The organism is Shinella sp. WSC3-e (assembly GCF_945994535.1).
In the GTDB taxonomy this organism is placed as follows: Bacteria; Pseudomonadota; Alphaproteobacteria; order Rhizobiales; family Rhizobiaceae; genus Shinella; species Shinella yambaruensis.
The window spans coordinates 3072913-3130032 of sequence record NZ_OZ000530.1 but is presented as its reverse complement, the minus strand read 5'-3'; the positions used below and the strand labels follow the sequence as shown (position 1 = coordinate 3130032).

Annotated in this window: 50 protein-coding genes (2 of these 50 cut by a window edge); 24 read left to right on the top strand and 26 right to left on the bottom strand. The window is 65.5% G+C overall.

Features of this window, described 5'->3' with window-relative positions:
- The 3 genes from AABF56_RS15535 to AABF56_RS15525 form a co-directional block, all read right to left on the bottom strand.
- Positions 1-55 carry the beginning of a carbohydrate ABC transporter permease gene (locus tag AABF56_RS15535; protein WP_272806617.1) on the bottom strand. Its footprint begins 827 nt before the window's first position, so the window shows 55 of its 882 coding nt (coding positions 1-55); its start codon is at positions 53-55; its stop codon lies beyond the left edge, outside the window.
- Positions 52-933 (bottom strand): carbohydrate ABC transporter permease, encoded by an 882-nt coding sequence (locus AABF56_RS15530; RefSeq protein WP_244768180.1) that lies wholly within the window; start codon positions 931-933, stop codon positions 52-54. Before AABF56_RS15530 ends, AABF56_RS15535 begins: the two co-directional genes overlap by 4 nt.
- A gap of 166 nt (positions 934-1099) precedes the next feature.
- Positions 1100-2311, bottom strand: coding sequence for an ABC transporter substrate-binding protein (locus AABF56_RS15525; RefSeq protein ID WP_244768492.1), 1212 nt, complete (start codon positions 2309-2311; stop codon positions 1100-1102).
- Positions 2312-2656: 345 nt separating this feature from the next.
- On the opposite strand from AABF56_RS15525, the gene AABF56_RS15520 reads away from it, so the two are divergent.
- Positions 2657-3709, top strand: a complete 1053-nt coding sequence (locus AABF56_RS15520; RefSeq protein WP_272806616.1) for a LacI family transcriptional regulator — start codon at positions 2657-2659, stop codon at positions 3707-3709.
- Between the two features lie 47 nt (positions 3710-3756).
- On the opposite strand, the gene AABF56_RS15515 is transcribed toward AABF56_RS15520, so the two are convergent.
- The 5 genes from AABF56_RS15515 to AABF56_RS15495 are packed head-to-tail and all read right to left on the bottom strand — an operon-like array spanning position 3757 to position 9697.
- Positions 3757-5262, bottom strand: coding sequence for an aldehyde dehydrogenase family protein (locus AABF56_RS15515; RefSeq protein WP_272806615.1), 1506 nt, complete (start codon positions 5260-5262; stop codon positions 3757-3759).
- On the bottom strand, positions 5262-6041 hold the full coding sequence (locus AABF56_RS15510) for an enoyl-CoA hydratase/isomerase family protein (RefSeq protein ID WP_272806614.1): 780 nt from the start codon (positions 6039-6041) through the stop codon (positions 5262-5264). Before AABF56_RS15510 ends, AABF56_RS15515 begins: the two co-directional genes overlap by 1 nt.
- Positions 6034-7647, bottom strand: coding sequence for an acyl CoA:acetate/3-ketoacid CoA transferase (locus AABF56_RS15505; protein WP_272806613.1), 1614 nt, complete (start codon positions 7645-7647; stop codon positions 6034-6036). The genes AABF56_RS15510 and AABF56_RS15505 overlap by 8 nt, the downstream gene beginning before the upstream one ends.
- 5 nt (positions 7648-7652) lie before the next feature.
- The gene (locus tag AABF56_RS15500) at positions 7653-8654 is read right to left on the bottom strand and encodes a Gfo/Idh/MocA family protein (RefSeq protein ID WP_272806612.1); all 1002 of its coding nucleotides are present in this window, start codon (positions 8652-8654) and stop codon (positions 7653-7655) included.
- Entirely contained in the window at positions 8651-9697 is a 1047-nt protein-coding gene (locus AABF56_RS15495) for a LacI family DNA-binding transcriptional regulator (protein WP_244768186.1), read from the bottom strand. Before AABF56_RS15495 ends, AABF56_RS15500 begins: the two co-directional genes overlap by 4 nt.
- Positions 9698-10070: 373 nt before the next feature.
- Between AABF56_RS15495 and AABF56_RS15490 the strand changes: the two genes are divergently transcribed.
- Together AABF56_RS15490 and ung are read left to right on the top strand one after the other, a co-directional pair.
- Entirely contained in the window at positions 10071-11243 is a 1173-nt protein-coding gene (locus tag AABF56_RS15490) for a dihydrodipicolinate synthase family protein (RefSeq protein WP_272806611.1), read from the top strand.
- Positions 11244-11328: 85 nt separating this feature from the next.
- Positions 11329-12024, top strand: coding sequence for a uracil-DNA glycosylase (gene ung / locus AABF56_RS15485; protein ID WP_064331266.1), 696 nt, complete (start codon positions 11329-11331; stop codon positions 12022-12024).
- A 192-nt stretch (positions 12025-12216) separates the two neighbouring features.
- Here ung and AABF56_RS15480 read toward each other — a convergent pair whose 3' ends face one another.
- The 6 genes from AABF56_RS15480 to AABF56_RS15455 form a co-directional block, all read right to left on the bottom strand.
- Positions 12217-13167, bottom strand: coding sequence for a nucleoside hydrolase (locus tag AABF56_RS15480; RefSeq protein ID WP_272806610.1), 951 nt, complete (start codon positions 13165-13167; stop codon positions 12217-12219).
- Positions 13168-13207: 40 nt separating this feature from the next.
- Positions 13208-14443, bottom strand: a complete 1236-nt coding sequence (locus tag AABF56_RS15475) for an NAD(P)/FAD-dependent oxidoreductase (protein WP_272806609.1) — start codon at positions 14441-14443, stop codon at positions 13208-13210.
- 122 nt (positions 14444-14565) lie between these two features.
- The gene (locus tag AABF56_RS15470) at positions 14566-15420 is read right to left on the bottom strand and encodes a metal ABC transporter permease (RefSeq protein WP_244768192.1); all 855 of its coding nucleotides are present in this window, start codon (positions 15418-15420) and stop codon (positions 14566-14568) included.
- Complete coding sequence (locus AABF56_RS15465; protein WP_272806608.1) at positions 15417-16289, bottom strand: metal ABC transporter permease; 873 nt, start codon at positions 16287-16289, stop codon at positions 15417-15419. Before AABF56_RS15465 ends, AABF56_RS15470 begins: the two co-directional genes overlap by 4 nt.
- Positions 16286-17155 carry a manganese/iron ABC transporter ATP-binding protein gene (locus AABF56_RS15460; protein WP_272806607.1) on the bottom strand — a complete coding sequence of 290 codons (870 nt, stop codon included), beginning with the start codon at positions 17153-17155 and terminating at the stop codon, positions 16286-16288. Before AABF56_RS15460 ends, AABF56_RS15465 begins: the two co-directional genes overlap by 4 nt.
- Positions 17152-18054 carry a metal ABC transporter substrate-binding protein gene (locus tag AABF56_RS15455; protein WP_272806606.1) on the bottom strand — a complete coding sequence of 301 codons (903 nt, stop codon included), beginning with the start codon at positions 18052-18054 and terminating at the stop codon, positions 17152-17154. The genes AABF56_RS15460 and AABF56_RS15455 overlap by 4 nt, the downstream gene beginning before the upstream one ends.
- Positions 18055-18292: 238 nt before the next feature.
- Between AABF56_RS15455 and AABF56_RS15450 the strand changes: the two genes are divergently transcribed.
- The gene (locus tag AABF56_RS15450) at positions 18293-18934 is read left to right on the top strand and encodes a hypothetical protein (RefSeq protein WP_272806605.1); all 642 of its coding nucleotides are present in this window, start codon (positions 18293-18295) and stop codon (positions 18932-18934) included.
- Between the two features lie 204 nt (positions 18935-19138).
- On the opposite strand, the gene lysS is transcribed toward AABF56_RS15450, so the two are convergent.
- From lysS to AABF56_RS15425, 5 genes are all read right to left on the bottom strand, one after another.
- A complete protein-coding gene (lysS, locus tag AABF56_RS15445; RefSeq protein WP_272806604.1) occupies positions 19139-20632 on the bottom strand; it encodes a lysine--tRNA ligase in 1494 nt (497 codons plus the stop codon).
- A gap of 13 nt (positions 20633-20645) precedes the next feature.
- Positions 20646-22115, bottom strand: coding sequence for a glutamate--tRNA ligase (gene gltX / locus AABF56_RS15440; RefSeq protein ID WP_272806603.1), 1470 nt, complete (start codon positions 22113-22115; stop codon positions 20646-20648).
- A 175-nt stretch (positions 22116-22290) separates the two neighbouring features.
- The gene (locus tag AABF56_RS15435) at positions 22291-24063 is read right to left on the bottom strand and encodes an SLC13 family permease (RefSeq protein WP_272806602.1); all 1773 of its coding nucleotides are present in this window, start codon (positions 24061-24063) and stop codon (positions 22291-22293) included.
- A 297-nt stretch (positions 24064-24360) separates the two neighbouring features.
- Positions 24361-25110 carry a TerC family protein gene (locus AABF56_RS15430; protein WP_244768198.1) on the bottom strand — a complete coding sequence of 250 codons (750 nt, stop codon included), beginning with the start codon at positions 25108-25110 and terminating at the stop codon, positions 24361-24363.
- Positions 25111-25255: 145 nt separating this feature from the next.
- Positions 25256-25915: a TetR/AcrR family transcriptional regulator gene (locus AABF56_RS15425; RefSeq protein ID WP_272806601.1), complete on the bottom strand. Its 660-nt coding sequence runs from the start codon at positions 25913-25915 to the stop codon at positions 25256-25258.
- Positions 25916-26058: 143 nt separating this feature from the next.
- On the opposite strand from AABF56_RS15425, the gene AABF56_RS15420 reads away from it, so the two are divergent.
- The 7 genes from AABF56_RS15420 (at position 26059) to AABF56_RS15390 (ending at position 35853) form a co-directional block, all read left to right on the top strand.
- Positions 26059-27261, top strand: a complete 1203-nt coding sequence (locus AABF56_RS15420; RefSeq protein ID WP_272806600.1) for an HlyD family secretion protein — start codon at positions 26059-26061, stop codon at positions 27259-27261.
- A 26-nt stretch (positions 27262-27287) separates the two neighbouring features.
- On the top strand, positions 27288-28877 hold the full coding sequence (locus tag AABF56_RS15415) for a DHA2 family efflux MFS transporter permease subunit (protein ID WP_272806599.1): 1590 nt from the start codon (positions 27288-27290) through the stop codon (positions 28875-28877).
- Between the two features lie 37 nt (positions 28878-28914).
- Positions 28915-30060, top strand: coding sequence for a metallophosphoesterase (locus AABF56_RS15410; RefSeq protein ID WP_443021132.1), 1146 nt, complete (start codon positions 28915-28917; stop codon positions 30058-30060).
- An 83-nt stretch (positions 30061-30143) separates the two neighbouring features.
- Positions 30144-31193, top strand: a complete 1050-nt coding sequence (locus tag AABF56_RS15405; protein ID WP_272806597.1) for a LacI family DNA-binding transcriptional regulator — start codon at positions 30144-30146, stop codon at positions 31191-31193.
- A 10-nt stretch (positions 31194-31203) separates the two neighbouring features.
- On the top strand, positions 31204-32658 hold the full coding sequence (gene xylB, locus AABF56_RS15400) for a xylulokinase (RefSeq protein WP_272806596.1): 1455 nt from the start codon (positions 31204-31206) through the stop codon (positions 32656-32658).
- Between the two features lie 27 nt (positions 32659-32685).
- A complete protein-coding gene (xylA, locus tag AABF56_RS15395) occupies positions 32686-33996 on the top strand; it encodes a xylose isomerase (protein WP_272806595.1) in 1311 nt (436 codons plus the stop codon).
- A 348-nt stretch (positions 33997-34344) separates the two neighbouring features.
- Entirely contained in the window at positions 34345-35853 is a 1509-nt protein-coding gene (locus AABF56_RS15390) for a methyl-accepting chemotaxis protein (protein WP_272806594.1), read from the top strand.
- A gap of 34 nt (positions 35854-35887) precedes the next feature.
- Here AABF56_RS15390 and AABF56_RS15385 read toward each other — a convergent pair whose 3' ends face one another.
- Positions 35888-36919, bottom strand: coding sequence for a LacI family DNA-binding transcriptional regulator (locus tag AABF56_RS15385; protein WP_272806593.1), 1032 nt, complete (start codon positions 36917-36919; stop codon positions 35888-35890).
- A 220-nt stretch (positions 36920-37139) separates the two neighbouring features.
- On the opposite strand from AABF56_RS15385, the gene AABF56_RS15380 reads away from it, so the two are divergent.
- The 5 genes from AABF56_RS15380 to AABF56_RS15360 all read left to right on the top strand — a co-directional run bounded on the left by AABF56_RS15380 (position 37140) and on the right by AABF56_RS15360 (position 43475).
- A complete protein-coding gene (locus tag AABF56_RS15380) occupies positions 37140-38666 on the top strand; it encodes a sugar ABC transporter ATP-binding protein (RefSeq protein ID WP_272806592.1) in 1527 nt (508 codons plus the stop codon).
- Positions 38667-38712: 46 nt separating this feature from the next.
- Positions 38713-39723 (top strand): ABC transporter permease, encoded by a 1011-nt coding sequence (locus AABF56_RS15375; protein WP_244768209.1) that lies wholly within the window; start codon positions 38713-38715, stop codon positions 39721-39723.
- Between the two features lie 93 nt (positions 39724-39816).
- Positions 39817-40770 (top strand): substrate-binding domain-containing protein, encoded by a 954-nt coding sequence (locus tag AABF56_RS15370; RefSeq protein ID WP_272806591.1) that lies wholly within the window; start codon positions 39817-39819, stop codon positions 40768-40770.
- Positions 40771-41058: 288 nt separating this feature from the next.
- A complete protein-coding gene (locus AABF56_RS15365; protein WP_272806590.1) occupies positions 41059-42111 on the top strand; it encodes a sugar phosphate isomerase/epimerase family protein in 1053 nt (350 codons plus the stop codon).
- A gap of 179 nt (positions 42112-42290) precedes the next feature.
- On the top strand, positions 42291-43475 hold the full coding sequence (locus AABF56_RS15360; protein WP_272806589.1) for a Gfo/Idh/MocA family protein: 1185 nt from the start codon (positions 42291-42293) through the stop codon (positions 43473-43475).
- A gap of 49 nt (positions 43476-43524) precedes the next feature.
- Here AABF56_RS15360 and AABF56_RS15355 read toward each other — a convergent pair whose 3' ends face one another.
- Positions 43525-44430 (bottom strand): HD-GYP domain-containing protein, encoded by a 906-nt coding sequence (locus tag AABF56_RS15355; RefSeq protein ID WP_272806588.1) that lies wholly within the window; start codon positions 44428-44430, stop codon positions 43525-43527.
- A 214-nt stretch (positions 44431-44644) separates the two neighbouring features.
- On the opposite strand from AABF56_RS15355, the gene AABF56_RS15350 reads away from it, so the two are divergent.
- Complete coding sequence (locus tag AABF56_RS15350) at positions 44645-46018, top strand: GH1 family beta-glucosidase (RefSeq protein ID WP_272806587.1); 1374 nt, start codon at positions 44645-44647, stop codon at positions 46016-46018.
- Positions 46019-46105: 87 nt separating this feature from the next.
- Positions 46106-48301, top strand: coding sequence for a putative bifunctional diguanylate cyclase/phosphodiesterase (locus tag AABF56_RS15345; RefSeq protein ID WP_272806586.1), 2196 nt, complete (start codon positions 46106-46108; stop codon positions 48299-48301).
- Here the strand turns inward: AABF56_RS15345 and trhO are convergent, their stop codons facing one another.
- Together trhO and AABF56_RS15335 are read right to left on the bottom strand one after the other, a co-directional pair.
- A complete protein-coding gene (gene trhO / locus AABF56_RS15340; protein ID WP_272806585.1) occupies positions 48302-49240 on the bottom strand; it encodes an oxygen-dependent tRNA uridine(34) hydroxylase TrhO in 939 nt (312 codons plus the stop codon).
- Positions 49241-49289: 49 nt separating this feature from the next.
- Complete coding sequence (locus AABF56_RS15335; protein WP_244768217.1) at positions 49290-49775, bottom strand: CYTH domain-containing protein; 486 nt, start codon at positions 49773-49775, stop codon at positions 49290-49292.
- A gap of 154 nt (positions 49776-49929) precedes the next feature.
- Between AABF56_RS15335 and AABF56_RS15330 the strand changes: the two genes are divergently transcribed.
- The 4 genes from AABF56_RS15330 to AABF56_RS15315 all read left to right on the top strand — a co-directional run bounded on the left by AABF56_RS15330 (position 49930) and on the right by AABF56_RS15315 (position 52391).
- A complete protein-coding gene (locus AABF56_RS15330; RefSeq protein ID WP_272806584.1) occupies positions 49930-50568 on the top strand; it encodes a 2-dehydro-3-deoxy-phosphogluconate aldolase in 639 nt (212 codons plus the stop codon).
- A gap of 135 nt (positions 50569-50703) precedes the next feature.
- Positions 50704-51396, top strand: a complete 693-nt coding sequence (locus AABF56_RS15325) for a tellurite resistance TerB family protein (protein WP_272806583.1) — start codon at positions 50704-50706, stop codon at positions 51394-51396.
- Positions 51397-51492: 96 nt separating this feature from the next.
- Positions 51493-52182: a GNAT family N-acetyltransferase gene (locus tag AABF56_RS15320; RefSeq protein ID WP_272806582.1), complete on the top strand. Its 690-nt coding sequence runs from the start codon at positions 51493-51495 to the stop codon at positions 52180-52182.
- The gene (locus AABF56_RS15315; RefSeq protein WP_272806581.1) at positions 52179-52391 is read left to right on the top strand and encodes a hypothetical protein; all 213 of its coding nucleotides are present in this window, start codon (positions 52179-52181) and stop codon (positions 52389-52391) included. The genes AABF56_RS15320 and AABF56_RS15315 overlap by 4 nt, the downstream gene beginning before the upstream one ends.
- A 9-nt stretch (positions 52392-52400) precedes the next feature.
- Here AABF56_RS15315 and AABF56_RS15310 read toward each other — a convergent pair whose 3' ends face one another.
- From AABF56_RS15310 to AABF56_RS15300, 3 genes are all read right to left on the bottom strand, one after another.
- Entirely contained in the window at positions 52401-53411 is a 1011-nt protein-coding gene (locus tag AABF56_RS15310; protein ID WP_272806580.1) for a nickel/cobalt transporter, read from the bottom strand.
- Entirely contained in the window at positions 53405-54046 is a 642-nt protein-coding gene (locus AABF56_RS15305; RefSeq protein WP_244768223.1) for a DUF1007 family protein, read from the bottom strand. The genes AABF56_RS15310 and AABF56_RS15305 overlap by 7 nt, the downstream gene beginning before the upstream one ends.
- 87 nt (positions 54047-54133) lie before the next feature.
- Positions 54134-55039: a LysR family transcriptional regulator gene (locus AABF56_RS15300; RefSeq protein ID WP_272806579.1), complete on the bottom strand. Its 906-nt coding sequence runs from the start codon at positions 55037-55039 to the stop codon at positions 54134-54136.
- 559 nt (positions 55040-55598) lie between these two features.
- Between AABF56_RS15300 and odc2 the strand changes: the two genes are divergently transcribed.
- Positions 55599-56732, top strand: a complete 1134-nt coding sequence (gene odc2, locus AABF56_RS15295; RefSeq protein WP_272806578.1) for an ornithine/lysine decarboxylase — start codon at positions 55599-55601, stop codon at positions 56730-56732.
- A gap of 92 nt (positions 56733-56824) precedes the next feature.
- Positions 56825-57120 carry the 5' portion of a GNAT family N-acetyltransferase gene (locus tag AABF56_RS15290; protein WP_272806577.1) on the top strand. 295 nt of this gene lie beyond the right edge of the window, so 296 of the gene's 591 nt are visible here — the first part of the coding sequence; it begins with the start codon at positions 56825-56827; its stop codon lies beyond the right edge, outside the window.

Sequence of the window (57120 nt, the reverse complement as noted above, 5' to 3'; positions counted from 1 at the left end):
GCGCGCGCGTCAGCCTGTTGTGCGAGATGACGTTGTCGGGGTTTTGCGCGCTCATCGGCCTTTGCCTCCGCGGATCTCGGAATAGAGGTAGGGGATGATGATCGAGAAGATCATGACCAGCATGATGATCGCCGAGGAGGCGCCGATGCCCATCTGGTTGCGGGTGAAGGTATAGGAATACATGAAGGTCGCCGGCAGTTCGGTCGCCTGGCCGGGACCGCCGCCGGTCAGGGCGACGACGAGGTCATAGGCCTTGATGGCGAGGTGGGCGAGCACGACGAAGGCGGAGAGGAAGACCGGGCGCATCAGCGGAATGATGATGCGCCGGTAGATGGTGGCGGTGGAGGCGCCGTCGATCTGCGCGGCCTTGATGATCTCGTTGTCGACGCCGCGCAGGCCGGCGAGGAACATCGCCATGACGAAGCCTGAGGACTGCCAGACGGCGGCGATCACCACGCAGTAGATGGCGTAGTTGCGATCCTTGATCCAGTTGAAGGCGAAGCTCTCCCAGCCCCAGAGGTGCATGGTGTTCTCAAGGCCGATGCCGGGGTCGAGGAACCACTTCCAGGCGGTGCCCGTGACGATGAAGGAGAGTGCCATCGGGTAGAGGTAGATCGGCCTGAGGATGCCCTCGGCGCGGATCTTCTGGTCGAGCAGGATGGCGAGCGCCAGGCCCAGCACCGAGCAGATGACGATATAGAGCGAGGCGAAGATCGCAAGGTTCGAGATCGCCCGCCACCAGTGCGGCAGCGCCCAGAGCTTGGAATAGTTGCTCAGTCCCACGAAATTGTAGGAGGGCAGCATCCTGCTGTCCGTCAGCGACAGGAAGCCCGTATAGGCGATGAAGCCGTAGACGAAGACGAGCACGATGAGGAAACTGGGTGCCAGCACGAGCTTCGGCAGAAGCTCCTGCAGCCGGCTTCGGCTATCCATGGTCGTTACCACCGTTATTGTGTGTTTGTCGGCGGCGAGGCACGCCCCTCATCCGCCTGCCGGCACCTTCTCCCCGCAGGCGGGGAGAAGGACTATGCCGTGACCTCTCCGTCTCCCTCTCCCCGCTTGCGGGGAGAGGGCCGGGGTGAGGGGCAGCGTCGTTCGCTTACTTCGCGGCCTCGACGGCAGCCTTCAGCTCCTCGACGGCTTCCTCGGAGGAAAGCTCGCCGTTGAACTGGCGGGTCACGACGTCGTAGATCGCGTTCTTGACCGAAGCCGGGTTGGCGTGGCCGTGGGCCATGGAGCCGAAGAGCGAGCCGTTGGTGTTGGCTTCCGCCAGGTCCTTGATCGCCTTCTTGCCGCAATCGTCGAAGTCCGTGTCCGGAACGTCCGTGCGGGCCGGGGCCGAGCCCTTGACCACGTTGAAGGCCGACTGGAAGGTCGGGCTCTCGATGGCCGACGCCATGGTCAGCTGCGCCGGGACCTTGTCCTCGGCCACCTTGAACATCGCGAACTGGTCGGAGTTGAAGGTGACGGAGCCCTGCGTGCCCGGGAAGCGCATGCAGACGAAGTCCGTGCCGGGCTTCTTGCCGGCCTTGATGAATTCGCCCTTCGCCCAGTCGCCCATGAACTGCACGCCGGCCTTGCCCTCGATGACCATGGCGGAAGCCAGGTTCCAGTCACGGCCGGAGAAGTTGTCGTCCACGTAGGAGCGCAGCTTCGTCATGCGGTCGAAGGCTTCCTTCATCTGGGCGCTGCCCAGCGTTTCCGGATCGAGGTCGATGAAGGCCTTCTTGTAGAAATCGTTGCCGAAGGAGAGCACGACCGCGTCGAAGATCGTCGCGTCCTGCCACGGCTGGCCGCCATGGGCGACCGGCGTGATGCCCTGTTCCTTGAACTTGTCGAGCAGGGCGACCAGTTCGTCCCAGTTCGCCGGCTCCTTGCCGCCGGCAGCGTCGAGCGCGGCCTTGTTGACCCACACCCAGTTCGTCGAGTGCACGTTGACGGGCGCGGCGATCCAGTGGCCGTCATACTTGGAGAACTGCTGCAGGGCGGTCGGGATCACCGTGTCCCAGCCTTCCTTGGCGGCGATCTCATCGAGATTGCCGAGCGCGCCTTCCTTGGCCCAGTCGAGAATGTCGAAGCCGAGCATCTGCACCGCGGTCGGCGCGTTGCCGGCTGTGACGCGGGCGCGCAGCACCGTCATGGCTTCCGTGCCGCCGCCGCCGGCGACCGGCATGTCGGTCCAGGAGATGCCCTTGGATTCGAGGTCCTTCTTGAGCACGTCGAGCGCGGCGGCTTCACCGCCCGAGGTCCACCAGTGCAGGACTTCCACGCCTTCCGCGGCCTTGGCGGACAGGCCGCCCATCGTCATCATCACCGCGGCGATCGCGGTGGTCGTCAGAAACTTGCGCATCGTATTCCTCCCGTTTGCAAGTTCGAAGGGCGAGAGCCTCCTCCCGCCGATGGTTCATCTGCGGCTCAAAGCGCCGAGCCAATTTAAAACGTTGTAAATTTGCGGAGTCAAGCACATGCCACCCATCCTCGGGCATGCTTTTGCAAATGCAGTAAATTCCGGAAATCCGGGTGATCGGCACAGCTCGCGCGGCATTGTGCAGCGCACTGAAATCGTTTTAAATTCTGTGCGGCGCAAGATTGCCGAAGACGGGGCTCGCCGGTATGGTGCCGCATATCGCCTGCCGCCATCCGAAGAACCGCACCCGTGTCCCGCATCGAAAAGCCCGCCGACAGTGACCCCGCCCGCAACGCGCTTCGAACCGGCAAGCCGACGCTGAAGACGATTGCGGAAATCACCGGCCTTGCGATCACCACGGTCTCCCGCGCGCTCGGCAACGCGCCGCAGATCTCCGAGACGACGCGCCGGCGCGTGCACGAGGTCGCCGCTGAGATCGGCTACCTGCCGGACCGTGCCGCCCAGCGCCTCAAGACCGGCCGCACCAATGTCGTGTCCGTCCTGCTCGATCCGCACGAGGAGATCCTGGGCTTCGGCACGTCCATCATGCATGGCCTGGCGCGCGCCCTTCAGGGCACCGCCTACCACCTCATCGTCACGCCGAATTTCCTCGACGGCAGCAATGTCGATGCCGTCAACTACATCATCCGCAACGGCATGGCCGACGGCCTCATTTTCTCGCGCACGGAACCCTTCGATCCGCGCGTGCGGCTGCTGCTGGAAAACGGCTTTCCCTTCGTCACCCACGGCCGCACGGAATTTTCCACTCCGCACGCCTTCGTCGACTACGACAATTTCGCCTTCGCCTATGCGGCCACAAGACGGCTGATCGTCAAGGGCCGGCGCAAGGTGACGATCATCCTGCCGCCCCGGCGCCTCACCTTCTACCAGCACATGCTGCACGGTTTCATGACCGCCGTGCGCGAGGCCGGCGCCGCCTACGAGATTCCCGAGGCGCTCGATCTCGACAGCCCCGCCGACATGATCCGCGACTATGTGCGCCGCCGCAGCGCCGAGCCCGATCCGCCCGACGGTTTCGCCTGTCCCGGCGAAGTCTCGGCGCTCGCCACGATCACCGGCATGAGCGATCGGGGCCTTTCGCTCGGCGGCGAATACGACATCGTCGCCAAGCAGACGTCGCGGCTGCTCAGCCAGATCCAGCCGAAGGTCGAGACGATCTACGAGGACCTGACGGCGGCCGGCGAGGCGATGGGCCGGCTGCTGCTGAAGCGCATCGGCGGCGAGCCCATCGAGGATCTCACCATCCTGCAGAGCCCGCAACTCAGCTTCCCGACGCCCTGAGCGGACGGCAGCGCCGGTCCCAGCCATGGTTGTCGGGAAAGCGTGGCTCATCGCGGCATCCACCAGCCGGTGCGCGTGCCGATATGCATGTTGAGCGTCTTGGTCTCCGTATAATCCTCCACCGCATGGCGGCCGAGCTCTCGGCCGAGGCCGGACTGGCGATAACCGCCGAAGGGCAGCTCCGAAGCGCCGTCCATGAAGGTGTTCATCCAGATCGTGCCGGCGCGCACCTTGCGGCCGATGGTGAGGCAGGTGTCGAAGTCCCGGCTCCAGACGCCGGCCGAAAGGCCGTAGTCGATGGCATTGGCGATGCGGATCGCCTCTTCCGTCGTCTCGAAGGTCAGAACCGAAAGCACCGGGCCGAACACTTCCTCACGGGCGACGGCCATGTCGGGCCGGACGCCCGAAAGGATGGTCGGGGCCATGAACTGGCCGAGGCCGAGATCGAGCGCGGCGCCGCCAAGCGCCACCGAAGCGCCGGCCTTGGCGGCACCATCGACATAGGCACCGATCTTTGCGAGGTGCTGCGGCGTGATGATCGCGCCGACCTGTGTCGTCGGATCGAGCGGATCGCCGACCTTCACCGTCTTCGCCAGGTCCGCGATGCGGGCCGTCACGTCGGCCGCAATCGATGTGTGCAGGATCAGCCGCGAGCCGGCATTGCAGCATTCGCCGGCGTTGAAATAGGCGCCGAAGACGGCGGCGTCGACGAAGGCGTCGAGATCGGCGTCGGGGAAGACGATTTGCGGGTTCTTGCCGCCGAGTTCGAGCGACACCTTCTTCAACGTCTGCGCCGCATTGGCCATGGTCAGGCGACCGACGCCGGTCGAGCCCGTGAAGGAGACCATGTCGACATCCGGGTGCGTCGTCATCGGCGCGCCGACCTCCGGGCCGGTGCCGGTGACGATGTTAACGACGCCTGCGGGCACGCCGGCCTCGATAAGGATCTCTCCGAGGAGGAGCGTCGAACCCGAGGTGAGCTCGGACGGCTTGACCACCGTCGTGCAGCCGGCGGCGAGCGCAAAAGGTAATTTCTGGCTTACGATCAGGAAGGGGAAATTCCACGGCGTGATGATCGACACGACGCCGATCGCCTCGCGCAGCACGACGCCGAGCGTGCCTTCGCCGAGCGTGTTGTAGCTTTCGCCGTGAAGATCGCGGGCGAGCGCCGCGGCGTAGCGCCAGATGTCGATCGCGCCGCCGAGTTCGCCCTTCGCCTGGCTGATCGGCTTGCCGCTTTCGATGCAGTCGAGGAAGGCGAGCTCGTCCGCGCGGGCGGCGATGAGGTCGGCGGCCTTCAGGAGGATGTTGGAACGCTCGGCGCCGGTCATGGACGGCCATGGTCCGTCGTCGAAGGCCTTGCGCGCGGCGGCGATGGCGCGTTCGGCATCGGCCTTGCTACCGGCCGGATAGCGGCTGACGACGATGCCGTGGCCGGGCGCGATGCGCTCGATCGGCTGGCCGGCGCCCTCCGTCCACGTGCCGTCGATCAGCATGCGGAAATCGCGTGCCTTGAAGTTTTCCAGCGCCTTGGGTTTCACATGCGCGGTCATCACCATTCTCCCTTGAAATCAGCGGGGCGCTTGCCCGTGAAGGCGGCGACGCCTTCCTTGAGGTCCCCGGTCTTGGCGACGAGGATCGAGCCGAGCGTCTCCACCGCCGCGCCATTGTCCTCGCCGTTCGCCACCGCGATCATCAGCTTGGAAATTTCCGTTGCCGCCGGCCCGCGGGCCACGATGCGCGCGGCATAGGTCTTGGCCGCCTGCACGGCTGTCCCGGTTTCCACCACCTGATCGACGATGCCGAGCGTTGCGGCTTCCGCCGCCGTCAGCACCTCGCCGCCGAGCAGCATGCGGCGCACCGCCTGTGCGCCGAAACGCTTCACCAGCCGCTGCGTGCCGGACCAGCCGGGCACCATGCCGAGGCCGGCCTCCGGCAGACCGATCTTCACCTGGGCCTCCGCGATGCGGATATCCGCCGCCGCCGCGAGCTCCAGCCCGCCGCCGAGCGCATGGCCGTTGATAGCGGCGATCAGCGGCATGCGCAGCGTCGCCAGCCGTTCGAAGACGCGGTGGCCGAAGCGCACCCAGGCATGGCCGAATTCGTTCGGCTCCATGCCGGCCCAGGCGCGGATATCGCCGCCGGCGGAGAAGGCCTTGCCTTCGCCGGTGAGGATGGCGACACGCACAGCGGCATTCGCCTCGACCGTGTCGCAGGCCGCCGAAAGCTCCTTCAGCATGTCGATGTCGAAGGCGTTCAGCTTTTCCGGCCGCGCGACGGTGATCGTCGCGAGAGAACCTTCGATATCGATGCGGATGCGCGGCTCAGCCATGGACGGCTCCCGCCAGCGTGCGCGGCGCCTTTTCAGGCAGCGTGAGGCCGATCGGCGCATCGGTGAAGAGCTTTGCGTCCATCACCTTGAGGTCGGGCGAAACGATCAGCGCGAATTCCGACTGGTCGAGGATATGCGTCTTGAGATCGACGCCGGGCGCGATCTCGGTGAGCACGATGCCGTCGGGCGTCAGCTTCATGACGCAGCGCTCGGTGACATAGGTGATGTCCTGCCCCTGCGCGACGCCGCGCGGGCCGGAAAAGGTGACATGCTCGACGGCATTGACCAGCTTCTTAAGCTTGCCTTCCTTCTCGATGACGAGCTTTCCATCCGCGATGGCAAGCCTGGCGCCGGCGTTGAACATGCCGGAGAAGACGATCTTCTTCGCCCGCGCCGTGATGTCGACGAAGCCGCCGGCCCCCGCCGTCACATGCGGACGGAAGGAGAGTTTCGAGACGTTCACCGAGCCGTCCCTGCCGATTTCCAGGAAGGAGAGCAGCGAGGCATCGAAGCCGGCGCCCTGGAAATAGGTGAACTGGTAGGGCGAGGGCATGAAGGCATCGGCGTTCGAGGCGCAGCCGAAGGCGAAGTCGAGCAGCGGCACGCCGCCGACGGCGCCCTGCTCGATCACCCAGGTGACGGCGCCGTGCAGGCCTTCTTCCAGCAGGATGCGCGGCACGTTGGCGGAGATGCCGAAGCCGAGATTGACGGCGCTGCCGGTCTCCAGCTCCTCTGCCACGCGGCGGGCAATAACCTTCTGGATGTTAAATTCCGGCACGCGGAAACTGTCGAGCGGACGGAAGATCTCGCCTGAAATGGCGGGGTCGTAGAGCGTCTGCGTCGTCTGCTTCTGGTCCGGATCGACCACGATGTAATCCACCAGCACGCCGGGCACGCGCACGTCGTGCGGTTTCAGCGAGCCGTCCTTGGTGATGCGCTTGACCTGTGCGATGACGATGCCGCCATTGTTGCGGGCGGCGAGCGCCTGGTCGAGCCCGCCGAGGGTGGCGCCCTCGTGCTCATAGGTGAGGTTGCCGCGCTCGTCGGCGGTGGTGGCGCGGATGATCGCCACGTGAGGCGCGATCGCCTTGAAGTAGAGCCATTCCTCGCCGGCGAAGGTGATCTTCTCCACCACCGGTTCGTTCGCCGCGGCTTCGTTCATCGCGCAGCCCTCGCGGCTCGGGTCGACGAAGGTCTCCAGGCCGACCTTGGTGATGACGCCGGGGCGCTTGGCGGCCGCCTCGCGGTGCATGTCGAAGAGGATGCCGGAGGGGATGTTGTAGGCGGCGACCTCGTTCGAACCGATCATCTGCCAGATGAGCGGCGGTTCGGAGGAGGAGGGGCCGGACGGATAGGAGCCGCCGATGATCGTCTTCAAGAGACCTTTCCTGGCGATGTAGTCGACACCCTTGATGCCGCTCATGTCGCCGGCGGCGATGGGGTGCAGCGTCGTCAGGTTCTTCGGATGGCCCGTCTCGTCGAAACGTTCGCCGATCGCCTTCAGCATCAGGTCCGGGCAGCCGAGGCCGGAGGAGGAGGAGACCGAGACGACGGCGCCGTCGGGGATCAGGCCTGCCGCCTCGCGCGGGGTGATGTGCTTGCTCATGGGGCTCACAGTCCCGGTTCGATGCGGACCGCTTGGCCCGTGCGGGCCGCCTCGACGACGGCAAGGCCCGTCGCCAGCGACCAGACGCCATCCTTGCCGGTGGCGGAGGGCGTTCCCTTGCCGGCAATGGCGGCGTGGAAGGCGGCAAGGGTGGTCTCGTAGAGGTTGCGATGGTCGAGCGGCAGCTCGTGCTCGCCGTCGGCATCCCGGAGCGTCACCGTGCCGGTGGGGCGCTGCGTCATGACATTGCGGCCGATGAGGGAGCCCTCCGTGCCATGGACTTCGAGGCCGGTTTCGGCGAATTTCGTGGTGAAGCCGTCGTGGAACTGTGCGATCGTGCCGGAGCCGAAGCGCAACACGCCCATCACGGCATCCTCCAGCCCGGCCTTGCCCATGCCGCCGGCCTGCGAGAAGGCGATAGCCTCCACCGGATCGTCGTCGAGCACGAAACGCAGCGTGTCGGCATCGTGCACAGTGATGTCGAGGATGACGCCGCCGCCGGCCTCCGGTTTGTCGAGCCGCCAGCCCTGCAGGTGCGGCGGCAGGTAGACCGCGTGGAAAACACGGGCCGACAGCGGCCTGCCGATGCGGCCGGCCTTGATGGCCTCGCGCATTGCCCGGTGCGTCGCGGCGTTGCGCAGGTGGTGGTTCGTCGCCAGCACGATGCCGGCCGCCTCTGCCGCCGCGATCATGGCGCGGGCATCGTCGAGCGAAAGGGCAAGCGGCTTTTCGCACAGGACGTGCTTGCCCGCCTTCGCCGCGGCGAGGGCCTGGTCGCGGTGCAGCTCGTTCGTCGTCGAGATGTAGACGGCGTCGATCTTGGGGTCGTCGAGCAGATCGGCAAGCGCCGTGACCGAGTTTGCGATGCGCTGTTCATCCGCATAGGCGCGGCCGCGCTCGGCGCTCGTGCTCATCACGGAAACGACCTCGCCGCCCGTCGCGCGGATCGCGCCGATCACCCATTCCTTCGCGATCGTGCTTGCGCCGATCAAACCCCAGTTTGTCATGCGGAAATCCTCCTCGTCCTGTCCGTCTGGCCGGCACCGCAGCTCTGGCGCACGACGAGGCGCACGGAGCTGACGATGGTCTCGGGCTCCACCCGGCCGGCATTGATCTGTTTCAGCAAGAGTTGCGCCGCGCGCCGGCCCATGCCCTGTGGGTCGACGGAGACCGTCGTCAGCGCCGGCACGGCGGTTTCGGCCTCGATCACGTCGTCGAAACCCACCACGGCGAAGTCGCGGCCCGGCTCCTTGCCGGCGGCGCGCAGGCCGTCGCACACGCCGAAGGCGGCGGCATCGTTGAAGCAGAGCGCGGCGGTCGGCGCCTCGGGCAGAAGCAGCGCACGCTCGATGGCGGCAACGCCGCCGGCGCGCGAGGCCGCCGTGCCGATGACGAGCCGGTCCGGCGCTGCAAGCCCCGCTTCCGAAAGCGCATCCCTCCAGCCCTCGACGCGTTCGGTGAAGACCGTGGTGTTGGCGATGCCGCCGAGGAAGGCGATGCGGGTGTGGCCGAGCGAGACGAGGTGCCGCACGGCATCCTTCGCGCCGGCATAATTGTCGGAGAACAGCGTCGAGACCTTGGCGCCGACGACGTTGCGCACCACGGCGACGACCGGGATGCCGCTGGCGGCGAGCGGCTTCAGGTCGCCCGCCTCCGTGCCGCGGGCGGGCGACAGGATGAGGCCGGCAATGCCGTGCTCGCGCATGGAGGCGATGACCTCGCGCTGGCGGTCGACGCTTTCGGCGGAGTTCGACAGGAACTGCACGTAGCCGGCCGACTGCATGACCATGTCCATGCCGACGGCAAGCTCGGCGAAGAAGGAGTTGGTAAGGTCGTTGACGATGATGCCGATGATCCGCGAGGAGGCGGACTGGCGCAGGTTCGCCGCGCCGCGATTGTAGACATAGCCGAGTTCGCGGATGACGGCGTTCACTTTGGCGCGGGTCGCCTCGTTCACCAGGGGGCTTGCCTGCAGCACGAGCGAGACGGTCGACTTCGACACGCCGGCGGCGCGCGCAATATCGACGACGGTCACCCGGCTCTTGTTCACGGTCTTCCTCCCTGCGCGGCGTTCATTCCGGCCGCTTGCTGAAGCTAAATAATTGGATCGTTCCAAATCTGTCAAGAGATATTTGGCGAGTTGATGGAGTTTGGCCGCTCGGCCTTTCGCGCTTTCCTGCTTCACGGTACGCCCTCTCTTTTCGTCATGGCCGGGCTTGGCCTAACCATCCAAACGGCGTGCATAGTGCTGGATTACGTGGATCCTCGGCTCAAGGCCGAGGATGGCGGGGGAGGGCGGGGCGGATGGTTTCCCATCCCGTTCCGGCGAATAGCGGCTATGCGATCCCGAATGCCGCCTTCAAAATCTCGCTTGAAATTTGGAACGATCTAAATTATTGCCCTGAAAAAACCGGGAGGATTTCATGCCGATCAGCCTTACCCTGCCGCAGCCGGATGGCGGCCTTGCCCGCTACCATCTTGTCGGGACGCCGCTTGGGCGCCCCACCGTCGCGCCTGTCTTCAACCGCATCGCCTATGCGGCGGCCCATGTGGTTTCCGATCCGCGTCGCGACGCGCGACCCTGGGAGGCGCCGGCCATCGACTGGGAACGCACGATGGCGTTCCGCCATCATCTCTGGTCGCTCGGCTTCCGCATCGCCGAGGCGATGGACACGGCGCAGCGCGGCATGGGGCTCGACTGGGCCGGCGCGCAGGAGCTGATCCGCCGCTCGCTGGCCGAGGCGAAGATCGTGCCGGGCGCCGATCTCGCCTGCGGCGCGGGCACGGACCAACTCGACCCCGCCGATGCGCGTTCGCTTGACGACGTGATTCGGGCCTATGAGGAGCAGGTCGGTTTCGTCGAGAAACACGGTGGCCGGGCCATCATGATGGCGAGCCGAGCGCTCGCTCGCCTGGCGGCCTCGCCGGACGACTACCGCAAGGTCTATGGTCGCATCCTCGGCCAGGCGAAGGACAGGGTCGTGCTGCACTGGCTGGGCGACATGTTCGACCCGCAGCTTGCCGGCTACTGGGGCTCCAGGGATTTCGCGCCTGCGCTGGAGACGGTCCTGTCGATCATCGCGGAGAACCGCGGCAAGGTCGAGGGCATCAAGATATCGCTGCTCGACAATGCCTGTGAGGTGGCGTTGCGCAACCGGCTGCCGGAGGGCGTACTCTGCTTCACGGGCGACGACTTCAACTATGCCGAGCTGATCGAGGGTGACGGGCAGAGGTACAGCCATGCCTTGCTCGGCATCTTCGATGCGGTCGCCCCGCAGGCTTCCAAGGCGTTGGCGGCGCTCGCGACCGGCGATGCCGCCACCTTCCGGGCCGTCATCGAGCCGACGGTGCCGCTCTCGCGCAAGATCTTCGAGGCGCCGACGCAATATTACAAGGCGGGCGTCGTCTTCCTCGCCTGGCTCAACGGCCACCAGGACCATTTCACCATGCCGGCCGGCATGCAGTCGGCCCGCGGCCTCCTGCACTATGTCGACGTCTTCCGCCTCGCGGACCGGGCCAACGTGCTCGACAGGCCGGACCTCGCCGCTGCGCGCATGAAGAACCTGATGACGGTACTCGGCGTCGGGCAAGATTAGCTGTGGATGAGCGGCCCTGCCGCCGGTTCTTGCCGCTGTCAGGCGTTAAACTCCGTCTTCTCGAAGGAAGACACGGGAGCGGGCGATGGCAGCGGGCGAAGTGAAGGTCGGGGAAAGCTGGAAGGCGCCGCTGGCGGCGGAATTCTCCAGCCCCTACATGGCCGACCTCAAGGCCTTCCTCCTGGAGCAGAAGCAGGCGGGACGGCGCATCTTCCCGAAAGGCTCGGAATATTTCCGCGCCCTCGACCTGACGCCGCTCGAGGAGGTGCGCGTCGTCATCCTCGGGCAGGATCCCTATCACGGCGAGGGCCAGGCGCACGGGCTCTGCTTTTCCGTGCAGCCCGGCGTGCGCATCCCGCCGTCGCTGGTCAACATCTACAAGGAAATGCAGGACGATCTCGGCATCCCGCCGGTCCGTCATGGCTTCCTGGAGCACTGGGCCAAGCAGGGCGTCCTGCTTTTGAACAGCGTGCTGACGGTGGAGATGGGCCGCGCCGCCTCGCACCAGGGCCGCGGCTGGGAGCGGTTCACCGACGCGGTCATCCGCGCCGTCAACGAGCAGGAAAAGCCCGTCGTCTTCATCCTCTGGGGCTCCTATGCGCAGAAGAAGGCGGCCTTCGTCGATCGGGACCGCCATCTCGTGCTGCGCTCGGCCCATCCTTCGCCGCTTTCCGCCCATAACGGCTTCTTCGGCTCGCGGCCGTTTTCCAAGGCGAACGCGTTTCTCGAAAAGCACGGCCGCAAGCCGATCGACTGGCAATTGCCGGGCACGCCGGGCTGAGCAGGCTCTCGGGGCGAGGGTTGCCACTCACCAGCCTGCCGGCATCCTCTCCCCGCAAGCGGGGCGAGGAGCGATGGGCGCGCCGCCTTCCTCCCTCCCGCTGCCTGCGGCAGAGTGATCGCTGATAGGGTATGGCATCGCCACATCCTCCTTCTCCCCGCTTGCGGGGATAGGAGGTGAGGGGCAGGCGCCTCAGCGGACGAGCGTCTCGTCGAGCAGCGCCATCACCTTTTCCGCATCGATGCCGATGCAGGCGTGCTGGCTCGGCAGGTCGTCCCAGTTGCCGGGCGGGAATGTGCGGGCGTCCGGCTTCTGGATCGTCTGGCCATCGGCAATGCCGCCGGCGACGACGCGGATGGCGCCGGGGCGGGTGGTGAAGAGCTCGGGGGCGACGAGATAGATGCAAGCGCAGCTGTCATGCACCACCATGCCCTCGTCCTCCACATGCTGGCCGTAGAAGTCGATGTAGAATTGCGAGATGTCGGAAAGCAGCTTCAGGTGCCTGCCGTTCCGCTCGGTGAGTTCGGCGAGGCGCTTGCGGGTCATCACCGTCTTCATCGTCACGTCGAGACCGACGACCACGACCTTCCACGGCGCCGTCATCACCGCGTCGGCGGCTTCCGGGTCGCCGTGGATGTTGGCTTCGGCGGCCGGCGTGATGTTGCCGGGCACGTCGAAGGCGCCGCCCATGATGATGACCTGCCTGACGAGGCCGGCGATACCGGGGTCTTCCTTCAGCGCATAGGCGAGGTTTGACATGCGGCCGACGGCGATCAGCGTCACCTCGCCGGGATTGGCCCGTACGGTCTCGATGATGAAGCGGTGCGCCGGGCGCGGATCGAGCGGCAGGTCGACCGTGTCGGGCACGTCGATATTGCCGAGCCCGTCATGGCCGTGGATCAGCACCGGCCAGTCGACCGGGTTGCGCATCGGATTGTAGGTCTTGCCCTCGCCGCGGGCGACGGGGGCCGCGATGCCCCATTCGCGTTTCAGGAACAGCGCGTTGCGCGTCGTGGTCTCGATGGCGGCATTGCCAAAGACGGTGGTGATGCCGATGAGGTCGATCTCGGGATGATTGTGCAGGAACAGCAGCGCCATCGCGTCGTCGACGCCGGGATCCGTGTCGAAAATAACCTTGTGCATTGCGGGTGTCTTTCTTCTTGTCGTTATGGAGATCGCGCGCCTACTGGAAACGGGCGATGGAGAAGGGGGCAAGCGCGCTTTCACCGTCACCGGCCAGAAGCTGGGCGACATGGCGGCCGGTCGTTGCGGAAAGCGTGAGGCCGAGATGGCCGTGGCCGAAGGCAAAGGCGATGCGCGGATCGGCCGGATGCAGGCTGATGACGGGCAGCGAATCCGGGGTGGAGGGGCGCCGGCCCATCCATTCGGTGCCGCCTTCCTCCTGGAGGTCCGGCACGTAGCGGCGCATCTTCCGGCGCATGGCGGCGGCGCGCCTGTAGTTGGCGGGCGCGTCCGGCGAGGCGAGCTCCACCGCGCCGCCGATACGCAGTGCATTCTCGAAGGGCGTCGCCACGAAGCCATGCTCGGAGAAGAAGACCGGCATTTCGAGCGTCGTCGACGGGTTCATGAAGGTGGTGTTGTAGCCGCGCTCGGTTTCGAGCAGGACCTTCAGGCCGAGATCGGCGACGAAACGGCGCGACCAGACGCCCGCGGTGATCGCAAGGCGATCGAAGGTGAAGGTCCGGCCGCCCTCCGTCGTCACGGTAGTGCTGCTCTCCGCCCGGGCGACCCGCGACACGGTGGCGTCGATCAACGCCGCCCGGTCGCGCAGCAGCGCCTGCAGGCGGCGCAGGAAGGTCAGCGGATATTCGAAGGTCTTGTAACCGTCGTTGAAGATGGCGCCGGCAAAAGGTCCCGAGAGGGCCGGCACGCGGCGGCGGGCTTCCGCCACGTCCAGCGCCTCGACGGTGCAGCCGACCAGCCGGGCATTCTCCGCCTCGTGCGTGAAAACCTTGTCGCGGGCCGCGACGGTGTCGAAGACCGTCAGCGCGCCGGTATCGCGCATATGGCCGGAGAGGCCGGCCATCGCGCCGAGGTGCACATGATCGGCCTCCGCCGTCTTCATCAGGTGGAGCAGGGCCATGCGGCTTTCGGCGGCCTTGCCGGCGCGCGCGGAAAGGAGGAAGCGGATGAGCCAGGGAGTGAGCGTCGGCAGATCCTGCCAGCGCAGGGTCAGCGGCCCCAGCGGATCGAGCAGCCATTTCGGCACGGAGAGCAGCATGTCCAGCCGGGCGAGCGGATCGATTTCCGGCACCGCCAGGATACCCGCATTGCCGACCGAGGCCGGCAGGCCGCCGGCGTCCCGCTCCAGAATGGTGACGCTGTGGCCCTGTTCCAACAGATTGAGCGCTGTGGCGCAGCCCATGAGGCCGCCGCCGACGATACCGATATGCGCCATGCCGTCCCGTTGCGTGTTGTTTTCGTTCGTTGTGCCGCCGCCCGCGAAGCAGGAACGGCGGATCGCGGCGGACGATAGACGGAAAGCGCCCGGCTGTCGACTGAGCGGCAGGCCGGGCCGGATCAGGCCTGCTTACCTGCTTCCTGCACGGGTTTGCGGCTCTGGAGCACCTGCCACAGGAAGGCGAGCACGAAGAGGATGGTCATCAGGAGCACGATGGTCGGGGCGGGGGCGCTGTCGATGAGGAAGCTCAGCCAGATGCCGAAGAAGGTGGCGCCGAGGGCGACCGCGACGGCGACCATGAGCATGCTCGGGAAACGCCGGGTGAGGAGGGCGGCGATGGCGCCTGGCGCGACCAGCATGGCGATGGCGAGGATGATGCCGACCGCCTTCAGCGCGCCGACGACGACGAGGGACAGCACGGCGAGCAGGCCGTAGTGCAGCAGTTTCACCGGCAGGCCGATGGCAGCGGCGTGCTGCCGGTCGAAGGCCTGCACCAGCAGATCCTTGCGGAAGAGGAGGATGAAGGCCGTCGAGGCTGCGGCGATCGCCGCCGTCTCCACGAGATCGGCTGCGCCGATGCCGAGCATGTCGCCGAAGAGGATGTGGTCGAGATGGATGTCCGGCTGGATCTTGACATAGAGAACGAGGCCGAGCGCGAACATGCCGGAAAAGACGATGCCGAGGATCGTATCCTCCTTGACCCGGCTGTTGTCCTTGAGGTAGCCGGCCGAAAGCGCGCAGAACAGGCCCGCGACGAAGGCGCCGGTGGCGAAGGGCAGGCCCACGACATAGGCGATGACGACGCCCGGCAGGACGGCATGGGAGACCGCGTCGCCCATCAGCGACCAGCCCTTCAGCACGAGATAGCAGGAGAGCAGCGCCATCGGCAGGGCGATCATCAGCGTCACCAGGAAGGCGTTCTGCATGAAGGCGAGCTGGAAGGGCATGATCGCAAGGTCGAGCGTCTCGTTCATGGCTGTTTCGCCTCCAGGGTTTCGAGGGCGAGGCGGCCCCTGCGGCGCGCGGCAAGAAGGCCGTGCTTCGGCGCGAAGAGGAAGGCGAGGAGGAAGATGGCCGTCTGCAGCACGACGATGATGCCGCCCGTCGCCCCGTCGAGGAAATAGGAGATATAGGCGCCGACGAGGCTGGTGCCGGCGCCGAGCGCGGCGGCGATCGTGATCAGCCGCTGGAAGCGGTCCGTCAGCAGGTAGGCGGTCGCGCCCGGCGTCACCACCATGGCGATGACGAGGAAGGCGCCAACGGTCTGCATGGCCGCGACCGTCGAGGCGCTGAGCAGCGTGAAGAACAGGATCTTCAGGCCCGTCGGGTTGAGGCCGATCGAGCGGGCGTGGCTCTCGTCGAAGAAGGTGACCATCAGGTCCTTCCACTTCAGAAGCAGGATGACGAGCGTGACGACGCCGATGATGGCGAGCTGGATCGTATCCTCGGGGCTGACGGCGAGGATGTTGCCGAGCACGATGGTCTGGATGTTCACCGGCGTCGGGGCGAGCGAGACCATGAAGAGGCCGAGGCCGAAGAAGGAGGAGAAGATCATGCCGATGATGGCGTCTTCCTTCAGCCGGGTCTTCCGGTTGAGGAAGAGCATCGCGGCGGCGGCAAGCCCGCCGGAGAGGAAGGCGCCGGCCGCGAAGGGCAGGCCCAGCATGTAGGCGCCGGCAACGCCGGGCACGATGGAATGGGAGAGGGCATCGCCGATCAGCGACCAGCCCTTCAGCATGAGATAGGCCGAGAGAAAGCCGCAGATGCAGCCGACCAGCGCGCTCACCCACATGGCATTCACCATGTAGCCGTAGCCGAAGGGTTCGAGGAGCGTGTCGATCACGGCGTCTTCTCCGCCTCGCGCTCGCCGTAGATGACGAAGGGGCGCTCGTCATCGGTGATGACCTTGACGGAGCGCTTGTCCTCGTCGTCGTGCAGGTCGCGGCCGCCGAGGATGAAGTGGCGCAGCACGCCGCCGAAGGCGCGCTCCAGATTGGCTTCGGTGAAGGTCTCGGCCGTCGGGCCGGAGGCGATGACGGTGCCCTTCACGAAGACGGTGCGGTCGCAGAAATCCGGCACGCTGCCGAGATTGTGGGTGGAGACCAGCATGACGCGGCCTTCGTCGCGCAACTTGCCAAGCAGCTCGACGATCTGCTCCTCCGTCCTCACGTCGACGCCGGTGAAGGGTTCGTCGAGCAGGATCACCTGGCCCTCCTGCGCGAGCGCGCGGGCGAGGAAGACGCGCTTCCTCTGCCCGCCGGAGAGCTCGCCGATCTGGCGCTTGCGGAAATCGCTCATGTTGACCCGCGACAGGGCCTCGTCGACCATCTCGTGGTCGCGTTTCGTCGGGATGCGCAGCCAGTTCATGTGGCCGTAGCGGCCCATCATCACGACGTCCTCGACGAGCACGGGGAAGGTCCAGTCGACCTCCTCGGCCTGCGGCACATAGGCGACGAGGTTCTTCTTCAGCGCCTCCTTCACGGAAAGGCCGAGGATGGTCACCTTGCCGGCGGCGACGGGCACGAAGCCCATGATCGCCTTGAAGAGCGTGGACTTGCCGGCGCCGTTGACGCCGACGAGCGCGGTGATCGTGCCCTTGGGAACGGAGAAGCTGGCATGCGTCAGCGCCGTGTGGCCGTTGCGATAGGTGACGGTCACGTCTTCGGCGAGAATGCCGTCCACCTTCTTCGGCCTGCCGCCCATCATCATTGTGAAAGACCCTTCACGATGGTTTCGGAGGTGACGCGCAGGAGGTCGAGATAGGTCGGCACGGGGCCGTCCGCCTCGCTCAGCGAGTCGACATAGAGCACGCCGCCATAGGCCGCGCCGGTCTCCGCGGCGACCTGCTTTGCCGGATCGGCGGAAACGGTGCTTTCAGAGAAGACGACGTGGATATTGTGTTCGCGCACCGCGTCGATCACGGCCTTCACCTGCATGGGGGTGCCCTGCTGGTCGGCGTTGATCGGCCAGAGGAAGAGTTCCTTGAGGCCGAAATCGCGGGTGAGGTAGCTGAAGGCGCCCTCGCTGGTGACGAGCCAGCGCTTTTCCTCGGGCAATGCGTCGATCTTCGCCTTCATCTCCACGCCGAGCGCGGTGATCTTCTCGCTGTAGGCCTTGGCATTGGCGTCGTAGGTCGCGGCATTGGCGGGATCGAGCGCGACCAGCGCCTTGCGGATGTTCTCGACATAGATGAGCGCGTTGGCCGGCGACATCCAGGCATGCGGGTTCGGCTTGCCCTCATAGGGACCCTGCACGATGCTCATCGGCTCGACGCCCTCGCTGACGGTGACGTTCGGCACGTCGCCGAGATTGGCGAGGAATTTCTGGAACCAGAGCTCGAGGTTCAGTCCGTTCCACAAAACGAGCTTGGCGTCCTGCGCCTTCAGGATGTCGCGCGGGGTCGGCTGGTAGTTATGGATCTCCGCGCCCGGCTTGGTGATCGATTCCACCACGGCCGCGTCGCCCGCCACATTCGCCGCGATGTCGGCGATGATGGTGAAGGTCGTGACGACCTTCGGCTTTTCCTGGGCAAGGGCGGGAGACAGGGCAGGGGCCGCGCCAAGGAGCGGCAGGCTGAGGAGAAGGGCATGGAATGAACGGCGGAGCATCGGCTCTCCTTGTCTGCTTTTGCGAATGAGTTGCATTAAACTATAGGGCTGTTTTCGCCCTGTCAACGCAATTGCAAATCATTCGCAACAACGTCCCGAAATCGGACGTCCGGCGTTTAAAACTTCCGAAACGCCCGGCCGGTAGAGTGCGTGCAGTTCGCGTGCTCTCGGCGCGTTCGTGTTCCTGCGTTTCAAGAGAAGACCACCGCCCGTGAAGTTCCTTCCGACCTCTTTCCGCTTGTCCCGGAAGCTTCTGATCATCGTCGCCGGCGTCGTCGTGCTGACGGGCGCGTCGGGGGCCGCCGCGATCTTCGTCGGGCGCGATGCGCTGCTCGGACCGCCGGCGGAACAGGTGTCGGGCGCCGCCTGCACGACGGTGTCCACCGTCCGCCTCGAGCGCAACGGCCAGCACTGGCTGCGCAAATATGTACGTTCGGACGCCAGGGACGGGGATACACGCGTCAAGACGGCACTGCGTGTCGCCGGCGCCGTGTCCAATCACGAGGAGGCCGATCTCTACCAGGTCATCCTGCTCGATGCCGCCGGCCCGGTGAACCGGGCCGACATGCGCGGCCGCGCCATCGGCGCCGAGGTGCTCTTCACACGCAATCCTTCCGCCATTCCGGGCATGACGGCGCCGTTCGTCGCGCGCTACACGACCGGCCAGCCGGCGGGCAACGGCGAATTCTATGGTGAGCGCAAGGAATTGTCGCTGGACGAGATCAAGACCATCGTCACCGCGATGGAGGATCGGGCGGATTGCGTCGATCCGCATGCGGTCGAGGGAGCGGGTGGCCACGCTGAGGCCAAGGCCGAGGGCGGCCACGGCGAGGCGCCGGCCGAAGAAGGGTCGCACGAGGTCGCCGCCAGCGAACATTGACGGGGTAGAAGAGGGGGTGCCCCTCATCCCGCTGCCGCGACCTTCTCCCCGTAAACGGGGAGAAGGGGGTAGGACGCGCTCGTTTCCTCAACCAATAGCCGGTCGTGGGCCACGTCCCCGCTCCCCGTCTGCGGGGAGAGGGTGAGGGGCAAGAGCCAAGGACGAAATAAGACAAGAGGTGGCCGGCATCAGCCGCGTCAGCCCTCAATCCGCCTTTGCCCGGCGTGCCGGGAAGAGGATGACGTCGCGGATCGACGGGGCGTTGGTGAGCAGCATGATCAGGCGGTCGACGCCGATGCCGAGGCCGCCGGCCGGCGGCATGCCCTGGTCGATGGCATCCAGGAACTCGTCGTCGAGCTGCTTGGCCTTTTCGCCGCGGGCATGCGCCTGTTCCAGCTGCTCGACCATGCGGGCACGCTGCTCTTCCGGATCGTTCAGCTCCGAAAAGGCGTTGCCGAGCTCCCAGGTGTTGCAATAGGTCTCGAACCGCTCGACGAGACGCGGCTCGCCCGGCACTTCCTTGGCGAAGGGCGAGATGTCCTTCGGAAAGTGCGTGACGTGCGAGGGTTGGATCAGCGTCGGCTCGACCTTCTCCTCGAAGATGAAGGCGAGGCATTCGCCCCAGGTCCAGTCCTTCTCGACCTCGAAGCCGGCGGCCTTGGCGGCGGCGCGGGCCTCCTCGTCCGTCCTGATGGCGAGGAAATCGATGCCGGTGGCTTCCTTCACCGCATCGGGCATCGGCACGCGCCTGAACGGGCCCTTGAAGGAGATTTCCTTGTCGCCGTAGGAAAATTCGGTCGAGCCGTGGATCTTGACCGCGAGCTCGGCGAAGAGGCGTTCCACGAGGTCCATGATGTCCTCGTAGTCGGCATAGGCCCAGTAGCACTCCATCATGGTGAATTCGGGATTGTGCCGGGTGGACACGCCCTCATTGCGGAAGTTGCGGTTGATCTCGAACACCTTGTCGGTAAGCCCGGAGACCAGCGTGCGCTTCAGGAACAGTTCCGGCGCGATGCGCAGGAACATGTCGAGCTTCAGCGTATTGTGGTGCGTCTTGAAGGGCTCGGCCGTCGCGCCGCCATAGACGGAGTGCAGCATGGGCGTCTCGACTTCCATGAAGCCGTCGTTCTCCATGAAGCGGCGGATGCCGGAGACGATCTTCGAGCGCTGCTGGAAGCGGAGCTTGGATTCCTCGTTGGTCATGATGTCGAGGTGGCGCTTGCGGTAGCGGATCTCGACATCCGAGACGCCATGCCATTTTTCCGGCATCGGCAGCAGGGTCTTCGTCAGCATGACGATGTCCTGCGCGTTGATCGTCAGCTCGCCGCGCTTGGTGCGGCGCACGACGCCCGTCACGCCGATGATGTCGCCGAGATCGATCATCGGCAGCAGCGCGCGGGCTTCCTCCGGCGTCGTGTCCTTGTGCGAAAAGATCTGGATTTTTCCCGAGGCGTCATGGATGTCCATGAACATGCCGGAATTGCGCGAGGAATAGACGCGGCCGGCAACCGTCACCACGTCGCCGCTTTCCGTGTCGGGCGCCAGGCCTTCGTATTTTTCCGCAAGTTCGGCATTCGTCATCGTCCGGTGGAAATGTGCCGGATAGACGTCGCCGATCGTCTCGCGAAGCTGGCCGAGCTTCTGGCGGCGGACCTCCGTCGGGTCGGAGGAAAGGGCGGTTTCTGTCTTTTCGTTCATTCTTTCTTGTTCCTTACTTTCCGCTGCCCACCATCGAGGCGACGACCTGCGCCGCGACCTTCAGGCGCTGGCGCACGACGGAGCGGCCGAGGATCGCCATCGAATCGAAGAGCGGCAGCGAGCGCGACGAGCCGGAGACGGCGACGAAGAGCGGGGCGACGACGACCTTCAGCTTCTTGCCGAGCCGGTCGGCGCTCGCACGCAGTTCCGCCTCGATGCTCTCGACGGTCCATTCCGGCATCTTTTCAAGGTCCGGCTGCACCTGATTGAGGACTTCGAGGATCTCTTCCGGCGTGGATTTCACCTTGGCGAAGGCCTCCGGCGTCAGGCCGAGGTCGGATTTCAGCAGGAAGCCGGCAAGGTCGGGCAGCTCGCCGAGCTTGGAGATGCGCGACTGCGAGAGCTTCAGCCCCTGGCGGACGCGGTCGTTCTCCATCGCCCAGGAAAGCACGCGCTGGACGAATTCCTCTTCCGAAAGCTGCTCGCGCAGCCAGCGGCCGTTCAGCCAGTCGAGCTTCTGGATGTCGAAGATCGCGCCCGCCTTGGACAGGTTCTCCGGGTCGAACTTTTCGGCGAGCTGATCCATGGTCAGCATCTCCTCACCCTCGGCGATCTGGACGAAGAACAGGCCGAGGAAGTTCATCAGCGCCTCCGGCAGGTAGCCGAGCGCGGAATAGTAGGAGATCGACGTCGGGTTCTTGCGTTTCGAGAGCTTCGACTTGTCGTGGTTGCGCATCAGCGACAGATGCATGAAGACCGGCGGCTCGAGGCCGAGATATTGGTAGATGAGGATGTGCTTCGGCACCGAGGCGAGCCATTCCTCGCCGCGCGCGACATGCGTGATCTTCATCAGATGGTCGTCGACGACGTTCGCCATATGGTAGGTCGGCATGCCGTCGGCCTTGAGCAGGACCTGCATGTCGACGGCGTCCCACGGGATTTCGACCGGGCCGTAGACGCCGTCGACGAACTTGCAGGAGCCTTCCGTGGGGATCTTCATGCGCACGACATGCGGCTCGCCCGCCTCGACGCGCGCGGCCACTTCCTCGGCGGAAAGATGCAGGCAGTGGCCGTCATATTTCGGCGGCTTGCCTGCGGCGCGCTGCGCCTCGCGCATCTTCTCCAGCCGCTCGGGCGTGCAGAAACACTTGAAGCCATGGCCGTTCTCGACGATCTTGTCGACGAAGGGGCGGTAGATGTCCTTGCGGTCGGACTGGCGATAGGGGCCGTAGGGGCCGCCGATGTCGGGGCCTTCCGACCATTCGAGGCCGCACCATTTCAGCGCGTCCAGCACCTTCTGCTCGAATTCGGGCGTCGAGCGCGTGGCGTCCGTATCCTCGATGCGCAGGATGAAGGTGCCGTTGTTCTTCTTGGCGAAGAGATAGTTGAACAGCGCGATATAGGCGGTGCCGACATGCGGTTCGCCGGTCGGGGAGGGTGCGATGCGTACGCGAACGCCGGAGGCGGTTGCGGAAGTGCTCATGGTTTGGCCCGTCTTGACATGGTTTTACGCCCCCGGCCGGAGGTTCCGGCGTCGAAGGCGTCACGTTAGGGAGGGAGAGCCCGGTTTTGCGCCGGATATGCGGCGGGAAAGGGCCTTCCGTTGGGCTGGGTGAGACCATATTCAGCCCGGCACGTCAAGAAAAAGTCAGTCCGGCCTATTGCACCGGCCAGACGTAGAGCAGCGCGGGCACGCTGACCAGCACGATGAGGAAGGACAGCGGCAGGCCGACGCGCGGATAGTCGGCGAACTTGTAGCCGCCCGGTCCCATGACCAGCGTGTTGCACTGGTGGCCGACGGGGGTGAGGAAATCGCAGCCCGCGCCGATCGCCACCGCCATCAGGAAGGCCTCCGGCCGGTAGCCGAGCGCGCCGGCGAAACTCGCCGCGATCGGCGCCATGACCAGCACCGTCGCGGCATTGTTGAGGAAGGGCGTGACGGCCATGGCGGTCAGAAGGATGAGGGCGAGCGCGCCGAAGGGCGGCAGGTGCACGGCGACATCGCCCAGCCAGCCGGCGATGAGCTCGCTGGCGCCCGTCGTGCGCAGGCTGTCGGAGACGGGGATGAGACAGGCGAGCATGATGAGGATCGGCCCGTCGAGCGCGGCATAGGCCTCGCGCAGCGGCACGGCGCGGAAGAGCACCATGGCGACGGCGGCGGCGAAGAAACCGGTCGCCACCGGCACGAGGCCGACGGCGGTGGAGGCCATGGCGGCGATCAGCACCAGCACGGGGATGATCGCCCGGCGGGGGGCGCCGAGCAGGATTTCGCGCTGGGCGAGGGGAAGCAGGCCGAGTTCCGGCAAGAGCGTCGGCAGGGTGCGGTTGTTGCCCTGCAGCACGACCATGTCGCCGGGGCGCAGCCGCACCTCGGAGAGCTTTTCCCGCAGCCGCTCGCCCTGGCGGCTGACGGCGAGCAGGTTGATGCCGTAGGAATGGAACAGCGCGATGCTGCGCGCCGAAATGTCGATCAGCCGGGAATCGTTGCCGACGACGGCCTCGATGGCGCTGATCTCGCCTTCCTCGCCGCGCCCGGCGCGGATCGGCTTGCCGGACAGCATCAGGCCGGCGGCGGAAACGACCTTGTCGAGTGCGCTCGCCGTGCCCTCCATCAGGATCGTGTCCCTGGCGGCAAGGCGCACGTCGGGCAGCGGGGAGAGATGGACATGGCCGCGGATGATGGCGGTGGCGATCACCTCGCCGTCACCATGCTTCAGCACGTCGTTCAGCGACTTGCCGACCGAGGGCGAGCCTTCCTCCACCGTGGCGTCGGAGGAATAGGCGGCGGCCTCCAGCGATTCCTCGATGCTGGCATTGCTGTTCGTGCGTTCCGGCACGATGCGGTTGAAGAACAGCATGAAGAGGATGCCGTAGACCGCCAGCGTGGCGCCGACGGGCGTGAAGTCGAACATGGTGAAGCTCTCGCCGGTGATCTCCTGGCGCAGCCGCGAGACGACGATGTTCGGCGAGGTGCCGATCTGGGTCATCAGGCCGCCGAGCAGCGCGGCGAAGGCCATGGGCATCAGGAACTTCGAGGCGGGCGTGCCGGATTTCCGGGCGAACTGGAAGGCGAGCGGCATCATGATGGCGAGCGCGCCGATGTTCTTGATGAACGCCGAGAGCACCGCGACGGAGACGAGCAGCAGCGCGAGCTGCGCGCGGCCGGCGGTGAGGTTCGGGAAGAAGCGCTTGACCGCGAGGTTGACGATGCCGGAGCGGGCGACGGCCGCGCTCACCATCAGCGCGCTGCCGACGATGATGACGATGTCGTCGCTGAAGCCGGAAAAGGCCTTGTCGAAGGGCACGATGCCGAGCGTGAGCGCCAGAAGCAGCGAGCAACAGGCAACGAGGTCGTAGCGGAACCGTCCCCAGATGAACGCCGCCATCATAAGTGAGATGACGACGAAGGCGAAGGTCTGCTCAAGGGTCATGTTCTGGTCCGTGCGGCGGGACGATGCTCGGCATGAATTCCGTACGGGCCTTTCCGGTTCCTGCACGACGCGCAAACCGGTCACAAACTTTCGCGGAACAATCCACCCGGCGAAAGGTTTGCCAAGAGAAGGCGGGCCGTGTCAACCGGACGCGACGGAGATGGAGAATGCGGGCGTTTTTCCGGTTTCTTCCCGTGGCCAACGAAACGGCAGTCGAGCTCCCCACCCGTCCGGCCCGTCTTCGACACCCTTCCAAACGGAAGCCGGCGGGGCCTTCGTCCCGCCAGTCTTTCTGTGCTAGTGGCCCGAGGCCTTGCTCTTTTGCCGCGCCCGTCGGGAGAACATGTTGAGCACCTCGACAAGGGCCGAGAAGGCCATGGCGGCGTAGACATAGCCCTTCGGCACATGGAAGCCCATGCCTTCGGCGATCAGCGTGGTGCCGATCATCAGGAGGAAGGCGAGCGCCAGCATGACGATCGTCGGGTTCTTCTCGATGAAGTTGGCAAGCGGGGTCGCCGCGAGCAGCATGACCGCGACGGCAACCAGGACGGCGACCACCATGATCGGCAGGTGCGGCGTCATGCCGACGGCCGTGATGATGCTGTCGATGGAGAAGACGAGGTCGAGCAGCAGGATCTGGCCGATCGCCGCCGTGAAGGTCGTCGAGACCGCACCGCCGACCATGTCCTCCTTGTGGTCGATGGGATCGACATTGTGGTGGATCTCCTTCGTCGCCTTCCAGACGAGGAAGAGGCCGCCGGCGATCAGGATCATGTCCTTCCAGGAGAAGCCATGGCCGAAGGCCTCGAAGACCGGGGTGGTGAGCTGGACGATCCAGGCGACGGTGCCGAGCAGCGCAAGGCGCATGATGAGCGCGAGGCCGATGCCGATGCGGCGGGCCCGTTCGCGATGCTCGGGTGGCAGCTTGTTCGTCAGGATCGAGATGAAGATAAGGTTGTCGATGCCGAGAACGACCTCCATCACGATGAGCGTGATGAGGGCTATCCAGGCGGCCGGGTCTTGCACGAGCGCAAGAATGCTGTCCATCCGGTCTTCCTCTCCAAATACGGGTTTGAGAATGGACTTCCGTATTTATGCAGAATTTGACCGCTGACAAGCTGAGCGAGGGCCGTTCAAGCTCATATCACGATTTCGTCATCTGATGGACGGTCGGCAGGCGGTTTTCCCGGCTCTACGGCTTCGCGCCATAGGCTGCGAGAAAGACCCTTATGGCCGAGGTGACGTTCTGCTCGATCACGGCCTTCGGCGGCACCTCCTCCATCGCGCCGAAGAGGCGGGGCTTGAAAAGACCGACCGTTGTGAGCTCGATGAACTGCTTGGCCGCGTGCGTCGTGTCGTCCGAAACCACGATGCCCGCCGCCACCTGGCGGTCGAGATATTCCTGCAGCACCGACACCGGGTTGATCGGCGTTGCGGAGAAGAAGCGGCTGCAGAGCTTCGGCAGGCGATGGTTGGCGGCGATCACCATGCGCATGGCACGGATCGTCTGGTCCGCCGTCATGTGGGTGGCGAACAGCGTGCCGAATTCCTTCAGCGTCTCGGTGATAGGCTTCCTGCCGTCCAGCACATGGCGCACCGTTTCGGTGATCCGCCGGCGCTCGCGCTCGATCATCGAGCCGAACAGGTCTTCCTTGTTCTCGAAATAGACGTAGATCGTGCCCTTGGAAACGCCGGCGGCACGCGTGATGTCGTTCATGCTGGCGGCCTCGAAGCCCTGTTCCATGAACACGCGTTTCGCGCCGTCGAGGATCTGCTCGCGCTTGGCGGGATCCTCGCCGGCAATGCGGCGGCCCGTATGCGGGGCTGCCGATTTTTCTTCCGTCGTCTGCATCTCCGTTCCCGCGCTCGAAGCCTCGCCAGCTATTTCGAACCGATCGGTTCGATTTCTACTTGATATGCGCGAGAAAGAGGACTATGTCAAATCGAACCGAACGGTTCAGTTCGGAATTTTATCCCAGAGATGGTGGCAAGCCCATGTCGACTTCCCATGGCGCCGGCACGGCGAAGGTTCGTCCGGTCAACGATGATTTCGAGGCGGAGACCGCCGAGGCGCGGCCGGCAACCACGGCGGAGGCTGCACCCGCCGCCACCGTGGCCCAGCCGGAGACCAGAAAGGGCGGCCGGCGCCTCGCGCTGCCGATCCTTGCCGTCGCCCTCATCGCCGCCGCCGGCTGGTACGGCCATGAATGGTGGACGAACGGCCGCTTCATGATCTCGACGGACGACGCCTATGTCGAGGGCGATATCGCCTCCATCTCCCCCAAGGTTTCCGGCTATGTGGCCGTGGTCAACGCCGTCGCCAACCAGACGGTGAAGGCCGGCGATCCGCTCGTCACGCTCGATGACGGCGACTACCGGCTCGCCCGCGAGCAGGCCGAGGCGCAGATCGCGACGCAGAAGCTCTCGCTCGGCCGCATCGACGCGCAGATCGAAGGCGCCAGGGCAAGCCTTGCCCAGGCGGATGCCCAGAAGACGGCCTACCAGGCAGCCCTCAGCGGCGCGCAAGTCGCCGAAAAGCGCGCCAAGGAGCTGAACGCCAAGGCCGTCGGCACCACCGCCTCGCTCGACAGCGCCACCGTGGCGCTGGACCAGGCCAAGGCCAATCTCGTCGGCGCGGATGCCAATATCGTTGCCGCCAAGGCGGCCATCACCGTGCTCGAGGCGCAGCGCGCGGAGGCCGAAAGCCAGATCCGCACGCTGGAGCTTGCCCGCGACAAGGCCGAGCGCGACCTCGGCTTCACCGTGCTGAAGGCGCCCTATGACGGCGTCGTCGGCAATATTTCCGTGCAGGTCGGCGATCTCGTCTCGGCCGGCCAGCGCCTTGCGGCCCTTGTTCCGGTGAAGGACCTCTATGTCGAGGCGAACTTCAAGGAAACGCAGATCGCCCGTCTCGTGCCGGGCTCGAAAGTGCATCTGCATGTCGATGCCTTCGAGGAGGACGACATTGTCGGCACGGTGGATTCGATCGCGCCGGCTTCCGGCTCGGTCTTCTCGCTGCTGCCGGCGGAAAACGCCACGGGCAACTTCACCAAGGTCACGCAGCGCGTGCCGGTTCGCATCGCCATCCCCCGGGAGGTGCTGGACAGCGGCAAGCTGCGCGCCGGCCTCAGCGTCGTCGTCGACGTCGACAGCCGCACGGCGCCGGCCGGCACGGCGCTCGCCGCCCGGGCCGAGTAGAGACCTCCAGCAAGGGAGCGCGGGCGATGGCCGCGACCGCTCAACCGGCAGCCGGCGCCCTGACGGCGGCGCCCGCGCAGGCCGACAAGGTTCCCGTCCGCCGCGTCGTCGCGTTCTTCGCGATGGTCTTCGGCATGTTCATGTCGATCCTCGACATCCAGATCGTCTCGGCCTCGCTCTCGGAGATCCAGGCCGGCCTCGGCGCAGGCGCCGACGAGATCGCCTGGGTGCAGACCTCCTATCTCATCGCCGAGGTCATCATGATCCCGCTGTCGGGCACGCTGGCGCGCATCGTCTCGACGCGCGTGCTCTTCGCCTTCTCGGCCGCCGGCTTCACCCTGGCGAGCGCGCTTGCCGCGACCGCGACGAACATCGATCAGATGATCGTCTACCGCGCCATCCAGGGCTTCATCGGCGGCGGCATGATCCCCTCGGTCTTCGCGGCCGCCTTCACCATCTTCCCGCCCTCCAAGCGGTCGGTCGTCTCGCCGATGATCGGCCTCGTCGCCACGCTCGCGCCGACCATCGGCCCGACGGTCGGCGGCTATCTCAGCCACGCCTTCTCCTGGCACTGGCTGTTCCTCGTCAACATCATCCCCGGCATCATCGTCACGGTGCTGACCTGGAACCTCATCGACTTCGACAAGCCGGAATTCAGCCTGATGAAGCGCTTCGACTGGTGGGGCCTCATTTCCATGGCGGTGTTCCTCGGCTCGCTCGAATATGTGCTGGAAGAGGGCAACAACAAGGACTGGTTCAGCGACGAGCATATCGTCATGGGATCCGTCGCCGTCGTGGTCGGCGCCGTGGTCTTCTTCTGGCGCGCCTTCAAGGTGCCGTTCCCGGTGGTGGACCTGCGCGCCTTCGCGAACCGCAACTTCGCCTTCGGCTCGATCTTCTCCTTCACGATGGGCATCGGCCTCTACGGCCTCACCTATCTCTATCCGCTCTATCTGGCGCGCATCCGCGGCTACGATTCGCTGATGATCGGCGAGACGCTGTTCATCTCCGGCCTTGCCATGTTCTGCACGGCGCCGATCGCCGGCATGATGTCGTCGCGGCTCGATCCGCGCGTCATGATGATGATGGGCTTCGGCGGTTTCGCGCTCGGCACCTGGTCGATGACGCAGCTGACGGCCGACTGGGATTTCTACGAACTGCTCGTGCCGCAGATCCTGCGCGGCGTCTCGCTGATGATCTGCATGGTGCCGATCAACAATGTGGCGCTCGGCACGCTCTCGCCCGACCGCATCCGCAATGCCTCCGGCCTCTTCAACCTGACGCGCAATCTCGGCGGCGCCGTGGGGCTCGCGGTCATCAACACGATCCTCACCCAGCGCTCGCAGGAGCATTACCTGCGCCTCTCCGAGCATGTGCAGTGGGGCAATCCCGAAGCCGTCGAGCGCATGAACAGCATGGCCGCGAACTACAGCGCCCATGGCCTCGACGGCCCCGCCATCGCCGTCAAGCAGATGGCCGGCATGGTGCAGCAGCAGGCCTATATCCTGTCCTTCATCGACATCTTCGTGCTGCTCACCGGCCTCTTTGCGACGCTCATCTTCTGTGTGCTGGCGATCCGCAAGCCGCAGGGCGCGGTGCGGGGCAGCGGGCACTGAACCTGCCTCTTGCGGTGATCGGGATCGCTCCGTCACAATGGGGTGGTCCTGTCCCTGCCCGGAGGCCCGCTTGTCGTTCGATCCCACGCGCCGTCGTCTCCTCACCGCCGCCGGCGGCTTGGGGCTCTCGCTTGCCTTGCCGGTGTTCCCTTCGCGCGCGGCCCGGCCGGCGACGGATGCGACCTTCCTCTTCTCCTGCGACGTGCATGCCTGCCTCGTCTCGGCGGACGGGCTCAGCCCCAACTGTGCGGACGAGGGCAAGACCGATGCGGCGCTGCTGCGGCATGTCGCGGCGGTGAATGCGGTCGGCGGCCTTGCCTGGCCGGGGGAGATCGACGGCAGGCCGTCCGGCCTTGCCGGCGCCGGCACGACCATCGCGCCGCCGCTCGGCTTGGTGCTCGGCGGCGACATGACGGATGACGGCGGCGGGCAGGTAAAGGTGCCGGGTGAGGGGCGGCAGCTCCAGCAGTTCGCCAGCCGCTACCAGCAGGGCACGGGGCCGGACCGCGTGCACTATCCGGTCTATAACGGCCTCGGCAATCACGACCTCGACCAGGACGGCGTGCCGCCGCATCTCGACTGGTACCGGCGCGAATTGCGCGACTATGTCGAGCTGAACCACCGCTCCACCGTCTTCTACAAGGCGCCGGTGCCGGTGACGAACTACGATATCGAGTCGGACAATTTCTCCTGGGACTGGGGCGGATTGCATCTCGTGCAGCTCCAGCGCTTCGGCGGCGACGATACCAAGGGCGCCATCAGCGGCCTGCCCTGGCTGAAGCAGGACCTTGCCACCTATGCGGCGGATGGCCGGCCGGTCGTGCTGTTCCAGCACTACGGCTGGGACCGGTTTTCCACCGAACACTGGGATCCGGCGGCAAAGACCTTCGATCCGCAGGGCGCCGGCTCCGCGCACTGGTGGACGGAGGAGGAGCGTGCCGGTCTGCTTTCGACACTGAAGGGGTACAACGTCGTCGGCATCTTCCACGGCCACGAGCATCCGACGCCGATGATCTACAACCGCGAGGGCTACGATATCTTCAAGCCCATCGCGGCCTTCCTGGGCGGCTTTGCGCTCGTCCGCGTCACGGACGGATTCATGGACGTCGTGCTTGCCCGCGCGGGGGACAGGCCGGGTGCGATCATCTTTACCCACGCCTTCAGCAAGCGCTTTTCGGGCTGAAAAATCACGGCTGGGCAGCAGCGTGAAAATTTCTGATTTACGTACATCAGAAATTCCTCTATGGGTCTCGGCACGGAGGAGAAATGAGACCTACGGTTCACGATATTGCCGACAAGGCGGGCGTCAGCCTCGCCACCGTTGACCGCGTCTTGAACGGCCGGGCCGGCGTTCGCGGCGTGACGCGGGCCAGGGTCGAGGCGGCGATTGCGGCGCTCGGCTATGTGCGCGACGTGGCGGCGGCGAACCTTGCCAAGAGCCGGGTCTATCCGCTCGTCTTCATCCTGCCGGCGGGCGACAATCCCTTCATGCGCGGGCTCGAGGCGGAGGTGCGCCGCGCCGGCATGCATTCGGCGAGCGAGCGCACCCGGCTTGCCGTCGTCACCGTTCCCGCCTTCGACGCCGGCGCGCTGGCGAAGGCCATCGACGGCGCCATTGCCGAAAAGGTCTCCGGCATCGCCGCCGTCGCGGTGGATGCGCCGGAGGTCTCCGCGGCCATCGGTCGGGCGCATGCGGCCGGCATTCCCCTTGTCACGCTGGTTTCCGATCTTGCCGGTTCCGGCCGCGATCATTTCGTCGGTGTCGACAACATTGCCGCAGGCCGCACGGCCGGCAGCCTGATGGGGCGTTTCCTCGGTAGCCGGCCCGGCCCCGTCGCCGTGCTCGCCGGCTCGATGCGCGTGCGCGACCATCGCGAGCGCCTGGAGGGTTTTTGCGCTGCGATGGCGGATATGCCCGTCACGCGCGCGATCCTGCCGGTGCTGGAGGGGCAGGACGATCCTGCCCGCTCCCGTGCGCTGATTTCCGAGTGCCTCGCCGCCGTTCCGGACCTTGCCGGCATCTACAGCCTCGGTGCCGGCAACCAGGGCCTCGTCGCGGCGCTTGCCGCCGGCGACCGCGACGATATCTGCGTGATCGCCCACGAACTGACGGACCATACCCGCACCGCGCTCGAAACCGGCACCATCGATGCCGTGCTCAACCAGGATGCCGGCCACGAGGTGCGCAGCGCCATCCGCGTTCTGCGTGCCAAGGCGGACGGCCTGCCCGTCATCGCGGCGCAGGAGCGCATCCGCCTCGACATCTTCATCAAGGACAACCTTCCGGCCGGCCCGGACGGGGATGACGGCAACTAGGGAGAACGCCATGTATCTCGGGATCGACCTCGGCACGTCGAGCGTCAAGGCCATGCTGATCGATGCGGAGCAGACGGTCGTCGGCTCGGCCTCCAGCACGGAGGTGAAGACCGCGCGGCCGCAGGCCGGCTGGTCCGAGCAGGATCCGGCGGACTGGATCCGCGCGACGGAGGAGGCGATCGCCGGCCTTCGCGCCGCCCATCCCGCCGGGCTCGCCGCCGTGCGCGGCATCGGCCTGTCCGGACACATGCACGGCGCGACGTTGCTCGACGCCGAGGACAGGGTGCTGCGCCCCTGCATCATGTGGAACGACACGCGCAGCCACTGCGAGGCGGCGGCGCTCGATGCGGATCCACGCTTTCGCCGGATCACCGGCAACATCGTCTTTCCCGGCTTCACCGCGCCGAAACTCGCCTGGGTGAAGAACAACGAGCCGGATATCTTCGCGAAAGTCCGCTGGGTCCTGCTGCCGAAGGATTTTCTGCGCGTCTGGCTCACCGGTGAGCACATGTCGGAAATGTCGGATTCGGCGGGCACCTCCTGGCTCGATACGGGCGCGCGCAAATGGTCTGGCGAACTGCTGGCGGCGACCGGGCTTGACGAGCGCCAGATGCCGGCGCTGGTGGAAGGCACCGATGCCGCCGGCATCCTGCGGCCGGAGCTTGCCGCAAAATGGGGCCTCGGCGCCGGTATCGTCGTTGCCGGCGGCGCGGGGGACAATGCCGCCTCGGCCTGCGGCATGGGCACGGTGCGCGAGGGGGCGGCCTTCGTCTCGCTCGGCACGTCGGGCGTGCTGTTTGCGGCCAATGCCAGCTACCTGCCGAACCCGGAAAGCGCCGTGCACGCCTTCTGCCATGCGCTGCCCGGCACGTGGCACCAGATGGGCGTAATCCTGTCGGCCACCGATGCGCTGAACTGGCATTCGCGCGTCACCGGTGCCTCCGCCGCAGACCTGACACAGGAACTCGGCGATGCGCTGAAAGCGCCGTCCGGCGTCACCTTCCTGCCTTATCTTTCGGGCGAGCGCACGCCGCACAACGATGCGGCGATCCGCGGCGCCTTTCTCGGCCTCGGCCATGAGAGCAGTCGCACGGTGTTGACGCAGGCCGTGCTCGAAGGCGTCTCCTTCGCCATCCGCGACAGTCTCGAAGCGTTGAAATCCGCCGGAACGGTGCTCTCCCGCGTCACCGCCATCGGCGGCGGCTCGCGCTCGCGCTACTGGCTGAAATCGATCGCCACCGCGCTGAACCTGCCCGTCGACCTGCCGGCGGACGGCGATTTCGGCGCCGCTTTCGGTGCCGCCCGCCTCGGCCTCGTCGCGGCAACCGGTGCGGACCCCGTTGCGGTCTGCAGCGCGCCGGCGACGGCCGAGACGATCGAACCCGAGACGGCGCTGAGCGCCGCCTACGAGGACGCCTACCAGCGCTATCGCCGCCTCTATCCGGCAATCCGCGCCGCCTATTGACCAGCAAGCACACCAGAGGAGACACCCATGGCCACCGGCTTCTTCGGCGATATCGCCAGGATCAAATATGAAGGCCCCGACAGCACCAACCCGCTCGCCTTCCGCCACTACAATCCCGACGAGATCGTGCTCGGCAAGCGCATGGAGGATCACCTGCGCTTTGCCGTTGCCTACTGGCACACCTTCGTCTGGCCGGGCGGCGACCCCTTCGGCGGGCAGACCTTCGAGCGTCCGTGGTTCGAGGATTCCATGCAGGCGGCCAAGCTGAAGGCCGACGTCGCCTTCGAATTCTTCCAGTTGCTCGGCGTTCCCTTCTACTGCTTCCACGATGCGGACGTGCGGCCGGAGGGCAGGGATTTCGTCGAGAACACGAAGAACCTCAACGAGATCGTCGACTACTTTGAAAAGAAGCAGGCCGAGACCGGCGTGAAGCTGCTGTGGGGCACGGCGAACCTCTTCTCCAACCGCCGCTACATGGGGGGCGCGGCGACCAATCCGGATCCGGATGTCTTCGCCTTCGCCGCGGCGACGGTGAAGACCTGCATCGACGCCACGCACCGCCTCGGCGGCGACAATTACGTGCTGTGGGGCGGCCGCGAGGGCTACGAGACCCTGCTCAACACCAATATCGGCCAGGAGCTCGACCAGCTCGGCCGTTTCGTCAACATGGTCGTCGAATACAAGCACAAGATCGGTTTCAAGGGCGCGATCCTCATCGAGCCGAAGCCGCAGGAGCCGACCAAGCACCAGTACGACTACGACGTCGCCACGGTCTACGGCTTCCTCAGGAAATACGGCCTGGAGAACGAGGTGAAGCTCAACATCGAGCAGGGCCACGCGATCCTCGCCGGCCACTCCTTCGAGCATGAGCTGGCGCTTGCCAATGCGCTCGGCATCTTCGGCTCGATCGACATGAACCGCAATGACTACCAGTCCGGCTGGGACACCGACCAGTTCCCCAACAATGTTCCGGAAATGGCGCTCGCCTTCTACCAGGTGCTCTCCGGCGGTGGCTTCACCACGGGCGGCACGAACTTCGACGCCAAGCTGCGCCGCCAGTCGATCGATCCGGCCGATCTCCTGATCGGCCATATCGGCGGCATGGATTGCTGTGCGCGCGGCGTGAAGGCCGCGGCCCGCATGATCGAGGACAAGGCGCTGTCCGGTCCGCTCGCCGAGCGCTATGCCGGCTGGCAGACGCCGGAAGCGCAGAAGATACTGTCCGGCGGCTCCTCGCTGGACGCGCTGGAAGCCTATGTGCTTGCCGGCGGCATCAATCCGCAGCCGCGCTCCGGCAGGCAGGAACTCCTGGAAAACGTCGTCAACCGCTACGTCTGACGTGTCTGGGAGAGGTCATTCATGGACCGGAGAGGGCGCCTTCCTAGCGCCCTTTCTTGTTCGGGGAGACCGTGCGGCGAGTCGCCTCACCTTAGGTGAGATATACTTTGCCTTGCGTCTGGTTGTATTTGGTGTCTTCTTTCCAGATCCCCTAAAATTATATGGGTAAGGAACCATTATTGGAGAAAACTGCAACTTTTTTGACTTCTATCAATTTCTGTAAAGTATCGCCGTTCCGTTCGTAGATGTTTGTTTACCATCTCCTGCGAAAAATCGCGACAGACCGCAAGCCGGAGCCCGATTTGGGGCCGGCGTCGATCGCCGTTCCAACCGCACGAGGATTTCCGGATGTCAGCGCAGGATGCCAAGACCCAGCAACTGAACGAGCGCCTCTCCTTCGTCGAGCTCGACGGTGGCCAGCGTGATGCGCTGAAGCGCGCGCTGCCGACGATCTCCGCCTCGCTCGATGGTGCCCTCGACACCTTCTACCGCAAGGCGCGGGCCACGCCCGAGACGGCGCGTTTCTTTGCCAATGAGGCCCATATCCAGAGTGCCAAGGGCCGGCAGGTCAAGCATTGGGAACTGATCGGCTCGGCGCGTTTCGATACGCAATATGTCGATGCCGTCACCATGATCGGCAAGACGCATGCCCGCCTCGGCCTGGAGCCGCGCTGGTATATCGGCGGTTACGCGCTGATCCTCGAGGCGATCGTCGAGAGCGTCATCGCAAAACATCTCGAAGGCTTCATCTACCGCAAGAAGGCGGCTGCGCTCGGCGAGGAGATCTCGGCCATCGTGAAGGCCGCGCTCGTCGACATGGACTACGCGATCTCCGTCTATCTGGAGGCGCTGCAGGAGGAGCGCGAGAAGGCGGAGGCCGAACGGCAGGCGCTGAATGCCGAGCAGGAAGAGGCGCTGGCTGCGCTCGACACCTCGCTCACCCGCCTTGCGGGCGGCGACCTCACGGCCTCGATCAGCACGCCGCTCGCCCCGCAGTTCGAGCGCCTGCGCTCCAATTTCAACGGGGCGATCGAGAAGCTGGACGACACGCTCGGCGCCATCGTCACGGCGGCGGACGATGCGGCCGGCAATTCCGGCGAACTGGTGAATGCCACGGACGACATGGCCAAGCGCACCGAGCAGCAGGCGGCGTCTCTCGAGGAGACCGCTGCGGCCGTCGAGGAAATCACCACCATTTCCCGCGAGGCCGCACAGCGCGCGGAAGAGGCCCGCCGCGTCGTCGGCAGCGCCACGGACGAGGCCCGGCGCTCCGGCCAGATCGTCGAACAGGCGGTCTCCGCGATGGGCGCCATCCAGGACTCCTCCGGGAAGATCACGCAGATCATCAGCGTCATCGACCAGATCTCGTTCCAGACCAACCTCCTGGCGCTGAATGCCGGCGTCGAGGCGGCGCGGGCGGGCGAGGCGGGCAAGGGCTTTGCCGTCGTGGCGCAGGAGGTGCGCGAACTCGCGCAGAAATCCGCGGACGCGGCCAGGGAGATCAAGACCCTGATCGACAAGTCCTTCGAGGACGTGCAGCTCGGCGTATCGCTGGTCAACAAGACGGGCGAGGCCCTGCATCATATCGGCGAGCAGGTCGTGCACATCAACGCGCATATCGATGCCATCGTCAGCTCCGCCCGCGAGCAGTCGGCCGGCATTTCCGAGATCAATACGGCCGTTGGCAGCATGGACCAGATGACCCAGCAGAATGCCGCGATGGTCGAGGAGACCAATGCCGCGACGCACAATCTCATGCAGATCAGCACGACGCTGAAGGGCCTCGTCGACCGGTTCACGGTTTCGGCGGCGCGCGAGCAGCGAATGGCAAAGCCGGCCCAGCGCCGCTACGGGTAAGGGTTGGCGGCGTGCGTGTCCTGGTCGAGGGCTTCTACCGTTTCTGGAGCCGCCGCGACGGCGCGGAGACCGAATTGCGCACGATCAGATCCGGCCGGAGCAGGATTTCCGTGTCAGTCGGCTCGCTGTCGGAGAGAAGCTCGAACAGCAGCGCCATGGCGCTCTTGCCGATCGCGGTGCGCGGCTGGCGGATGGTGGTGAGCGAAGGCGTCATGAAGCTCGCCTGCGGCACGTCGTCGAAGCCGGTGACGGAAAAGTCGGTTGGAATGTCATAGCCGCGCGCGCCGAGGCCGATCATCACGCCGATCGCCGTCTGGTCGTTGACGCACATGAAGGCGCTCGGCAGCGTGTCGCGCATGAAGAGCTGCTCGAGCGCGAGGCGTCCGCTCTCGATCGTGCCGTCGCCTTCCAGGATGATGCGCTCGCCGGCCGGCACGCCCGCGGCGTCGAGCCCGGCATCATAGCCCTGGCGGCGTCGGCTATAGGCAAGGCGCGTGCGCGAATCGCCGATGAAGGCGATCTTGCGATGTCCCTCGGCAATGAGGAGATCGACCGCCTTGCGCGCGCCTTCGATGTCATCGACGCCGACATAGGGGATGCCGCCATTGTAGACCGGCTCGAAGACGCCGACGCTGGGCGGCAGGCGGGCCGTCATGGACTGGTGGCCGAAGGGCAGGATGCCGGTGAAGAGGATCAGCCCGGCCGCCTGGTTGGAATTCAGGAACTTCAGGTATTCGAGGCCGCGCTGCGGATCGTTCTGCGTATGGCCGATCAGGATGCCGTAGCCGTGCGCGCGCGCCTCGTTCTCCAGGCCGACGAGGATGTTGGAGAAGTTCGGGTCGCCGATGTCGGGCGCCACGACGAGGATCATGTTCGAGCGGCCGAGGCGCAGGCTGCGCGCCATCGCATTGGTCGTATAACCGGTGATCGCGATCGCCTGGTTGACCTTCAGCCGCGTCGAGTTGGCCACCTTTTCCGGGGTGTGGATCGCCCGCGATACGGTCGCGATCGAGACCTGCGCGATGCGCGCAACATCCTCGATCGTGGCGGGGCTGGACGTCGACAAACTGGCTCTCACTCGGCACGGGCAAGTCCGGCGGGGGTGCGAAGCGCAGCATCCGGAATTGCATTAACAAACGAAGTGCGGGGGACACTACACAGACTGGACTGAGGGTCAAACGGCGCTTGGTGAAAATTCCTGATATCCCATGATGTAAACCTTTACATGGATCGTGTAAAGGTTTACATCGTTTCTCAAGCGGTCGAGGAGCCGCAGGGAGGAAATCATGAATCCGGACGCTGCCGACGGGGCTCCCGTCGTTCTCGCTGCACGCCGCATCGCCAAGTCTTTCAATGGCGTGCAGGTGCTGTTCAGCGTCAATTTCGAGCTGCGCGCCGGTGAGATCCATGCCCTGATGGGCGAGAACGGCGCGGGCAAGTCGACGCTCGTGAAGATCCTCTCCGGCTTCGAGCAGCCGACATCGGGCGAGATCCTTCTCGACGGCCAGCCGGTCAAGCTGCCGCCGAACGGCCAGGCCGAGCAGCTCGGCATCGTCATCATCCACCAGGAATTCAACCTCGCCGAACATCTGACCGTCACCGAGAGCCTGTTTCTCGGCCGGGAAGTGACGCGCTACGGCGTGCTCGACCGGAAATTCATGCGCGCCGAAACGCGCCGCGTGCTCGACCAGCTCGGCTCCCATGTCGACGAGAACGCGCTGATCAGCTCGCTCTCCATCGCCGACAAGCAGATGGTGGAGATCGCCAAGGCCATCAGCCGCGATGCGCGCATCATCTTCATGGACGAGCCGACGGCCGTGCTCTCGCGCGAGGAGACCAGCTATCTCTTCCGCCAGGTGCGCAAATTGCGCGAGGAGGGCACCTCCTTCGTCTTCGTCTCGCACAAGCTGGACGAGGTGATGGAGCTCACCGACCGGGTCACGGTGCTGCGCGACGGGCAATGGGTGAAGACCGCGCCCACCGCCATTCTCGACGGCGAGTCGATCGCCCAGCTGATGGTCGGCCGCGAGCTTTCCAGCCTCTATCCCTCCAAGCAGGAGCCCAGCGTCGACGAAGAGGTGATGCTCGCCGTGGCGGGCCTTTCGACCCACTACGTCAAGGATGCGAGCTTCGAGGTGCGCAAGGGCGAGATCCTCGGTTTTTCCGGGCTGATCGGCTCCGGGCGCTCGGAATTGATGGAGGCCGTGGCGGGGCTGCGCCCGCGCCTTTCCGGCGAGGTTTCGGTGCGCGGGGAAAGCGTGCCGGGCGGCGATGTGCATGCCGCCAACCGCGTCGGCATCGCCTATATGACGAAGGACCGCAAGCACAAGGGCCTGCTCCTGAATTCCCGCATGACGGCGAATCTCACGCTGCAATCACTGGATAAGCACGGTCATTACGGTTATCTCAGTCCGAAGAGCGAGGCGGAGGCGCTGGAGCGTGCGCGCCGGCGCTTCGATATCCGCGTGCGCGACGGACGCGTCGTCGCCGGCCGCATGTCGGGCGGCAACCAGCAGAAGCTGCTGCTTGCCAAGGTCATGGAGACCGAGCCCGACGTCATCATCATCGACGAGCCGACACGCGGCATCGATGTCGGCACCAAGCAGCAGATCTACCATTTCATCTCGGCGCTCGCCCGCGACGGCAAGTCGATCATCGTCGTCTCTTCCGAGATGCCGGAGATCATCGGCCTGTGCACCCGCGTCGCCGTGATGCGGGAAGGGCGGATCGTCGGCATTCTCGAAGGCGAGGAGATCTCCGAGCAGGAGATCATGCGCTATTCGGCAGGGTTGAAGAAGAAGGCCGCTGCCTGAGCCTTGCGCCGGCGGCATCACACAGAATTCAAGGTTGGGGATGAACATGACGGCAAGCGAAGACGCGGTCGAAACGAAGGGCAAGGGTCGCAGCTGGCGGGATGTCGACCTGAGGGCCGTCGCGCCCTTCGCGGCGCTGGCCCTGCTGCTCGTCGTCGGCGCGCTGGTAAACCCCAACTTCATCGGCTTCACCAATCTGGCGAACGTGGCGACGCGCAGCGCCTTCATTGCGATCATTGCGGTCGGCGCCACCTTCGTCATCTCGTCCGGCGACCTTGATCTCTCGGTCGGCGCCATGGTCGCCTTCGTCGCCAGCCTCATGATCCTCTTCATGAATTCCGGCGCGATCGCCGATCCCTCGCTGATGCTGACCGCCGCGATGGTTCTTACGGTCGTCATCGGCGCGGGATGCGGCCTTCTGAACGGCCTCATCACCACCGTCGGCAAGATCGAGCCCTTCATCGCGACGCTCGGCACGATGGGCATCTATCGCGGCCTGACCACCTGGCTGTCGCAGGGCGGCGCGATCACGCTGCGCGAGCCGGAATTGCAGGCGCTCTATCGCCCGGTCTATTTCGGCTCGATCTTCGGCGTGCCGGTGCCGATCGCCGTCATCCTCGTCGTCACCGCCATCGCCGCCTTCGTTCTCTATCGCATGCGCTATGGCCGGCATGTCGTCGCCGTCGGCTCGAACAGGGACGTCGCGCGCTATTCGGGCATTCCGGTCGACCGCGTGCGCACCATCGCCTTCGTCATCCAGGGCCTGTGCGTCGCCATCGCCGTGCTGCTCTATGTGCCGCGCCTCGGCTCCACCTCGGCGACGACGGGCATCCTGTGGGAATTGCAGGCGATCACCGCGGTCGTCGTCGGCGGTACGGCGCTGAAGGGCGGGGCGGGGCGTGTCTGGGGCACGATCTGCGGCGCCTTCATCCTCGAATTGGTCGGCAACATCATGCTGCTCTCCAACTTCATCAGCGAATACCTGATCGGGGCCATCCAAGGCGCGATCATCATCATTGCGATGCTCGTCCAGCGCTCGCTGGTGCGCAAATCGTGAGACCAGGCAGTTCCAGCCATGGAATTGCGGGGAAGTAGCCGGGTCTACAGGTCGCCCGGTCTGTGAGGAAGACCTGATTTTGGGAGGAAACTCATGCGCAAGAAACTACTGGGCCTGACGGTTGCGGCATTCGCCGTCTTCACCGGCTTTGCCCACGCACAGGAAGAGAAGAAGGTGACGATCGGCGTCTCGATCCCGGCGGCCAGCCATGGCTGGACGGCCGGCGTGATCTTCCATGCCGAGCGTGTCGCCAAGCTCCTGATGGCGAGCCATCCGGGCCTCAACGTCGTCGTCAAGACATCGCCGGACCCGGCAAGCCAGGCAAATGCCGTGCAGGACCTTGCAACGCAGGGCATCGATGCGCTCGTCATCCTGCCGACGGATCCCGATCCCCTGGTCAACGCCATCAAGGAAATCAAGGACAGCGGCACCTTCGTCGCGCTGGTCGACCGTGCGCCGAGCACGAACGACAATTCCGTGCGTGACCTCTATGTCGCCGGCAACAACTTCGCGCTCGGCCAGACGGCCGGCGAATACATCAAGGCCACGACGCCGGAAGCCGAAGTCGTCGTCATCCGCGGCATGCCGATCCCGATCGACCAGGAGCGCCAGGATGGCTTCGACAAGGGCATCGAAGGCTCCAGCGTGAAGGTTCTCGATCGCCAGTACGGCAACTGGAACCGCGACGACGCCTTCAAGGTCATGCAGGACTATCTCACCAAGTACCAGAAGATCGACGTCGTCTGGTGCCAGGACGACGACATGGCCGTCGGCGTCCTGCAGGCCATCGAGCAGGCTGGCCGCACGGACATCCAGTATGTCGTGGCCGGTGCCGGCTCGAAGGACATGATCAAGAAGGTCATGGACGGCGACAAGATGATCCCGGTCGACGTGCTCTATCCGCCGGCGATGGTGGGCACTGCGCTCGAAATGACGGCCGCCAACTTCTACGGCCAGGTTCCGGTCCGCGGCGTCTACACGATCGACGCGACGCTGGTGACGAAGGACAACGCGAAGGACTTCTACTTCCCGGATTCCCCGTTCTGACCTGACGGAAACGAGCCGCCCGGGACATGATGGCCCGGGCGGTTTGACAACGACAGTTCCTCATTCTCTTCCGCCATCCTCGGGCTTGACCCGGGCATCCAGATCGCGGGCGTGGTGTGGATGGTCGGGTCAAGCCCGACCATGACGGAGGAGAAGGGTACTAGCCTTGCAAATCGGCATTGCCCACCCCGCCAAACGCCGATAGCTTTCCACGCGCTGCGGTACGTACCGCAAGAATATCGTCGGCCGCCCGCAAGGTGCGGCCCGGTCCATGGGAGGACGCCACAGATGAAGACGATCAAGGGCCCGGCCCTGTTTCTCGCCCAGTTCGCCGGTGATGCCGCACCGTTCAATTCCTGGGATTCGATCACCAAATGGGCCGCCGACATCGGCTACAAGGGCGTGCAGGTCCCGAGCTGGGATGCCCGTCTCATCGACCTCAGGAAGGCCGCCGAATCCAAGGCCTATTGCGACGACTTCGCCGGCAGGGCGCGCGAGAACGGCGTCGAGGTCACCGAACTTTCCACCCATCTCCAGGGCCAGCTCGTCGCGGTGCATCCGGCCTACGACGAGGCGTTCGACGGTTTTGCGGCGCCGGAAGTGCGCGGCAACCCGAAGGCACGGCAGGAATGGGCGGTGGAGCAGGTGAAGATGGCGCTGACGGCCTCGCGGCATCTCGGCCTCGATGCCATGGCCAGCTTTTCCGGCGCGCTCGCCTGGCCTTTCGTCTATCCCTGGCCGCAACGCCCGGCAGGCCTCGTCGAGACCGCCTTCGACGAACTGGCCAGGCGCTGGAAGCCGATCCTCGACCATGCGGAGGAAAACGGCGTCGACGTCTGCTACGAGATCCATCCCGGCGAGGACCTGCATGACGGCATCACCTACGAGATGTTCCTGGAGCGCACCGGCAACCATGCCCGGGCCTGCATGCTCTACGATCCGTCGCATTACGTGCTGCAATGCCTCGACTATCTCGGCAATATCGACATTTACAAGGACCGCATCCGCATGTTCCATGTGAAGGATGCCGAGTTCAACCCGACGGGCCGGCAGGGCGTCTATGGCGGCTACCAGGGCTGGGTGAACCGCGCCGGCCGCTTCCGCTCGCTCGGCGACGGCCAGGTCGATTTCGGCGCCGTCTTCTCCAAGATGGCGGCCAACGACTTTGCCGGCTGGGCCGTGGTGGAATGGGAATGTGCGCTGAAGCATCCGGAGGACGGCGCGCGGGAAGGCGCGGAATTCGTCAAGGCGCATATCATCCGCGTCACGGAAAAGGCTTTCGACGATTTTGCCGCCGGCGGCACGGACCAGGCGGCCAACCGGCGCATGCTGGGGCTTTGAGGGCTGTCCCTCACCCTAATCCTCTCCCCGCAGGCGGGGAGAGGGAAGGTGCCCCACGAATGGCTATTGTTTGAGGAAGACGGCGCGGCATATCCCCCTTCGCCCCGCTTGCGGGGAGAAGGTGGCCGGCAGGCCGGATGAGGGGCACCCGCCCCGGAGACACTGTAGGAGGAAACCCCATGGCAATCGAAGGAAGCGCCAGCGAGGCGCAGGAGGGCCGCATCCGGCTCGGCATGGTCGGCGGCGGCTCCGGCGCGTTCATCGGCGCGGTGCACCGCATCGCGGCGCGGCTCGACGATCACTACGAACTCGTCGCCGGTGCGCTGTCGTCTTCGCCGGAAAAGGCGGTGCAGTCGGCCCGCGAGCTCGGGCTCGATCCCGCGCGCAGCTACGGCAGCTTCAAGGAAATGGCAATCCGCGAGGCGAAGCTGAAGAACGGCATCGAGGCGGTGGCGATCGTCACGCCGAACCATGTGCATTACGAGGCGGCGAAGGAATTCCTGAAGCGCGGCATCCATGTCATCTGCGACAAGCCGCTGACCTCGACGCTCTCGGATGCGCGCAAGCTGAAGAAGCTGGCGGAGGAGAGCGATGCGCTCTTCGTTCTGACGCATAACTATACCGGCTATCCGATGGTCCGCCAGGCGCGGGAAATGGTGGCCAATGGCGATCTCGGCGCGATCCGGCTCGTGCAGATGGAATATCCGCAGGACTGGCTGACGGAGGACATCGAGTCGGGCGGCCAGAAGCAGGCGGCCTGGCGCACCGACCCCTCGAAATCGGGTGCCGGCGGCTCCACCGGCGACATCGGCACGCATGCCTACAATCTCGGCTGCTTCGTCTCCGGGCTGGAGCTCGCCGAGCTTGCCGCGGACCTCGACAGTTTCGTGCCGGGCCGCCGTCTCGACGACAATGCCCATGTGATGATGCGCTTCAAGGAAAAGGACGGGGTCGCCGCCAAGGGCATGCTCTGGTGCAGCCAGGTGGCCCCGGGCCACGAGAACGGGCTGAAGGTGCGCGTCTATGGCACCAAGGGCGGTCTCGAATGGGTGCAGGCCGATCCGAACTACCTCTGGTACACGCCCTTCGGCGAGCCTAAGCGCCTGATCACCCGGGGCGGTGCCGGCTCCGGCGCGGCGGCCGCGCGCGTCAGCCGCGTGCCCTCCGGTCATCCGGAAGGCTATCTCGAAGGCTTCGCCAACATCTATTCCGAGGCCGCCCGGGCCATCCATGCCAGGCGCAAGGGCGCGCCGGTCGATCCCGCCGTCACCTATCCGACGGTGGATGACGGCCTGAAGGGCATGCTTTTCGTCGATGCCTGCGTCCAGTCGTCGAAGAAGAACGGGGCCTGGGTCAAGGTCTGAGGTTTTCGCCGGATTGCCGGCCGCCGCCCTCCGCGGCGGCCGGCGCCTTTCAGGCGAAAATGCTGCCGAGGCGGATCACCAGTTTCTTGTCGAACAGCTGGCCCCGGTCGAACATCCAGTTCAGCGCATCGCGCGTGGTCCACGGCCGCTTGTAGGGGCGGGTGCTCGTCAGGGCCTCGAAGACGTCGCAGACCGTGGCAAGACGGATTTCCGGGCTCAGCTTGTCGGCCTTGAGGCCGAGCGGATAGCCGCTGCCGTCCAGGGCTTCATGATGGTAGCGGCAGATGTCGAGCACGAGGTCGGAGACGTTGGCCTGCCCCTTCAGCAGGCGGTATCCGAGTTCGGGGTGGCCGCGCACCAGACGTCTTTCTTCGCTGTCCAGCCGGCCGCTCTTGTTGAGAACGGTGTTCGGGATCATCAGCTTGCCGACATCGTGCAGCAGGCCGGCCACGCCGAGTTCGCGCACCGCGCTTTCATCATGGCCGAGCATGCGGGCAAGCCGCATCATGAGAGCGCTCACCGCCAGCGAATGCACATAGGTCCCCTCGTCCTTCGTCTTCAGGCGCGTGACCTTCAGGAAGACATCGGGGGCGGCGTCGATGCGGTCGGAGATCTCGTCGGCGACCGGCGACAGCGCGTCGATTTCAAGCTGGCCCGTTCGCGCCGCGTCGAAACTGTTGCGCAGCGAGCGGGTTGATTGCGCCACCGTCTCCAGCGTGCGCCTGTGCTCTTCGGCGGCCTGCGTGACGGGCACTATGCCGGTGGCGAGGTCAATGTCCACGGTGCTCTTCTGCGGATTGACCAGGGCATAGGCGGCGGAGGTCGCCAGGATGGCCCGTACGGTTTCGTCGGACTGTATGAGGAAACGTCGCCCGGAGAATTCGGCGTTCGGGCATTCCAGCGATTCCACGAACATGCCCTTCCGCACGAGATGCTTCGCAATTCGTCGTACCACGCCAGTGCCTCCGTCCCGGGCTATCGGCAGTTTAGAGGGCAAGTCCCTAAGTCTTGTTTAAGCAATCCCTGTTTAAGGGCGGCTTTGGAGTCGTCCGCTTCCAGGTGTAAAACCTGGTTTCGGATCCGAAAAACATTGATTTTTGCGATCCGGAATCATACTGCAACGTTGCAGTAACAAGATTCACACCATTCGCTGCGCGTGAGAGACGAAAATGAACGATCCCAGAATCCTGGCCGGCCGGTTTCCCGGCGACTTCGTGTTCGGCGTGGCGACAGCCGCCTTCCAGATCGAGGGCGCTGCGAAGATGGATGGCCGCAAGCCTTCGATCTGGGACGCGTTTTCCAACATGCCGGGCCGTGTTTATGGCCGTCACAATGGCGATGTGGCCTGCGATCACTACAACCGTCTGGAGGAGGATCTCGATCTCATCCAGTCGCTCGGCGTGTCGGCCTACCGGTTCTCCATTGCCTGGCCGCGCATCATTCCCGAAGGCACCGGCCCGGTGAACGAGAAGGGGCTGGATTTCTACGATCGCCTCGTGGACGGCCTCAAGGCACGCGGCATAAAGGCCTTCGCCACGCTCTATCACTGGGACCTGCCGCTGATGCTGGCCGGTGACGGCGGCTGGACGGCGCGGCAGACGGCCTATGCCTACCAGCGCTACGCGAAAACCGTGATCGCCCGGCTCGGCGACCGGCTGGATGCGGTGGCGACCTTCAACGAGCCATGGTGCTCCGTCTGGCTCGGCCATCTCTACGGCATTCATGCGCCGGGCGAGCGCAACATGGATGCGGCGCTCCATGCCCTGCATTTCACCAACCTGGCGCATGGCCTCGGCGTCGCGGCGATCCGTGCGGAGCGCCCGCAGCTTGCCACCGGCCTCGTCCTGAATGCGCATTCCATCCATGCCGGCAGCGATGGCGAGGCAGACCAGGCGGCGGCAGCGCGCGCCTTCGACTTCCACAATGGCGTCTTCTTCGGCCCGGTCTTCAAGGGAGACTATCCCGAAAGCTTCCTCTCGGCGCTCGGCGCCCGCATGCCGGCCATCGAGCCGGGCGACATGGAGACGATCAGCCAGCCGCTCGACTGGTGGGGGCTCAACTACTACACGCCGATGCGGGTTTCGCACGATCCGGCGGAGGGCGCCGAATTCCCCGCGACCGTGCCCGCACCGCCGGTCGCCGACATCAGGACGGATATCGGCTGGGAGGTGTTTGCGCCAGCGCTCGGTGACCTTATCCGCAAGCTCAACGCGGATTACGCGCTGCCCGCCTGCTACATCACGGAAAACGGTGCCTGCTACAATATGGGCGTCGAGAACGGCGCGGTCGACGACCAGCCGCGCCTCGACTATATCGCCGAGCATCTCGGCGTCACCGCGGACCTCATCCGCGAAGGGTATCCGATGCGCGGTTATTTCGCCTGGAGCCTGATGGACAACTTCGAATGGGCCGAGGGTTACCGGATGCGCTTCGGCATCGTGCATGTCGACTACGAGACCCAGCTCCGCACGATCAAGAAGAGCGGCAGATGGTATGCCGAACTCGCCGGCGCGTTTCGCAAGGGCAGGCATCGGGCCGCCTGAAACCGCCATCTGCCTTGCATTGTCGCGCGCGACGTAAAGGATTCATAACGGTTCTGCCGCATCATCCCCGCTTGGTCGGAGAAGACGATGCTGCGGCTAGCGCGCCACCTTTCAGGCATGATCGGCGCCCGACGACTTGCGGTCGTTCTGGGTGTGCTCGCCTCCTTTGCCGTCGTGGTCAGCCTTGCCACTGTCCTCGTCATGATGGCGCTCGGGTTCCTCGCGAACCGGGCGAACGAACTCGACGAGGAGCGCACGCGCCAGACCGTGTTCGGCGCGCTCTCCACCATGCGCAATTCCATGGTGACCACCGTGCGCGACTATGCCGTCTGGGACGATGCGGTCGCGGCCGTCTATGGCACGCCCGACATGCCCTGGCTCATCGCCAATATGGGTCTTGCCACGGAGGGTGGGCCGCTTTTCGATACGGTTTTCCTGGTCGACGAGACGGGCAGGACGATGCTCGCCTATCGCAACGGTGCGCCCGTTAAGGCCGATGCACGCAGCTATGGCGGCGCCGCCTTCCTGGAGATGCACCGCAAGATCCTGCGCGCCGGGCTGGAGCCGGGCGCGGAACTCGGCGTCTTCCTGCAAACGCCGGATGGGCCTGCGGTCGGTGCCACCTCCGCCATCCGGCCGGTTTCCAGCGCGGTCGAGGCTCCGGCGGACGCGTTGCGCACGCTCTTCATCATCCGCCACCTGACACCCGCCCGCATTTCCCGAATTGCCGACAATTTCCTGATCTCGGGCCTGTTGCTGGCGGAATCGGCTCCTTCGAGCGGGCCTGCCGTGCCCCTTGCCGATCCGGACGGAAAGACCCTCGGCTTCCTCTCCTGGACGCCGGATGCGCCGGGTAACCAGAGCTATGCGCAGGTGCGCCCGCTCGTGCTTCTGGCGCTCGCCGGAGTCGTCGTCTTCTTCGCCCTCCTCGTGCTGACCGGTGCCGCCTTCGCCATACGCCTCAAGGCGGATGAAAACACGGCGCGGACCCAGGCCCTCACCGACAGGCTCAGCGGCCTCAAGAACCGCACCGGCCTCTATCTCGGCCTTGACGAGTTGACCGCCCGCGCGAGGGCGGAGGAGCGCGACGTCGTGATGCTCTATCTCGATCTCGACGGCTTCAAGGACGTCAACGATTTTTACGGCCACGCGGTCGGCGACAGGCTGATCCGCGGGGTTTCGGCCGGGCTTTCCCGTCTCGTCCCGGCCAAGGCCATGCTGGCGCGCATCGGCGGCGACGAGTTCGCCATCGCCTTCATCGACAGGCCCGACGGGCCGGAGGCCGAGCGCCTCACCCGCTCCATCCTGGATTTCTTCTCCGAGCCCTTCGCGATCGGCGAGCGCGTTGCCGTCGTCGGCGCCAGCATCGGCATTGCCGTTTCGCGCAAGGGGGCGGTCGGGGGCGAGGAGCTTCTGCGCCGGGCGGATGTCGCCATGTACCGGGCCAAGCATGCCGGCCGCGGCCGTGCGATGTACTATGAGACGCTGATGGACGACGACCGCGACGAACGGCGGGAAATGGAGGAGGCGCTGAGGGCTGCGGTGGCACGCGGCGAGATCGACGTCGTGTTCCAGCCGATCGTCGGGGCACGGAGCCGGACGATCTGCGGCGTCGAGGCGCTTGCCCGGTGGTATCGCGGCGGAACGAAGCCGGTGCCGCCGGATGTCTTCATTCCACTGGCGGAGGCGACCGGCATCATCGATGCACTCGGCCCGCTCATCCTCAGGCGGGCCTGCGCGGCGGTGCGCAACTGGCCGGACATCGATATTTCGATCAACGTCTCGCCGGCGCAGTTCCGCAATCCCTATTTCCCCGATCAGGCGCTCGGCATCATCGCGGAGGCGGGCATCGCGCCGTCCCGTGTCACGCTGGAGATCACCGAGGGCTACTTCATCCAGAATCCCGGCCGTGCGAAACTCGTCATGGACCGGCTGAAGGCCGGCGGCGTGCGCATCGCGCTCGATGATTTCGGTGCCGGCTTTTCCAGCATCGGCTACCTCATCCGCTTCGGCTTCGACCGCATGAAGATCGACCGCTCGCTCACCGTTGCCGGGGAACAGTCGCCGAAGGGCGGGGCGATGCTGCAGGCGACGGTGGCGCTCGCCGCCTCCTTCGATATGCCGGTAACGGCCGAAGGGGTGGAGACGGCCGAGCAGGCCGCCTTCCTGCATCTGTGCGGCTGCGACCAGCTGCAGGGCTATTTCTTCGGCAAGCCGATGAGCGAGAGGGCGATAAGCGACCTGCTGGCCCCGCCCGTCGATGTCGAGGCCGCGGCCGGTTGATTATTTGCCGAGGTGACGCTCGCCGCGCTTCCTTGCAAGATCCATCTGCATCTGCCGCTGGCGGAAGCGCAGGCGATCCTCCTCACTGCGCGTTGCATGACAATGCGGGCAGGAGACGCCGGCCTCGTAGAGCGGCGAGGCGATCTCTTCCGCGGTCAACGGATGTCGGCAGGCGCGGCAGAGCTTGTGCTCGCCCTCTTCCAGGCCGTGCAGAACGGAGACGCGCTCGTCGAAGACGAAGCAGGCGCCTTCCCAGAGGCTGTCCTCCGCCGGCACCTCCTCGAGATATTTCAGGATGCCGCCCTTGAGGTGGTAGACCTCGTCGAAGCCCTGTTCCTTCATGAAGGCGGTCGCCTTTTCGCAGCGGATGCCGCCGGTGCAGTACATGGCGATCTTCGGCTTGTTGTGCAGGCCGGTATGGCCCCGCACCCAGTCCGGGAACTCGCGGAACGTCTTCGTGTTCGGATCGACCGCGCCCTTGAACATGCCGATCGCCGTCTCGTAGTCGTTGCGCGTGTCGATGACGATGGTATCGGGATCGGAGATCAGCGCGTTCCAGTCCTCAGGCGCCACATAGGTGCCGACGGAGCGCGTGGGGTCGATGTCCTCGACGCCCATGGTGACGATTTCCTTCTTCAGCCGCACCTTCATGCGCAGGAAGGGCATTTCGGCCGCATGGCTCTCCTTGTGCTCCAGCGCGGCAAACTCCGGCTGGCTGCGCAGGAAGGCGAGCACCCGGCGGATGCCATCCGCCGGACCGGCGATCGTGCCGTTGATGCCCTCGTGGGCGAGCAGCAGCGTGCCGCGCACGCCGTTCTCCTCGCAGAGCGCCTGCAAGGGCGCGCGCAGCGCGGCAAAGCGCGGAACCGCGACGAAGTGATAGAGCGCGGCGACAAGGAAGCCGCTGGCCGGGACGGGCGAGGAAATCTCTTGGGTCATGGCCGCCACATACAACCTTGCGGCTTTTCAGGCAATGCGGCGCGGCGGCTCAGGCGAGCTGGTGCAGCCGCGCGCCGTCGCTGATGCCGAGCGCCATGGACTGGTTGGAATACTGGCTTTCGCCCGTCACTTCCCGCCCCACCCAGTTGGGCAGCTCCGGTTCGTCATGGATCGAGGCAAGCTCGACCTCGGCGATCACAAGCCCGCGATGGGCGCCTTCATAGACGTCGACTTCCCAGATGTGGCCCTCGTGCGGCACCTTGTAGCGGACCTTCCGGATGACATTGCCGATGGCATGGCGCAGCATGTCCTCGGCCTCGTCGCGGTCGATCTCGAATTCGTATTCGTCGCGCACCAGCGCGGTATGCCCGACCTTGAGGGTGATGCGTGCCTGCCCGTTGCCGTAGATGCGGACCCGTAGCGACCGGTCGTCCTGGGCGACGATATAGGCCTGCCGGATAGCGATTCCTTCGTCTGCGAAGGTGCGCCACCGCTGGCCCGACACCAGGAACTTCCGCTCGATCTCTTTCGCCATAGGCTCGCTTTCGCTGTTGGAGATGGGCTTGGGCGAGGGGAAGACTTGCACGATAAGTCTGTCATGACAAGAGAAGCCTTCATGCTTTAGGCTCGACACGACGTCGCAGACGCGCTATTCGGATGAAAATTCAATCGTTTTAAAAGGTTGTGCCATGTGCGAGAAGAACGCCAAGCTCCTTTCCGTCCTGAAGCTGCAGCCGGTTGTTCCGGTGCTGGTCATCGATGACCTGTCGACCGCCGTTCCGCTGGCTCGCGCCCTGGTGGCGGGCGGCCTCAAGGCCATCGAGATCACGCTGCGCACGCCTGCCGCGCTGGAAGCGATCCGCGCGGTCGCCAATGAGGTCGAGGGCGCCGTCGCCGGCGCCGGCACGATCCTCAATGCCGCGCAGTTCGAGGCGGCGGTGGAGGCCGGCTCGCAGTTCATCGTCAGCCCGGGCACGACGCAGGAGCTGATCGACGCGGCTGCCGACAGCGATATCCCGCTGCTGCCGGGTGCCGCCACGGCCAGCGAAGTCATGGGCCTTCGCGAAGAGGGCTACCAGGTGCTGAAGTTCTTCCCGGCCGAGCAGGCCGGTGGCGCCGCCTACCTGAAGTCGCTGTCCTCGCCGCTGGCCGGTACGCTGTTCTGCCCGACGGGCGGCATTTCGCTTGCCAATGCCCGCGACTATCTCTCGCTCCCCAATGTCGTCTGCGTCGGCGGCTCCTGGGTGGCGCCGAAGGACCTCGTCGCCAAGGGCGACTGGGCGGGCATCACGAAGCTCGCCGCGGAAGCGGCGGCGCTGAAGGGCTGAGGCAGGTTCAGCGGATTTGCAGACGGGCGGCCCTTGGTCGCCCGTTATGCGTTTGTAATTGCGGTCGTGCATTCCTATCTTGCCTTGCTGTCGGCCCTTGCGATGACAAGAGAACAAGCGAAACGGAGACCGCCCATGTTTGACGCCAAGAAGTTGCTTGACCAGTTCCTCGGTTCCCAGGTGCCCGGCGCCGGCGGATCCGTGCGCGACCGTGCCGGCCAGGTGACACAGCTCGCCAAGGACAACCCGCTTGCCACCATTGCGATTGCCGGCGTCCTGCTCGGAACGGATGGCGGGCGCAAGGTCGCCGGTTCCGCGCTCAAGCTCGGCAGCCTCGCCGCCATCGCCGGCCTCGGCTACCAGGCCTACAAGAACTACAAGGCCGGCCAGAACCCGGTCGAGACCACGCAAGGCGCGACACCGGAACTCTTGCCGCCGCCGACCGATTCCGGTTTCCATCCCGAGGCCGTCAGCACCGATTTCGCCCTCATCCTCGTGCGCGCCATGATCGCCGCCTCGCGCGCCGACGGCCATATCGACGAGGCCGAACGCGCCCGCATCATGGACAAGCTGAAAGTGTCCGGCCTTGGCGCCGACGCGGCGCAGTTCCTTGAGGACGAGCTTGCCAATCCGGTGGACCTCGACGCGATCATCGGGGCGGCGAAGACCGAGGAGCAGCGCGTCGAGCTCTACACCGCCTCGCGCCTCGCCATCGAGCCGAAGTCGCGCGCCGAACGCGGTTATCTCGACCTGCTCGCCGGCCGCCTCGGCCTGCCGGACGCGCTGGTCGACCATATCGAGGCGACGGTTTCCGCCGCCACCGTGTGAACCTTTCGGGGGCGGCCGAACGCCGCTCCCCGTTTTGCGCATTGCGCGGGCAGGGCGCCTGCTCTATCCCTTCGGCAAGACCGAAGGAGAATTCTCATGCGCGATCTCAAAGACTGGAAAGGGTGCCCGGCCCCGTCGCCCGTCGCCCTCGAAGGCCGCACCGTGCGTCTGGAGCCCTATGAGCGCGCGAAACATCTCCAGGCACTCTGGGATGCGTTCGGCGGCATGCAGATCAATCCGCTGTTGCGCTATTTCACGCAGGCCGATTTTGCCGGTATCGAGGATTTCGATGCCTGGTCGGAATCGGTCATCAAGTCCGGCTGGGTGCGCGAGGTCATCATCGACAAGGCGGCCGGCAAGGTCGTCGGCATGGCGCATTACATGCGGCCGGACCCGGCGAACGGCGTGGTCGAGATCGGCGGCATCGCCCATGGCGGCGGCATGTCCCGCTCGCCGCTTTCCACCGAGGCGCAGTACCTGCTCGCCAAGCACGTCTTCGAGGACCTCGGCTATCGCCGCTACGAGTGGAAATGCCACAACGGCAACGCGGCCAGCAAGCGCACCGCCACCCGCCTCGGCTTCACCTTCGAGGGTGTCTTCCGCCAGCACATGCTGTCCAAGGGCGAGAACCGCGACACCGCCTGGTTCTCGATCATCGACGGCGAATGGCCTATTCTTGCCAAGGCCTTCGACGCCTGGCTCTCGCCCGACAATTTCGATGCCGGCGGCCAGCAGAAACGTCGCCTCGAAGACATCCGCGCCGAGATCAAGGCGGGCGCGGCATGAGCGGGGAGCGCAAGGGCAAGTCGCCGGCGCTGGCCGCGCTCCTCATCCTGTTCGGAACGGGCGTGGTGTTCTATTTCCTGCCGAGCGTGATGATCGCGCTCGGCGACGTCTCGCCGTGGCTGGCGGGCGTCTTCGGCACGCTGCTCGTGCTCGGTTTCTTCCTGCTCTTCTGGCTCCGGGCGCGCTACCAGCGCAGCCGTGGCAATTAGCGCGCCGTCTCAGCCCTGCAGCGCGGCGCCGAGCAGGAGCAGTCCCAGCACCATGACCAGCGCGGCGCCGCCGATCTCGATGGCGCTGCCGACGCGGGCGGCCGCCGCGCCGTTGCCGGCGAAACGCACGGCCGCGCCCTTGGCCGTGACGGCGAGGGTGGCGAGGATGGAAACGGTGATGGCCGTGCCGATCGACATGGCGACGACGGCGAGCACGCCGCCGAGATAGAGACCGTTCAGAAGCGCGAAGCTCAGCACGATCAGCGCGCCCGAGCAGGGCCTGAGGCCCACGGCGACGATGGCCGACCAGGCCTCGCGCAGTGCAAAGCGCTCGCCCTTCAGCAGCGAGGGATCCGGCGCGTGGGCATGGCCGCAGGTCGAGCAGATTTCACCGGCATGGTGGTGGTGGTGGTGCGCATGGCCATAGTGACCATGATCGTGCACTTCGACCGCCTGGGCGCCGAGCGCCGAGGCCCGGCGTTCCGCCGGCCGCAGCTTCCTGAAGAGCAGCCAGGCGCCGAAAACGGCGATGAGGGCATAGCTGCCGATTTCGAGCGCCCGGGTGGCATCGGTCATCGAGACCGTGGTGCCGCGCAGGAAGAGATAGGCCGCGCCGACGAGCAGGATGGCGACGATGCCCTGCAGGATCGAGGAAAGGAAGGAGAGCAAGACGCCGCGCTTCAGCTCGACCTCGTTCGCCAGCATGTAGGAGGAGATGACGGCCTTGCCGTGGCCGGGGCCGGCGGCATGGAAGACGCCGTAGGCGAAGGAGAGGCCGACCAGCGTGGAGGCCGCCCAGGGATTTTCGCGCATCTCCTTCAGTGCGCCGGTCATGGCGCGGTAGAAGCCCTGCTGCTGCGCGTTGATCCAGCCGAACAGACTGCCGAAGGTGCCCGTCGTGTTGAAGCCGGGTTCGGCCGAGCCGATACCGAGCGGCGACTGGGCGTGGGCAAGGCCGGCGGTCGCGGCGATTACGAGCGTCAGCGTGAGAAGGCCGAGAGCCCGGCCGCGGGTCAGCATGTCAGCTCCAGACGGGTGGCGAAGAGTTTCGACATGTCGGTGCCGGCCGGGTCGTTGAAGAAGGCTTCCGTCAGGCTGTCCTGGTTCTGGGCGAGCACCTCGTCCGGGTCCGGCCGCACGACGGCCCGCTTGCAGGCAGCGAACTTGTCGCCGACGGCGATGAGGTCGTCATCCGAGGCGAAGTCCATCGCGGCATACATGGTGGGATCGTAGACGCCGAAGGTGAGCTTGCCCTTGAGCGGCATGGCCTCGCCCGGCTTGACGGTGAAGAACATCAGCAGCTGGCCGTCCTTGTAGTCGACGTTGATCGCGTCGGGCTTGGCGACCTTGATGGTTTTGCCGTCCTCGGTGATCGTCGTGTAGTAGCTGAACTCTTCCAGCGATTCGAGCACGGTCTGGCCGACTTCGGCCAGTTCGTCCGGGTCGAGTTCGGCGTTGCTGTTCTTGTCGAAATCCATCACGACGCTGGCCGAGAACATCTCGTCGAAACGCCAGACATTGCGCAGTTCGCTGACCGTGCCGTCCTCGCCGGCCACCACCTCCAGCCGCGCCTCCGCGAAGATATGCGGATGGGCGAGGGCCGCAGCCGGGGCGATGATGGCTGCTCCGGCAACGAGGAGGGGGAGGAATCGCATGGGGTATGTCCTCTCGCGGCGGCGTTCAGAATCGACCGGTTGAATGTAACGCAAATGGGTCGGAATTGGGACCTCTCCTCGGCCGCCTCAAGCCTCGATGCCGGGATTGCGGCGGAACCAGCCGTGCAGGAAGTCGACGAAGGTGCGCACCTTCGCCGGCAGGTAGCGGCGGTGCGGATAGATCGCGTAGATGCCGCGGTCCGTCGGCAGGTAATCCTCCAGGATCGAGATGATCCTGCCGCTGTCGAGGCAATGACGGGCGATGAAGGCCGGCACCTGCGCGACGCCGAGGCCGCTCGCCGCCGCGCGCACCGCCGCCGTCGGGCTGTTCACCTCGATATGGCCGCCGACCGGCACGGAAAAGCCCGTGCCCTTCTCGTCGATGAAGCGCCAGTTGCTGTGCGACTTGCCGTTGGTGTCGATGATGCAGGGCAGGCGGGCGAGGTCGCTTGGATGGTTGATCGGGCCGACCCGTTCGAGAAATTCCTCGCTGACGCAGATCTTCAGGTAGAAATCGCCGAGCTTGCGCGCGATGAGGGCGGAATCCTCGAGCCGCGTGATGCGGACGGCGACGTCGAAGCCTTCCTCCACGAGATCGACGAAACGGTCGTCCGAGACGATTTCCAGCGACAGTTCCGGATGCTCCTTGCCGAAATCGATGAGCGACTGGCCGATATCGGCGTCGACGAAGGTGCGCGGGGCGGAGACTTTCAGCTTGCCGCGCAGGTCCGTGTTCTTCTCGCGCACGAGATCGGCAAGGTTGTCGATCTCCTTCAGGATGTCGGAGGCGGTGCGGTAATAGGTATGGCCGGCCTCGGTCATCGAGAACTGGCGGGTCGTGCGATTGAGCAGCAGCGTGCCGAGTTCGTCTTCCAGTTCGCGCACATATTTCGAAAGCAGCGCCTTGGACCGGCCGGTCTTGCGCGAGGCGGCGGAGAAGCCTTCGGCGTCGACGACGTCGATGAAGGCGCGAATTCGGGTCAGAGTATCCATGTGTCCCCATTCGGCTGCGGCCGAAACGGTGGCCGGTGCGTTATCAACATGCTCTAGAAAACCAGTCCGGCGAATGTCGTGGCTGCCGGAATATTTTCAATAGCGTTCCGCAAAAAACCTCTTGATTACGACAGCGATTCTTCTTATCTCCCGCCTTGCCCAAAGTCGCACGTGCCTGTGGGTGTCCGCCGACCCTCGAATTGGTGAGGAAATCGGTAAGGTACCTGGAATTAACCCCTCCAGTCGTTTCTCCGGCCAACCGGAAGAGCGAGGACATCTTGAAGCAACGACGGTGCGGGCCTTTCTGGTGTCTGCCGGCTTTCCAACAGCCGGGGTTACTGAAGAGGCACACCTTCATTGCCGGACGTGCGGTCGGGTTCTCCCACCAATCCATGGCAGACAAAGCCGAATTGAAGCCTAGGCGGGCTTCGGTTCACCGTTCGCGCATGATGCGCATGCTTGGTCCGGGGTCTCCACCGGCTGGTTCCAGAGCGTGCCTGCATTCTGCCCTTTGTCCTCCGGGTTTTCCCGGAGCAACCTGGATATGGGGAATACCGAGATGACCTCTGCACGTATTATCGACTTCCTGAACACCCGACGTCCCGACGGCCCGTGCCTCGTGGTCGACCTCGATGTCGTGCGCGACAATTTCAAGGCCTTCCGCCACGCGCTGCCCGACAGCGCCATCTACTATGCCGTCAAGGCCAACCCGGCGCCGGAAATCCTGCGCCTGCTCGCCTCCATGGGCTCCAACTTCGATTGCGCGTCCGTCGCCGAGATCGAAATGGCGCTCGACGCCGGCGCGACCGCTTCCCGCATCTCCTTCGGCAACACGATCAAGAAGGAGCGTGATGTCGCGAAAGCCCATGCGCTCGGCGTCTCGCTCTTCGCCGTCGACAGCCATGAGGAAGTCGAGAAGATTTCCCGTGCCGCGCCCGGCGCGCGCGTGTTCTGCCGCGTGCTGACCGATGGCGAAGGTGCCGAATGGCCGCTGTCGCGCAAGTTCGGCTGCGTGCCGCAGATGGCCGTCGACGTGCTCGTCTACGCCCACCAGCTGGGCCTGACGTCCTACGGCGTCTCGTTCCATGTCGGCTCGCAGATGACGAAGCTCGATGCCTGGGATTCGGCGCTTGCCGATGCCAAGCGCGTCTTCGTGCAGCTTGCCAAGCAGGGCATCGAGCTGAAGATGGTCAACATGGGCGGCGGTTTCCCGACGAAGTACCTGCGCGACGTTCCGTCCGCCGAAGCCTATGGGCAGGCGATCTTCGGCGCGTTGAAGAAGCACTTCGGCAACCAGATCCCGGAAACCATCATCGAGCCGGGCCGCGGCATGGTCGGCAATGCGGGCGTCATCAAGGCGGAAGTCGTTCTCGTCTCGAAGAAGTCCGACAACGACAACCACCGCTGGGTCTTCCTCGACATCGGCAAGTTCGGCGGCCTTGCCGAAACCATGGACGAGGCGATCCGCTACCCGATCCGCACCGTGCGCGATCAGGACGAGATGGAGCCCTGCGTGCTCGCCGGCCCGACCTGCGATTCGGCCGACGTGATGTACGAGAAGAACATGTATCCGCTGCCGATCACCCTTACGATCGGCGACGAGGTCCTGATCGAGGGCACCGGCGCCTACACGACGACCTATTCGGCCGTCGCCTTCAACGGCTTCGAGCCGCTCAAGGCCTACGTCATCTGACCACCCGGCGCTCCCGTCCCTGCGGGAGCGCCGGCCTTCACAATTCGTTCCGGATACCGTTTGAATCGGTTTTGAGTGCGGGAGGCCCAGAGATGGCCACTGTTCTTGATTCTGTCCGCGCGTTCTTCGCGCATGCCGCTTTCACCATCGACCTGGAAAACAACGGCGACGTCGTTGCGCGCGAACGTCTGCTCGACCGCGTCATGGGCGAGGCTCGCTTCCGCAAGTCGTCGGAAAAGATCCGCCGGGGCCGCATGCCGGCCGAAGGCCTCGCGCTTGTCGCCCGCGATGCGGATGGCCATGTCATTGGCACCGTTCGGCTGTGGAATGTCGAGGCGGGCGTCGATCCGGACGGCAACGCCGTGCCGGCGCTGCTGCTCGGCCCGCT

Excerpts from the sequence above, each read along its gene's own strand:
- AABF56_RS15530 (WP_244768180.1), bottom strand. The coding sequence starts at position 933 with ATGGATAGCCGAAGCCGGCTGCAGGAGCTTCTGCCGAAGCTCGTGCTG.
- AABF56_RS15525 (WP_244768492.1), bottom strand. The coding sequence starts at position 2,311 with ATGATGACGATGGGCGGCCTGTCCGCCAAGGCCGCGGAAGGCGTGGAA.
- AABF56_RS15515 (WP_272806615.1), bottom strand. The coding sequence starts at position 5,262 with ATGACCGCGCATGTGAAACCCAAGGCGCTGGAAAACTTCAAGGCACGC.
- AABF56_RS15510 (WP_272806614.1), bottom strand. The coding sequence starts at position 6,041 with ATGGCTGAGCCGCGCATCCGCATCGATATCGAAGGTTCTCTCGCGACG.
- AABF56_RS15505 (WP_272806613.1), bottom strand. The coding sequence starts at position 7,647 with ATGAGCAAGCACATCACCCCGCGCGAGGCGGCAGGCCTGATCCCCGAC.
- AABF56_RS15500 (WP_272806612.1), bottom strand. The coding sequence starts at position 8,654 with ATGACAAACTGGGGTTTGATCGGCGCAAGCACGATCGCGAAGGAATGG.
- AABF56_RS15490 (WP_272806611.1), top strand. The coding sequence starts at position 10,071 with ATGCCGATCAGCCTTACCCTGCCGCAGCCGGATGGCGGCCTTGCCCGC.
- ung (WP_064331266.1), top strand. The coding sequence starts at position 11,329 with ATGGCAGCGGGCGAAGTGAAGGTCGGGGAAAGCTGGAAGGCGCCGCTG.
- AABF56_RS15480 (WP_272806610.1), bottom strand. The coding sequence starts at position 13,167 with ATGCACAAGGTTATTTTCGACACGGATCCCGGCGTCGACGACGCGATG.
- AABF56_RS15475 (WP_272806609.1), bottom strand. The coding sequence starts at position 14,443 with ATGGCGCATATCGGTATCGTCGGCGGCGGCCTCATGGGCTGCGCCACA.
- AABF56_RS15470 (WP_244768192.1), bottom strand. The coding sequence starts at position 15,420 with ATGAACGAGACGCTCGACCTTGCGATCATGCCCTTCCAGCTCGCCTTC.
- AABF56_RS15460 (WP_272806607.1), bottom strand. The coding sequence starts at position 17,155 with ATGATGATGGGCGGCAGGCCGAAGAAGGTGGACGGCATTCTCGCCGAA.
- AABF56_RS15455 (WP_272806606.1), bottom strand. The coding sequence starts at position 18,054 with ATGCTCCGCCGTTCATTCCATGCCCTTCTCCTCAGCCTGCCGCTCCTT.
- lysS (WP_272806604.1), bottom strand. The coding sequence starts at position 20,632 with ATGAACGAAAAGACAGAAACCGCCCTTTCCTCCGACCCGACGGAGGTC.
- gltX (WP_272806603.1), bottom strand. The coding sequence starts at position 22,115 with ATGAGCACTTCCGCAACCGCCTCCGGCGTTCGCGTACGCATCGCACCC.
- AABF56_RS15435 (WP_272806602.1), bottom strand. The coding sequence starts at position 24,063 with ATGACCCTTGAGCAGACCTTCGCCTTCGTCGTCATCTCACTTATGATG.
- AABF56_RS15430 (WP_244768198.1), bottom strand. The coding sequence starts at position 25,110 with ATGGACAGCATTCTTGCGCTCGTGCAAGACCCGGCCGCCTGGATAGCC.
- AABF56_RS15425 (WP_272806601.1), bottom strand. The coding sequence starts at position 25,915 with ATGCAGACGACGGAAGAAAAATCGGCAGCCCCGCATACGGGCCGCCGC.
- AABF56_RS15420 (WP_272806600.1), top strand. The coding sequence starts at position 26,059 with ATGTCGACTTCCCATGGCGCCGGCACGGCGAAGGTTCGTCCGGTCAAC.
- AABF56_RS15415 (WP_272806599.1), top strand. The coding sequence starts at position 27,288 with ATGGCCGCGACCGCTCAACCGGCAGCCGGCGCCCTGACGGCGGCGCCC.
- AABF56_RS15410 (WP_443021132.1), top strand. The coding sequence starts at position 28,915 with ATGGGGTGGTCCTGTCCCTGCCCGGAGGCCCGCTTGTCGTTCGATCCC.
- AABF56_RS15405 (WP_272806597.1), top strand. The coding sequence starts at position 30,144 with ATGAGACCTACGGTTCACGATATTGCCGACAAGGCGGGCGTCAGCCTC.
- xylB (WP_272806596.1), top strand. The coding sequence starts at position 31,204 with ATGTATCTCGGGATCGACCTCGGCACGTCGAGCGTCAAGGCCATGCTG.
- xylA (WP_272806595.1), top strand. The coding sequence starts at position 32,686 with ATGGCCACCGGCTTCTTCGGCGATATCGCCAGGATCAAATATGAAGGC.
- AABF56_RS15390 (WP_272806594.1), top strand. The coding sequence starts at position 34,345 with ATGTCAGCGCAGGATGCCAAGACCCAGCAACTGAACGAGCGCCTCTCC.
- AABF56_RS15380 (WP_272806592.1), top strand. The coding sequence starts at position 37,140 with ATGAATCCGGACGCTGCCGACGGGGCTCCCGTCGTTCTCGCTGCACGC.
- AABF56_RS15375 (WP_244768209.1), top strand. The coding sequence starts at position 38,713 with ATGACGGCAAGCGAAGACGCGGTCGAAACGAAGGGCAAGGGTCGCAGC.
- AABF56_RS15370 (WP_272806591.1), top strand. The coding sequence starts at position 39,817 with ATGCGCAAGAAACTACTGGGCCTGACGGTTGCGGCATTCGCCGTCTTC.
- AABF56_RS15365 (WP_272806590.1), top strand. The coding sequence starts at position 41,059 with ATGAAGACGATCAAGGGCCCGGCCCTGTTTCTCGCCCAGTTCGCCGGT.
- AABF56_RS15360 (WP_272806589.1), top strand. The coding sequence starts at position 42,291 with ATGGCAATCGAAGGAAGCGCCAGCGAGGCGCAGGAGGGCCGCATCCGG.
- AABF56_RS15350 (WP_272806587.1), top strand. The coding sequence starts at position 44,645 with ATGAACGATCCCAGAATCCTGGCCGGCCGGTTTCCCGGCGACTTCGTG.
- AABF56_RS15345 (WP_272806586.1), top strand. The coding sequence starts at position 46,106 with ATGCTGCGGCTAGCGCGCCACCTTTCAGGCATGATCGGCGCCCGACGA.
- trhO (WP_272806585.1), bottom strand. The coding sequence starts at position 49,240 with ATGACCCAAGAGATTTCCTCGCCCGTCCCGGCCAGCGGCTTCCTTGTC.
- AABF56_RS15335 (WP_244768217.1), bottom strand. The coding sequence starts at position 49,775 with ATGGCGAAAGAGATCGAGCGGAAGTTCCTGGTGTCGGGCCAGCGGTGG.
- AABF56_RS15330 (WP_272806584.1), top strand. The coding sequence starts at position 49,930 with ATGTGCGAGAAGAACGCCAAGCTCCTTTCCGTCCTGAAGCTGCAGCCG.
- AABF56_RS15325 (WP_272806583.1), top strand. The coding sequence starts at position 50,704 with ATGTTTGACGCCAAGAAGTTGCTTGACCAGTTCCTCGGTTCCCAGGTG.
- AABF56_RS15320 (WP_272806582.1), top strand. The coding sequence starts at position 51,493 with ATGCGCGATCTCAAAGACTGGAAAGGGTGCCCGGCCCCGTCGCCCGTC.
- AABF56_RS15315 (WP_272806581.1), top strand. The coding sequence starts at position 52,179 with ATGAGCGGGGAGCGCAAGGGCAAGTCGCCGGCGCTGGCCGCGCTCCTC.
- AABF56_RS15310 (WP_272806580.1), bottom strand. The coding sequence starts at position 53,411 with ATGCTGACCCGCGGCCGGGCTCTCGGCCTTCTCACGCTGACGCTCGTA.
- AABF56_RS15305 (WP_244768223.1), bottom strand. The coding sequence starts at position 54,046 with ATGCGATTCCTCCCCCTCCTCGTTGCCGGAGCAGCCATCATCGCCCCG.
- AABF56_RS15300 (WP_272806579.1), bottom strand. The coding sequence starts at position 55,039 with ATGGATACTCTGACCCGAATTCGCGCCTTCATCGACGTCGTCGACGCC.
- odc2 (WP_272806578.1), top strand. The coding sequence starts at position 55,599 with ATGACCTCTGCACGTATTATCGACTTCCTGAACACCCGACGTCCCGAC.